The sequence below is a fragment of the Methyloceanibacter sp. genome (genome assembly GCF_050726195.1).
GTDB lineage: Bacteria > Pseudomonadota > Alphaproteobacteria > Rhizobiales > Methyloligellaceae > Methyloceanibacter.
In genome coordinates this window covers 56,505-107,290 of the sequence record NZ_JBOHJC010000012.1, presented here as the reverse complement: position 1 = coordinate 107,290, position 50,786 = coordinate 56,505, and the positions used below count along the sequence as shown (strand labels likewise).

Below are 50,786 nucleotides of genomic sequence, written 5' to 3'. Positions count from 1 at the left end.
TGAGGGCCACATCCGGATCAGAAAAATATCTGATCGCTTCAATGAGGGTCTTGGGTTCGTGTGCCATACCCCCAATCTAGGGGTTGGGGCTTACTGTGTCAAGTATATTAGTGCCCTCGCGAGCCCCGGCCCGCGCGCCGGCATCCTGCCTCCCACCGATGCCGAGAAGCAGCTCGGCCAAGACCTGATGTCGACCGGTCCGTTCTGGACCAAGGTCCTCGATCCTGTCTTCGATCTCGCCAAGATCTACACCTTGAACCGCTTGCCTCCTGACGAGCAACGCCGCGTGTTCGACCGGTTCGGCCCTGAGTCGGGCAAGGCCCTGTTCGAGCTGTTCATCTGGATGTTCGATCAGACCGGCGCCACGGTGGTCGACACCGCCTCCGTCCGCTGCCCGGTGCTGTGCCTCTCTGGCGTGGACGACCGCATAGTTTCAATTGAGAGCGCGCGCGAGACGGCGGCGGCTTATCCGCAAGCCGCGTTCTGGGAGCTCGAGGACCACGCCCACATGCTTCTGCTGGAGCCCGGCGCGGACGCCATCGCCCGCCGCATCGCCGATTGGCTTGGGTAGGCGACGTGCTCCCAAATAAACAACCTGGTCATGGCCGGGCTTGGCAGCGTGTAGCGTGTAGCCCGGATGGAGCGAAGCGAAATCCGGGGGAGCGATTGATAGACTGCCCCGGGTTCCGCTGCGCTTCACCCGGGCTACGCTCAGTCCTCTTCCATCGGCACGGCGATGCCGCGGTTCTCGAGGAGCCTGAGCGCCCGCTCGACTGGAGCGAACGACCGGCGATGGTGTGTGCACACGCCGTGCTGTTTTACGGCGCGCGCATGCTCCGGCGTGCCGTATCCCTTGTTGCTTTCCCAGCCATAGCGCCGGTAGCGCCTCGCGAGCCTCACCATGATGCGGTCGCGCGTGACCTTGGCGATGATGGATGCGGCCGCCACCGACAGCGACAGCCCATCGCCGCCGACAATGGCGCGGGCCTTGCCTGGGAAACGTTTCGGCAGGATGTTGCCGTCGATCAGCGCGCACGCCTTCGGCACCTGAAGCCCGCGGAACGCCGCGCGCATGCCCCATAGGCTCGCTTGCAGGATGTTGTCGCGGTCGATGCGCCCTACATGGCCGATGGCGATGGCGACGCAAGCCGTCGCCATGATCTCGACATAGCGATCCTCGCGCGCCTCGGGAGTGAGCAGCTTTGAATCGTTGAGCCCCTCGGGGATGCGGTTCGGGTTGAGGATCACCGCGGCCACCACGACCGGCCCGGCCCACGGCCCGCGCCCCGCCTCGTCGATGCCGGCGACCGGCAGGCCGAAGCGGTCCATCATCTCCGCCTCGAAGTCGAAGCTGGGCAGGATTGGGAGTGGAATCGATTCCGCGGGCAATCCCATGGACAGGACTTTCGCGCAAAGGACGCGCCCTTGGCAACGATCCTGGCTAGACCTTGTGGAAAAGCGTGTAGCCCGGATGGAGCCAAGCGAAATCCGGGGAAGGATTGATGGGCTGCCCCCGGGTTCCGCTGCGCTTCACCCGGGCTACTTGCTCTACAGCAGCCGGAGCTGCTGGCCGGGGCGGGCAGAGGGGACGAACAGATCGGTGCGAAGCTCGGTTGAGCGCTTGTTGAGCCCGAGCCGCTCTGCAGCCATCTCGAACCGGCGCCCGATCATCCAGGCGTAGGGCCCATTGCCCTCCATGCGCTCGCCCCATTTGGCGTCGTAGAGCTTGCCGCCGCGGGTCTGCCGCATAAGCGACAGAACGCGGTTCGCGCGGTCGGGGCAATTGGCGCGCAGCCACTCGGTGAACAGGTCGCCGATTTCGAGCGGCAGTCTGAGCAGCACATAGCCGGCCTCCTTCACCCCGGCGGCGGCGGCGCGCTCCAGGATGCGCTCCATCTCCGCGTCGGTAAGCGCAGGAATCACCGGCGCCACCATGACGGAGGTCGGTACCCCGGCCGCGCTAAGCCTCTCCAGCGTCTCGAGCCGCTTGTCGGGCGTGCTCGCCCGCGGCTCCATGGCGCGAGCCAACCTGCGGTCCAAGGTCGTCACCGACAGCGCCACCTTGACCAGGCCGCGCTTCGCCATCGATTGCAGGATATCGAGGTCGCGCAGCACAAGAGCGGACTTGGTGACGATGCCGACCGGGTGGTTCGTGGCGCTCAACACTTCGAGAATGCGCCGCATGATGCGGTAGCGCCGCTCGATCGGCTGATAGGGATCGGTGTTGGTGCCGATGGCGATCATGCGCACGCGATAATTCGGCTCGGCAAGCTCGCGCTCCAGCGCTTGGGCGGCGTTGGTCTTGGCGAATAGCTTGGTCTCGAAGTCGAGCCCTGGCGACAGCCCGAGGAAGGCGTGGGTCGGCCGTGCGAAGCAGTAGACGCAGCCATGCTCACAGCCGCGATAGGGATTGATCGAGCGGTCGAAGCCGATATCGGGAGATTCATTCCGGGTGATGATGCGCCGCGCCGGCACCTCCTGGACTTCGGTGGCGAGCGCATCGAGCTCCGCGAGCGTGTCCCAGCCGTCATCCACCAGCTCGTAGCTGAGAGGCTCGAAGCGTCCGGAGCGGTTGGTCTGGGCCGCCCGCCCGTGCCGGCGGTCGGCGGCAACGCCGCCCGCTTCGAGCGGGAAGCTCTCCGAATCGGGCGCTTTTCTGAGGGCCACGGACATGGCCTCTATATAGTTAGCAGAATAGAACAAAGCAAGAACATAGTTGGCCTTAGCGCCATCTGACGATTGCCGCACAAATGGCAAACGCTATAGTCCGCCCATGATTTCCGTGGTGATCCCCACCTTCAACGCCGCGCCGACCTTGGTGCATACCTTGGCCTCGCTCGTCCCGGCTGTGGTCGAAGGGGTCGTCCAGGAGGCCATCGTCGCCGACGGCGGCTCAACCGACGAGACCTGCGCCATCGCCGACGCCGCGGGCACCCATCTGGTGGTCGCCCCGCGCGGGCGCGGCACGCAGCTCAATGCCGGTGCCGCCATCGCGCGCGGCGACTGGCTGCTCTTCCTCCATGCCGATACAGTGCTCGAGCCCGGCTGGATCGCGGAGGCGCAAAGCTTCATGGAGCGGGTGCAGAGCGGGCGCCGCCTAGGGGCCGCGGCCTATTTTCGCTTTGCCCTCGACGATGACGGATTCATGCCGCGTCTGATGGAGAGGCTCGTCGCCTTGCGCTGCCTCCTGTTCGCGCTGCCCTACGGCGACCAAGGGCTTCTCATCTCGCGCGTGCTCTACGACCGGCTCGGCGGCTTCTGCAAGCTGCCGCTCATGGAGGATGTCGACCTCGTCCGCCGGCTCAAGCGGCGCGAGCTTGTGCGCCTCAATTCGCGCGCCGTGACGAGCGCCCAACGCTATCAGCGCGAAGGCTATCTCGCGCGCGGCTTCCGCAATCTCGGGCTCATTCTGCTCTATTACCTTCGCGTGCCGTCCCGGGTGCTTACGCGCCTCTATGGCTAGGCCGCGGCGGCCGCGCCGCGCAGCCTTTGCTCCGCGTCTAATCATCATGGCCAAGCTTCCGGCCATGGGCCGCGTCAAGCGGCGGCTGGCCCGCGAGATCGGCGACGGCGCGGCCATTCGCTTCTATCGCGCCTGCCTCAATCACACGGTATTGCGCCTCGCCTCCGACCCGCGCTGGCGCACCCTGCTGGCGGTCGCGCCGGACACGGCCGTCGCAGCGCGGTGCTGGCCTTCGCCAAAAAGACTTGTGCGCATCCCACAAGGCGCGGGCGATCTCGGGGTCAGCATGCAGCGCCTGTTCGATACCTTGCCCCCAGGGCCCGTCGTCATCGTCGGCAGCGACATCCCCGGTATTCGTCCGGCACACATCGCCAGCGCCTTCGCGCTGCTCGGCCGCGCCGACGCCGTGTTCGGGCCCGCTCCCGATGGTGGCTACTGGCTCGTCGGGCAAAGAAGATCGCCGCGACGGCTTGTCCCGTTCGCCCGCGTGCCATGGTCGACGGCAGAAGCGCTCGCCGCCACGCTTGACAATCTTTCCGGGAAAATTGTCGCGTTCGCTCCGAGACTTAGCGATGTCGATACGATTGAAGACTATCGCCGCGAAGGAGACCTCGCCGAGCGGCTCGTGCCAAGTTTTGCGCCTTAAAGAATGCAGTTTTTATGGCGCGTTTATGCAACTTTAAGGGGATTTTACTAGGCGTTGCGCGGGAAACCTCAAGGGGCACACCGATGCGCATCGCGCTCGTCGATCCGAGCAGCACCACCCGTTTGATCGTCACCCGCATGCTGACGGCGCGCGGCCACGAGGTCGTGGCTCATGCCGACGAGCGCGAGGCGCTACGACAGATCAAGCATGATCTCCGCATCGATGCGCTGATCACCAGCGCCGAGCTGACGCACATGTCCGGCATCGAGCTTTGCTGGGAGGCGCGCCTGCTCGCCACCTGCAAGCGCCCGATCTATGTGCTGATGATGTCGTCGCAGTACGATCAGCGGAGCCTGGTCGAGGCGCTCGACTCCGGCGCCGACGATTTCATCGGCAAGCCGCCTCTCGCCGAGGAGCTCTACGCGCGGCTGCGCGCCGCCGAACGCATGGCCTCCATGCAGCGCGAGCTGATCCGCATGGCCACCACCGATCCCTTGACCGGGCTGAGCAATCGGCGCGGCTTCTTCGAGCAGGCCGTGGAGGCGCGGGCGCGCACCATCCCCGACGGCAACCTGTCGGCCATTCTCCTCGACATCGACAACTTCAAGTACATCAACGATTCCTACGGCCATGAGGCCGGTGACGAGGCCATCCGCGCCTGCGCGCATGCCGCGCGTCTTGACGAGGCCATCACCGGCCGTCTCGGCGGCGACGAGTTCGCGCTGCTGCTCGAGCGGCGCTCCTTGCCGGAGGCGATTAAGATCGGCGAGGACTTGCGGCGCCGGCTCGCCTCGCGCCCGTTCGACACCGGCAGGGGCCGCATCACGCTCACTTGGAGCGTCGGCGTCGGCGCGGCCGAGCCGGGCGACAGCCTCGACCAGCTCCTTGCCCGCGCCGATGCGGCGCTCTACAGCGCCAAGGCCGGCGGCCGCAATCGCGTCTCCGGCGCTCCCCCTGCGCTCGCGACCATGACGACCATCGCCCAGCACGGCGTCGCCCGCGCCTCGGTCTGCTGATCAGAAGCCGGAAATCAGAAACCAGAAATCAGAAATAGCAGTCAGAAACGGCCGGAAGACGGGTGTTTCACTGCTGACTTCTGACCTCTGACTTCCGACTTCTGACACGCTAAAGTGCCTCCGCAATCGAACGGGGGAACGTATGGTCCAGCCTACAGAAGAACCTGCATCCGCCTTGAGCGAGGAAACGCCGGACACCTCCGCCGCTCCGGAGAGCGAAGCGTCTCTCGCCGAGATGGCTGGCGCGCCGGCGCCGGAGAAGGTCACCTATTCGATGTCGCCGGGGCTTCCCGGCTTCCTCGGCGCCAATCGCATCGGCCTCGCCATCTCCTCCTATCAGTCGGGCAAGTTCTATTTGCTTGGCCAGAATGTCGAGGGCGGGCTCCTGGTGGACGAACGCTTCTTCCGCAAGGCCATGGGAATTTGCGTGCCAGAGCCGGGTACCGTCCTGCTCGCCACTCTGTTTCAGATCATCAAGTTCAGGAACGTGCTGGAACCGGACCAGCAGATCAACGGCGTGTTCGGCGCCTGCTACGTGCCGCGCGAGCTCTACGTCACCGGCGAGCTCGACGCCCACGACATCGGCCAGCTCGCCGACGGCCGCATCGTCTTCGTCAACACGCTCTACAACTGCCTCGCCACGCCGTCCGCGCGCCACAGCTTCACGCCAATCTGGAAGCCGCCCTTCATCTCCAAGATCATCAAGGAGGACCGCTGCCACCTTAACGGCCTCGCCATGGAGAACGGCGTCCCGCGCTACGTCACCGCGGTGAGCAAGTCCGACACCATCGACGGCTGGCGCGACCGCAGATTCGACGGCGGCATCGTCATCGACGTCGAGACCGGCGAGATCGTCATCGGCGGGCTGTCGATGCCGCATTCGCCTCGCGTCCATGCCGGCAAGCTCTTTGTGCTCAACTCCGGCACCGGCGAGCTCGGCTTCATCGAGCGCGCCAAGAAGGCGGCCGACGCCAAGTTCCATGTGACGGCCTTCTGCCCCGGTTTCGTGCGCGGGCTATCGTTTCACGGGAAGTTCGCGCTGGTCGGCCTGTCCAAGCCGCGCTACCAGCGCTTCGAGGGGCTCGCCCTCGACAAGAAGCTGGCCGACGCGGACTCGGAGCCATGGTGCGGCGTGCAGGTGATCGACCTCGAGTCCGGCGCCTGCGTGCACTGGTTCCGCATCGATGGCCCGGTCGGCGAGCTCTACGACGTCGCCGTGGTGCCTGACGTGGTGCGGCCGATGTCCTTGAGCTTCGCCTCCAACGAGGTGCTCGGCCTCATCACCCACGATGCGCTGCAGGAATAGGAATTCGGCAAGTAGCCTGGGTGAAGCGAAGCGGAACCCGGGCATCCCGAAATCGCTCCCGGATTTCGCTTCGCTCCATCCGGGCTACGTCAGAACAGCCAGGTGAAGCGGCCCTTGACGGCGTTGTCGGTGACGCCGTCGCCGAATTGGCCCGAGTAGGACAGGCCGGCTGTGGTGCGCTCGCCGAGCGCGAAATCGAGGCCGGCGTCGATCAGCGCGGAGTCTTCGGCGAGCGGTACGCCCTCGATGGCGAAGCCGATGCCGGTCGAGGCGAAGGCGAGCGCCGCCCCCGGCGTGACGTCGTCGAAGGCATGCTGCCAGGCCACCGAGACATGCGGCACGACGAGCGTCGATCCCCAGTTCATGGTCGTGGCGGCGCGGAGGCCCAAGGTGGAATAGCCGACGTCTTGGTCGGCGCTGCCGCGCAACGACGCCAGCGCCCCGCCATGCTCGCGGAAGTTCTCGCCGTCGATAGAGACATAAGCGAGTCCGGCGAAGGGCTCGAGCGCCACGCCACCTGCGGATACGGGATACGCCACCTCGCCGAAAATCTGGCCGGTGTCGGCGTCGTACGAGGCGTTCTGCCGCTCGAAAAAGCCGGGGAAGATCACCGCGCGCGACGTGTCGATGTCGTTCCACGCAAAGGCCCCGCCGCCTCTGAGCGCAACTGGCCCGGCCATGCCGCCGAGATAGCCCGCCAGCAGGAAGCTCTCCACGTCAGCCGAGCTGGTGCGGTCGCTCACGTCGATATTCGAGAACGAGGCACCGGTGGCGAGGCCCGCGCGCCAGCTTCCGCTCAACTGCGCATCCATGCCCGACACAAACCCGCCGAGGTCGCGGTCGGCGGTGGCCGCATTGCGGTTCCCGTCGAAATCTCCCCAGGCGCCATAGGCCCTGGTCCAAAACGCAAGCGGAGAGCCGTAAGGCGCAGGCGCCAAATCCTTGCCGCCATAGCCCAGCGTCATGGCGTTCGCATCGAGGCTCGCCACTTGCGGTCCTGCCGCCGCAAGCGACGCGACTTGCATATCGCCGCCGCTTGCGTTCGCCTGCATCAGCCGCCCAAGGATCGCCTCGCGCACATAGCGGCTGTCGTCGGCGAGCACGCCGGACAGGGTGGCATGGATCTCGCCCGACAACGCATCGAATGCCTGACGTGCGCCCTCCACTGTCTGGGTGACGACGGCGAGGAACAGCGCGTTGGTCGTGGGGAACTGATCGAACGCGAGGCCCACATTGCACTGGTTCTTGGTCACCGCCACGTCGCAGAAGCTCGGATTGCCGCCGGGTCCGGTGCGCTCCAAGGTCAGCACCACGTCGTTGCCGTCGCCGCCGGCGTAGAGCACGCTCGGCGTGAGGAAGGCGAGATTGTCCGTCACTTGCGCGAACTTGCCTTTGACCTTGTCGTTGCCGTCGTTGTCGATGATCGTATAGTCGGTGCTTGGCTTGTAATTGCCGTTCTCCGCCAGCACGCGCAGGACCGAGCCGGTGAGGTTCACCGTGCCGTTGACGATCACCTTGTCGCTCTTGCCGTTGGCGTTGACCTCGACCTCGTAGACCGCGCCGCCGCCCAAGGTGAAAGCACCGTTGACGGTGATGGTGCCGAAGGAGTTGCCGGGCGCGAGCGTGCCGCCGTTGAAGGTCAGCCCGCCGAACGTGCCGTTGCCCATCACCACCCCGCCATTGACGGTGAACGCCTGCGTAGTGGCGCCGCTGAAGGTCCAGTCGCCGCTCTTCACCTCGAAATTCTCGAAATTCTGGTACTGCTTGGTGCCCGCGCCGGTGTCGATCCTATTGAGGTTGAAGGCGCCGTTGCCCTTGCCGCCAAGCACCAGCGCGTCGTTCGGGCCGGGCCCGGCGAACACCTTGCCGTCGATCTCAAAGCCTGGGCGCAGCTCGAGCTGGTTGTCGAGGCAGTCGCACTGATCGAACAGGATGGCGCCGGCCGCGCCGCCGTCGACCTTGCCGGCGACGACGATGTCGCCTCTGCCGCCGACGGCGACGATGCCGAAATCGATCAAGGGATTATTACCGCCCGACCGCACGTGGCCATTTGGCCCGACGGTGATGTTGATGGTTCCGCCACTGGCAAGGTGCGCGGCAACGATCGCGCTGCCGTTGGGTGCCACCACGTCGCCGTTGACCTTGATGTTGATCGCCCCCGTGCCGGCGTGAAGCAGATTGATGCCGTAATAGCGGCCTCTGACCGTGCTGCCTTTGCCGGTGGTGATCTTCGCGGTCGTGCCGCCGCTCATCGCTTCGATGCCGGCGCAGGTCGTGCCGATCACGTCGCCGCCCGCCTTGATGTTCAGCGCTCCGGCGTTGTTGTTGGCGATGATGCCGCATTCGCCGCCCATTACCCGGCTGTTGGCGCCGGTGGTGATGCGCAGTCCGTTGCCGTTGACGTTTTCGGCAAAAATGCCGGCTGCATCGGTGCCCGTGACCTTGCCGTTGGCGATGACGTTCAGCTTTCCAGAGCCGTAATTCTGCGCGTAGATGCCGTAGTTGAGGCCGGTGACGTTGCTGCCCTTGCCGGTGGTCACGTTGAGGCCGGCCCCGGAATTGACGGTGTGGATGCCATCTTGGTCGGAGCTCATGACCGCGCCGTTGGCGGTGATGGAGAGCGCGCCCATGCCTTGGTTCTCGGCGACGATGCCGTGCAGGGCCGCCTCGATCTTGCTGCCGCCCGCGGTGGTGATCGTGAGGGCGCCTGCCCCCGCTTCGTTATCTGCGGAAACGCCATACCCGAGATCGGAGTCGACTTCGCCTTTGACGTCGATCTTGAGCAGCCCGGCTGCGTTGTTGGCGGTTATGGCATTGAAATAGCCGTGCACCGTGCTGCCTGCGCCGACGCTCAGGTCTAGCCCATTGCCATTGCTATCGGCGAGGATGCCGGTGCCCGCGTCACTTGTGACATCGCCATTGGCGACGATCGTCAGCGCGCCAGCGCCGTCGTTGCGGGCATCGATGCCGCGACTGACGCCGGTGACCATGCCATAGGTGGTGATGCTGAGCGGACCGGTGGCGGCGGCATTGTTCTGGTGCGCATAGATGCCAACGCTGTTGACGCCGGTCCCCGCCACATCGCCATTGGCGACGATCTCCAGCGCGCCCGTGCCAAAGTTATTGGCAAAAATACCGAAGGTGCCGCCGGTGACGCCTTGGCTGATAATGCTGAGATCGGTGCTATTGGCGTTGCTGTTCAGCGCAAAGATGCCGGTGTTGCTGGGTACAATTCCCATCGGGTCGCCGACATCGCCATTGACGATGATCTCCAGCGTGCCGGTGCCAAAGTTGCGGGCGTCGATGCCGCGATAGCCGCCGGTGACGCTTTGGGTCATGATGCTGAGATCGCCGATGGCGGCGGCGTTGTTCTGCCGCGCATAGGTGCCGGTGCCAATTGTGCCTTCGACATCGCCATTGGCGGTGACGATCAGCGCGCCGCTGCCGTAGTTGAAGGCACGGATGCCGCGGGTACCCCCGGCGATCGTGGTGCCGGCGCCGGTGGTAAGGGTGAGGTCGCCCATGCCGAAGTGGCGCGCGTAGATGCCGTCGTTCGTCGTACCGGTAACGTCGCCGTTGGCCGTAATCGTCGCCGCTCCGCTGCCGTAGCTCTGGGCCTCGATGCCGTGGGTGTAGCCATTGACGGTGGTGCCGACGGCCGTGATCACGGTGAGGTCGTCGCCATAGTTCTTGGCATAGATGCCCTGCTGGTTGGTGCCAACAACGTAGCCGTTGGCGGTGACGGCAAGCGTCCCGCTGCCCACGTTGATGAGAGCAATGCCACGCCTCATACCGGCGACGCTGCCGGTGGTGATGGTGATGTCGGTGCCGGCAATGGAGTTGTACGCATAGATCCCGTCGAGGCCGTTGCCCTGGACGAGGCCGTTGGTGGTGGTGATGGTAATGGCCCCGGTCCCGCTGTTGCCGGCCAAGATTCCGTATGTGCCGCCGATCAGGGTGCCGTTGGTGTCAATCAAGACGCTGCCCGGCGTGCCGCCGTCGTCGCCGCCGGAATTGATTAAAAGCGAGATGTCGTAGCCACGGAGGGACGAACCGTTAGGGTCGGTGTAGGACAGGGCACCATCGCCGGTGATGGAGATGGCGTTTCCACTGGTCCCCTGGGTGTTCACGCTGAACCCGGCGACTGTGTTGACCGTGGCGTTGTTCTGGTTGGTCAGGTCCTGGGTCTCGACGCTGACTCCGTCGCACAGGAACACCTGGCCGCCTTGGGGATCGCAGACCTGCTGACCATAAGCGCTGCGGCCGTAGCCTGTCAGCGCGGCCGCGAGCATCGTGCTCGACAGCAGCAACCGCCGGCGCCGCGCGCAGCCGCCCATCACGCCCCCCTGGCGCCTGCCGGCGAGTTCGCCGCCGCGCCGACTCCCTGTTTGGCGCCAAGTTTCGTGCATGCGGGAGGGCCGAGCAACCGTCAGGGCACGGCCGCCCGGGGGGAAGCCGGGCTTTTGACTCGCGCCTGTGGCCTATGCGCCACAGCAGTAGCCCGGGTGAAGCGCAGCAGGCAGCTCGTAGGATGGGTTAACCCCCGGCCTTGGGCCGGGGGAAACCCATCATTTGAAATGCCTGCGGTGGGTTTCGCTGCGCTCAACCCACCCTACGGTTTCTTCCCCTCCATGAGCCGGGGCATGATCTCGACGAACGAGCAGGGGCGGTGGCGGTTGTCGAGCTGGGCCTTGAGGATGCCGTTCCACGCGTCCTCGCAGGCGCCGGTGAACCATCACTGTTTTCTTGCCACCAGGAACGGCCGCGCATCCTTGCCGCGCGAGGCATGGCGGGCGCGCTCGACGATCTCGAACCCCGCCGCCGCGATCTCGCGCTCCAAGTCGTCGCCGGAAAAGAACGCCACATAGGGCGCCTTGCCGAACATTTGCATCACGGGCACGGCCACGCGCAGGAACGGGTTCATCTCCTTGATGCACGGCGTCTTGGTTACGAACAACCCGCCAGGCTTCAACACCCGGTGGATGCGCCTCAACGACTCTTCGCGCGCGGCCACGAGATGCAGAACGTTGAAGCTCAAAGCGACATCGAACGTGCCGTCCGGCCACGGCGCCGCGTCGAGCGCTGCGACCTCGAAGGTGACATTGGTCCGGCCTTCGGCTTCGGCCTTTTCGCGTGCGATCGCGATCATTTCGCTGGATATGTCGGTGGCCACGATACGCCCGACGGAGGGCGCGAGCTTGAGCGCCGTCGTCCCCGTGCCGCATCCGAACTCGACCACCGTGTCGCCGCTCTTGAGATAATCGCGCGTGCGCTCCAGCGAGCGCTCGTAGCCCGCCAGGTCGGCGATCGGGCTCGCTTCATATTTACGCGCGGCGCGGTCCCAGAAACGGGCATCGTTGGCAATTCGGAACATGACAATCTCCTCCGCGCGCAAATTCTCCGTTTGACGATTCGGCGGTCTGGTTGAGGTCCGGACGAGATCCATCGAGGACGGTCCACGCGTACGTGACGCTTATATCGTCGTCGTCCGCTGACGTCTGTTTAGTGCCATGACCGGACATTTGTCGGACACAAATTCCGTACACCCTCTTGGCTGACCGACAACAAACAAGCGGGATTATGCCTAGATGACGGAACGTTGGCCTGGCATTCCCTACGAATCCTGGAAAGACTCGTGCGCAACGCTCCACCTTTGGCTGCAAATCGTGGGCAAATATCGGCTCGCCCGGACCCCATGGGTCAACCATTCGTGGCATGCGACGTTCTACGCAACTCCACGGGGACTAACCACATCACCGATTCCCGTGGACGATCGAAGCGCTCAGTTTGATTTCGATTTCGTAGACCATCAGTTGATCGGCACGCTCGACAACGGCGCCATTGAAGTATTGCCATTGCTGCCGATGACGGTGGCCGACTTCTACGCGCGCTTCCTCACGCTGACGGACAAGCTTGGAGTACGAACAAAAATCCACAATTCTCCAAACGAAGTTGCCGACCCCGTCCCCTTCGAACAGGACACGATTCATGGCTCGTATGACGCCGAGGCTGTGAATCGATTTTCGCGCGCGCTCGTGCAAATCGATCGCGTCTTGAAGGACTTTCGCACCAGCTTCCTGGGCAAGGTCAGCCCAGTCCATTTGTTTTGGGGCAGCTTCGATCTCGCCGTGACCCGATTCTCCGGCCGCCCCGCGCCGCTGCACCCCGGAGGCATTCCAGCTTTACCCGACGCTGTAACCCGAGAGGCTTATTCGCATGAGGTCAGCTCGGCTGGTTTTTGGCCGGGCGGTGGTCCGGTCGACTACCCTGCGTTCTATTCTTACGCCTACCCCGCGCCGGATGGCTTCTCGACGGAGAGAGTCTCACCTAGCGAAGCGTTCTTCGATGAAAAGGCGGGGGAATTCATTCTGCCTTATGACGCAATAAGAAATGCTTCCGACCCCGAAGCCGTGCTTCTGGGGTTCCTTGAATCGACCTACGACGCCGAAGCCAGACTCGCCAATTGGGATCGAGAGTCGTTGGACTGTCCACGTGGCCGAATTGCTGTGCCGCGACCAATCTAGTAAGTAGCTACGCCTTCTTCTTGCCCTCCATGAGCCGCGGCATGATCTCGACGAACGAGCAGGGGCGGTGGCGGTTGTCGAGCTGGGCTTTCAGAATGCCTTCCCACGCGTCCTTGCATGCCCCTGGCGAGCCCGGCAGGCAGAAGATGTAGGTGCCGTGTGCGAGCCCGCCGCAGGCGCGGGATTGCACCGTCGAGGTGCCGACGGTCTGATAGCTCAGCATGTGGAACAGCGCGGAGAAGCCCTCGATCTCCTTCTCGAACAAGGGGCGCAGCGCCTCTGGCGTCACGTCGCGGCCGGTGAAGCCGGTACCGCCAGTGGTGATCACGACGTCGATTTGAGGATCCTTGATCCACTTCTTCACTTGCTTGCGGATCGCCTTCTCGTCGTCCGTGGCGACGGCATGCTCGGCGACCTCGTGCCCCGCCGCTTGGATCATGCCGGCGAGGAGCGGGCCCGACTTGTCGGTCTTCTTGGTGCGCGTGTCCGACACCGTGAGCACGGCGATGCGCAACGGGATGAACGGACGGCTCTCGTCGATGCGGGCGGTCATTTCGTCAGATCCTCAAGCCGTTCCTTCAGCATGAGCAGGTCGCGCCAGGCGAGACGCTTGTGCTCCGGGTTGCGCAGGAGATAGGCCGGATGCAGCGTCGCGAGCGCGGGGATGTCGCGGCCGCCGCCCTGGTAGATCTTCCACTTGCCGCGCAAGCGCATGATGCCCTCGCTCGTGCCGAGAATCGATTTCGCCGCCGCGCCGCCGAGCAGCACCATGACCTCCGGCGCCAGCAATTCGATCTGCCGCGCGAGGAACGGCGCGCACGCCTCGATCTCTTGTGCCGTCGGCGTGCGGTTGCCGGGCGGGCGCCAATAGATCGTATTGGTGATGTAGACGTGCTCCTCATTGAGGCCGATCGCTGCGAGCATGCGGTCGAGCAATTGTCCGGCGCGGCCGACGAACGGCTTGCCTTGCAAATCCTCGTCGCGGCCAGGGGCTTCCCCGATCAGCATGATGCGCGCGCTCTCGCTGCCGCGCGCGAAGCACAGGCTCTTCGCCGTGCGTTTGAGAGCGCAGCCCTCGAACTGCGCGAGCAGCGCCTCGAGCTCGGCCAGGCTCGCGGCCGCCTCGATGGACGCAGGGACGGCGGTAGAGTCCGCGCGCGTTGCCGGAGATTTCGCGGGATTGGCGCGGGTTATGGCGGGAGTTGCCGGGGATTGCACGCGCATCTTCGACGGGGCGAAGCGGTCGACCGGCTCATCCCCGATCGCCTCGTCCGCGCCCATGGCCTCGTACCAGGCGATGAGACTCAACGCCGCTTCTCGTTGGCTTCCAGTCATTTGCGATGCCCGTGTTGATCCTCTATTTGTCATCGGCCGGCCCCGTTGGGCAAATGATCGTGCGCCGGCGCGAAAAAAAGGAATGAGATGAGTGACTTAGCCGAACGCGAGACCATGGAGTTCGACGTCGTGATCGTCGGCGCCGGGCCTGCCGGGCTCGCCGCCGCCATCCGGCTGAAGCAGCTCGCCTCCGCGAAGGACAAGGAAGTCTCCGTCGTCGTCCTGGAGAAGGGCTCCGAGGTCGGCGCCCATATTCTGTCGGGCGCGGTGATCGACCCTGTCGCCCTCGACCAGCTCATCCCCGATTGGCGCGACCAGGACGCCCCGCTGAACACAGAAGTCACCGAGGACCGCTTCTACTACGTCACCGAGACGGGCGGCGTCCGCCTCCCCAACATCTTCATGCCGCCGCTCATGAGCAATCACGGCTGCTACACCGGCAGCCTCGGCAGCCTGTGCAAATGGCTCGCCGAGCAGGCCGAGGCTCTCGGCGTCGAGGTCTATCCCGGCATCTCCGTCACCGAGGCCATCGTCGGCGCGAACGGCGCAATCGAAGGCGTCATCACCGGCGACCTCGGCGTCGCCCGTGACGGCAGCCACAAAGACAACTACACGCCCGGCATGGCGCTGCTCGGCAAGTACACCTTCCTTGCTGAAGGCGCGCGCGGCTCGCTCTCCAAGCAGCTCATCGCGAAGTTCGCCCTCGACAAGGACAGCGGGCCGCAGAAATTCGGCATCGGCCTGAAAGAACTGTGGGAGATCCCCGCGGAGAAGCACAAGCCTGGCCTGGTTCAGCACACCATGGGCTGGCCGCTCGACGACAAGACCGGCGGCGGCTCGTTTCTCTATCATTTCGGCGACAATCTGGTCTCGGTCGGCTTTGTCGTCCACCTCGACTACGCCAACCCCTATCTCGACCCCTTCAAGGAGTTTCAGCGCTCCAAGCTGCACCCGCGCATCCGCGAGCATCTTGAGGGCGGCAAGCGCATCGCCTATGGCGCTCGCGCCCTGACCGAAGGCGGCTGGCAGGCGATCCCCGAGCTCGCCTTTCCCGGCGGCGCGCTGATCGGCTGCGCCGCCGGGTTCATGAACGTGCCGCGCATCAAGGGCTCGCACAACGCCATGCTGTCCGGAATGATGGCGGCGGAGGCGGCCTTCGCGGCGATCGAAGCGGGGCGTGCCCACGACACCTTGGAGGCCTACCCGCAAGCCGTCGCGGCGAGCTCCATGGCCAAGGAGCTGAAGAAGGTCCGCAACGTGAAGCCGCTATGGTCGCGCTTCGGCACGCGGCTCGGGGTCATGCTCGGCGGCATCGACATGTGGCTCAACACCGTCTTCCCCTTTCTCGGCCACACCTTGAAGCATCGCAAGCCCGACTATGCGACTTTGGAGAAGGCGAGCGCGGTAAAGCCCATCGACTATCCGAAGCCCGACAACGCGCTCACCTTCGACATCCTCTCCTCGGTGTTCCTCTCCAACACCAACCACGACGAGGACGAGCCGGTGCATCTCAAGCTCGCCGACCCCTCGATCCCCATCGCCGAGAACCTCCCCGAATATGCCGAGCCCGCCCAGCGCTACTGCCCGGCGGCGGTCTATGAGGTGGTGGAGGAGGCGGGCGGTCCGCGCTTCCAAATCAACGCCCAGAACTGCGTCCACTGCAAAACCTGCGATGTGAAGGACCCGGCCCAGAACATCAATTGGGTCCCGCCCGAGGGGGGCGACGGCCCAAACTATGCTAATATGTGAGGTAAAGGGCCGAACCGGCGGAATCGGGCCATAAACGCGCCGCGATTAGCCGTCAAAAAACCTTTGCTGTTTGCACGGTGGTGAAAACCACTTAACCTTGAACGGGGATAATACCAACCAGAACCCTTGGGGCGGCGGATAGCCGAGCCGATGACATGATGAACCGTGATAGCGGGGCTCTGCGCAAATGGGCGCGGAGGTCACTTCTCCTTGTTGCGATCCTTGCGGCACCTGCGGCCTATTCGGAGGTGTTACCGGCGGACACTACCGAGACCGACTCCGGCACGCTGGGCAGCTACCTTTCGGGCCGCGTGGCACGGGGCAGCCACGATACGCTCGCGGCGGCCGATTTCTACTCCAAGGCGCTCGCCGGCGACCCCAAGAACGAGATCATCCTCGAGCAGGCCTTTCTCCTGGAAACGGCCTCGGCCCGATGGGATCGCGCCATCGAACTGGCCGAGGACCTGGTCAAGGTCGAGCCCGCCCATCGCATCGCCCAGTTCCTGCTCGGCCTCGAAGCCTTCAAGCGGGGCAACTATGAGCAGGCCGACGAGCATTTCTCCGCGGCGCGCCAGGGGCCCATCGCCGACCTGACCTCGACCCTCGCCCGCGCCTGGGTGCAGGAGGCCGACGGCAAGCACAATGAGGCGTTCGCCACGCTCGACAGCCTTAGCAACGCGGACTGGGCTCAGTACTATCAGCGCTATCACCGCGCTCTCATCGCCGATGTCGCCGGCCGCCACCAGCTGGCGCGCCAGGCCTACGCGCAGGCCTTCAAGCGAAATCCGACGACGCTCCGCGTGGTCGACGCCTATGCCCGGCATGCGGTCAACGCCAACGACCGCAAGCTCGCCACCGATACGATCGAGCAGCACATCGCCAAGGCGGCGCTTCATCCGCTGTCCGAAGCTCTGCTCGAGGAGATCAGGAGCGGCAAGACCCCCTCACTGATCGTCGCCGACCCCACCGACGGCCTCGCCGAAGTGTTCTACGGCATCGGCGACGCGCTCGCCGGCGAGGGCGGCCTCGACATGGGCATCATCTTTCTTCAGTTCGCCATCTACCTGAAGCCGGACTTTCCGCTCGCCTACGTCGCGCTTGCCGAGGCCTATGAGGGCGCCAAGAAATACGAAGCCGAGATGGAGGCCTTCGACCGGATCCCAACGGATTCGCCGCTGTGGATCAACGTCCAGATTCAAAAGGCGTTCGCGCTAAATGCCTTGGAGCGGATCGACGACGCCAAGGGGGCGCTCGAGAAGCTCATCGCGCAAGACCCCAAGGACAAGCGTCCCCTCGATGCGCTCGGCAACATCCTGCGCTCGCACGAACGCTATGAAGAGGCGCGCGTATACTATTCCCAGGCCATCGACCTCGTAGAGAAGCCAGCCAAGGACGATTGGGCGCTCTATTACTCGCGCGGCGTCTGCAACGAGCGCTTGAAGGATTGGGCGGCGGCCGAGGCGGATTTCAAGCAGGCGCTCGAGCTTCAGCCGGACGAGTCGCTGATCCTCAACTATCTCGGCTATTCGTGGGTCGACCAGGGCACCAACCTGAAGCAGGCCATGGAATACATCCGCAAGGCGGTGAAGCTGAAGCCCGATGACGGCTACTATGTCGACAGCCTGGGTTGGGCGTACTACCGGCTCGGCAATATGCCGGCCGCGGTCGAGCACCTGGAGCGCGCCGTCGAACTTAGGCCCGACGACCCGATCATCAACGACCATCTCGGCGACGCCTATTGGCGCGTCGGGCGGAAGCTCGAAGCGAAATATCAATGGGAACAGGCCCTGTCGCTGAAGCCGGAGAACGAGCAGATCGTGACGCTGCAGAAGAAGATCGCGTCAGGTCTGACCGGTACGGCCGAGACCAAGGCGGCGGAGGACCGCACCACCCACGCGGACCAGAAAACGTCGCGATAGGCGAACCCGGCTCACGTCATAGTCGCGGCGTGAACGGCGCGAGCCGCGCATGACCGCGTTCCGCGACATCGCCTGGGCCAAGGTCAACCTCACACTCGAAGTGTTGGGACGCCGCGCCGACGGCTACCACGAGCTCTTGAGCCTCGTCGCCTTCGCCGGCGTCGGCGACACTGTCGAACTCGAGCCGCAAGACGCTCTCGATCTTCGCGTCGAAGGGCCGTTCGCCGCTTCGCTCGCGGGGCCCAACCTCATCCTGACTTGTGCGGAAGCCGCCAAGTTTGCGATCCCCGGCCTCAAGCTCGGGCGCTTCCGCCTGGTCAAGACGCTGCCGGTCGCTGCCGGGCTCGGCGGCGGTTCCGCGGATGCCGCCGCAGTCTTACGCCTCATTGCCAAGGCCAATCCCGGCAAGGTCACCGAAGCGGATTTGGCCGCGCTGGCGCCACGCCTCGGCTCCGACGTCGCCGTCTGTCTCAGAAGCGCGCCGGCGCTCATCACCGGGCGCGGCGAGGCGGTGAGTCTCGTGCGGGGCTTCCCGTCTTGCGGCGTTCTGCTCGCAAATCCCGGCGTGCCGCTCGCCACCGCGAACGTTTACGCCGCGCTCGGCGCACCGCCGCTCGCGGCTCCGCCACGTGCCCCCGCTCCGCCCGACTTCGCCGGCGACTTCGCCAAGCTCATCGACTATGTGCGTTCGCGCGGCAACGATCTGGAGCCCGCCGCAACGCGGCTCGTCCCGCAAATTGCTGAGGTGCTTGCCGCGCTCGGCGCGCTGGACGGCGCTGAGGTGGCGCGGCTCTCAGGCAGCGGCCCGACTTGTTTTGCTTTGTTCAGCACGCCTCTAGAGGCGCATCGCGCGGCCGGCGCGCTTGCGCAGGCCGAGCCTGACTGGTGGATCGCCGCGAGCAGTCTCGGCAGTCCGAACAAGTAGCCCGGATGGACCAAGTAGCCCGGGTGAAGCGAAGCGTAACCCGGGAGCGATTGATAGGCTGCCCTGGATTTCGCTTCGCTCCATCCAGGCTACTGATTAGGCGCCCAGGTCCTTGGCCGTGATGGCGAAGATTTCGTCCGCCGCGCCGACCGCGATGAAATGACCGCCTCCGGTGATAGAACGCTACGAGCTAGAACGGGCGCTCGATCGAGAACTCGATGGCCTCGAGCAGCGCCGCCTTGACGTCGCTCTCGGGGAAGATGGCGAGCGCGTCGCGGGCGATGGCGCCATAGTGGCGCGCCCGCTCCATGGTATCGATCAGCGCGTTGTGCCGCGCGATCAAGTCCACGGCCTTGGCGAGATCGTCCTCGCCCACATCGCCCTCTTTCAAGGTCCGCTCCCAAAACGCGCGCTCCGACGCGTTGCCGCGCCGGTAGCACAGCACCACTGGAAGCGTGATCTTGCCCTCGCGGAAGTCGTCACCGACGCTCTTGCCGAGCTTGGACGGCTCGCCGGAATAGTCGAGCGCATCGTCGACGAGTTGGAAGGCAAGGCCGAGATTGCGTCCATAGGAGCGCAAGGCCGCGGCCTCCGACTTCGGCCGCTCGGCGATCACCGCGCCGACTTCCGCCGCAGCCGCGAACAACGCCGCCGTCTTGGCGTCGATCACCGCGAGATAGTCGTCCTCGGTGGTCTCGGTGTTCTTGGCGGTGATGAGTTGCATCACCTCGCCCTCGGCGATGACCGCCGCCGCGTCCGACAGGATGCGCAGCGCGCCGAGCGAGCCCACGTCGACCATCATCTTGAAGGCCTGCCCGAGCAAAAAGTCGCCGACCAGCACGCTCGCCTCGTTGCCCCACAGCAGCCGCGCCGCGGTCTTGCCCCGCCGCAGGCTGCTTTCGTCCACCACGTCGTCGTGGAGGAGCGTCGCCGTATGCATGAACTCTACGCTTGCCGCGAGCCGCACATGGGCATCGCCGTGATAGCCGCACAGTTTCGCCGCGGCGATGGTCAGCATCGGGCGCAAGCGTTTGCCGCCGGAATCGATCAGGTGCCGGGCAAGCTCGGGAATGAGATCGACATTGGACCTCGCCCGGTCGAGGATGATGCGGTTGACATGGGCCATATCCTCCTCGACAAGCGCCACCAGCGGCGCGAGGCTCGCTTGTGGATCCCGCGGACCAGGCAGTTTGACGACAACTCCCAAGGATCGGCCTCCTTCAATGCCGGAAGGGCTTCTCGCCGCGCTATTGTCGGCCCTCTGCCGCGAAGGTCAAGGCGGGACGGGCGGGCAGGCCATTGGGCAAAGGCATGGCGAGGCATGAAGGAACTGTTGCGCTCAAACGACCCGGTGCTGCTGTCCTATGTCGGCGCGCTATTGGACGAGGCCGGAATCGCCTTCACGGTGCTCGATACGAATATGAGCGTGATGGAAGGTTCCATCGGCATTCTGCCGCGGCGCGTGCTCGTCCCGGACGACCGCATCGACCAGGCGCGAAAGCTGCTCACCGAGGCCGGCGTTGGCCATGATATCACCCGCGACGAGCAAGCCTGACCGGCCGAAAGGCGGCACCACCACCGACGACTTCCTCGGCGGCCGCATCGCCATTGAGCAGCCCAAAGCGGGCCACCGCGCCGGCAGCGACGCGGTGTTTCTTGCCGCCGCCGTGGAGGCTCGGGTGGGGGAGTCGGTGCTTGATGCCGGCGCCGGCGTTGGCGTCGCCGGGCTTTGCCTTTTGGCGCGGCTGCCGCGCCTTGCGGTAACCGCGGTCGAGATCGACCCGCGCTTGTGCGCGCTTGCCGCGAGCAACGCTGCGCGGAACGGCCTAGCCGATCGGTTCACGGTCATCGTGGCTGACGTCGCCGCCAGGGCTGCGGTGTTGCGGGCCGCGGGCCTCGTCCCCGCAGCCTATGACCACGTCATCGCCAATCCGCCGTTTCATACCGAGGGCGAGGTCCGGGCAGCACCCGAGCCGTCGCGGGCCATGGCGCATGTCATGGGGCAGGGCGGGCTCGCCGCTTGGGTACGGTTCCTCGCCGCCATGGCCGCGCCAAAGGGCACCATGACCATGATCCACCGCCCCGAATGTCTCGGCGCGCTGCTCGGCCTGCTCGAGGGCCGGTTCGGCGACGTCGCTGTGTTCCCGCTGTTCCCCAAGGCGGACGCGTCGGCCACGCGCATCATCGTCCGGGGGCGCAAGGGCAGCCGCGCCGCCCCGCGCCTCCTGCCGGGGCTCGTGCTGCATGGCCCCGGCGGTGACTATACGGCTGAGGCAGAGGCGGTGCTGCGTGGCGGCGAAGCGCTCTGGCTCGCAAGCGACAAAAGGAAGGGCCGCCGCCTCGGGGGGTAAGGCGGCAGCCCTCTGTCAGCCCGAGCGTGAGGAGAGCTCTCGGGCTAGCAAGGCCCGCTAGGTGCAGACCTTGACGTCACGCCACACCCACGCGTAGTAGGGTCGGCCCCAGCGGTCCCTCGCCAAGACGCGCACTTTGCGCGGCGCGTAGTAGCAATTGGCCGGGTAGTAGTTGAACCAGAACGGTGAGTAGAACCTGTGGAACTTGCCGTGATGGCCGTGGCCGCCGCCATGACCGCCGCCATGGCCGCCATGACCGCCGCCGTGACCGCCATGACCGCCGCCGTGACCGCCATGACCGCCGCCGTGACCGCCATGACCGCCGCCGTGTCCGCCGCCATGTCCACCACCGTGTCCGCCGCCATGACCGCCGCCATCGCCGTGGCCTTTGCCGGCTTCCGCGGTCATGGTGCCGAGCGCCAAGAAGGACGCGGCAGCAACGGCGAGAAGTGAAGCTTTGTGCATTTCGTTTCGCCTCCAAACGAGGGCGCATCAGGCGCCCGCTCCATGTCGCGAGGGCTTCCTCGGGTCTTGGGAGGAGGTTCTAGCGGGGGCGGGCTGAACCCAAGCTGAGGCGGCCGTTCATCCCCCGTTCACCAAGCTGATGGCCCGCATAAAGCGAAAGGGCCACTCCCGTCGCCGGGAATGGCCCTCTAAAATTCGCCTAGGTGGCGCGCGTGCCTAATACCAGCCGCGCCAGTAGCGTCCGCGCCAATAGGGATAATAGGCGTAAGGATAGGCGCCGCAGTCGTAGTAGCCGCACCCACCGTAGTAGGAACGCCGCGGTGCATAATAGCCCCAGCGCGGCCCGACATAGACTGACACGCCGGGTCCATATCCCCGCCATGCCTTGCGGCGCCAGCCGGCGTCGGCGGATTGCGGGGCGAGCGTCACGAGCGTGAACGCAAGCGCTCCCACCGCCGCCGCCATGATCGCAAACTTCTTCATGTCACTTCCTCCACAAGACGCGGCGCCGACCACAGGGCACGCCGCAAGAGGCGGGCTGCTCCCGCCTTCGGGCACGAACTATAGCAAGCAATTCCAACGCGCCGATGTCCCGCCGCGTGTCTGCGTTAAGCAAAGGCTTCGGCGCTGCCCAGGTCTGGCCTTTATTGGCACAGATGTATTTGCGCTGTTAATTCCGCACGCGCTACGGTGACAAGCATGAGCAGCACGACGGGCGAGGGTAGCCTCGTCGAAGTCATGAAATCCTATCTTCCGGCCTCGTGGACGGCGTCGGGGCCGATCGTCCCGGTGCTCCGGTTCACCGGCCCGATCGGCATGACCATGCCCCTCCGGCCGGGCCTCACCCTTGCCACCGTGGCCGGCGCCATCGAGAAAGCCTTCGCCATGCGCGGCGCCAAGGCCGTCGCCATACAGATCAATTCGCCGGGCGGCTCGGCCGTGCAGTCGACCTTGATCTATAAGCGCATCAGGGCGCTCGCCGATGAAAAGGGCCTCAAGGTCTATGTGTTTGCCGAGGACGTCGCCGCATCGGGCGGCTACATGCTCGCGCTGGCCGGCGACGAGATCTACGCCGACGAAAGCTCGATCGTCGGCTCCATCGGCGTCATCACCGCCACGTTCGGCTTCACCGGGCTGATCGAGAAGATCGGCGTCCAGCGCCGCGTCTACACCGCCGGCCACAACAAGGATACGCTCGACCCGTTCCTTCCGGAGAAGCCGTCCGACGTGGAACGCATCAAGGCGATCCAGCAGGACGTGCATCACGCCTTTATCGGCCTCGTCAAGGCGCGGCGCGGCGCCAAGCTCAAGAAGCCGGACAAGGAGATCTTCACCGGCGAGTTCTGGTCGGGCAAGGCCGCGCTCGAGCTTGGCCTTGTCGACGGCCTCTCCGACCTCAGGTCCAAGATGCGCGAGGTCTACGGCGACGACGTGCGCTTCAAGCTCGTGCAGCCGTCCACGTCTTGGTTTCGCCGCAAGCGGAGCGTGTTCTCGGAAGGTGGGCTCGACTTCGGCTTCGCGCCGGGCGGGCTTACGGCCGACGTCATTTCCGCGATCGAGGCGCGGGCGCTCTGGTCGCGCTTCGGGTTCTAGCCATGCCGCAGCTTCTTCTCATCATTGCCGCAGGGGCCGGCCTTATCCTGGCCGGGCGTTGGCTTCGCCAAGAGCAGCGCCGCATCGCCGCGGAGCTTCGCGCCGCCAAGGAGGCCATGGAGCGTCAGGAGTTGGATCAGGCCGTGCCGCTCGAGCAGGACCCGGCCACCGGCGTCTACCGCCCGAAGCGGGTGCGCTGAGTCGCGCCAAATCGGAATCACAGATCGGCAAACTCCATCTCTCCCCGTGGGGGAGAGGTCGCAGCGAGGCCGCTTCTTGCGGCGTCGCTGCGGGTGAGGGGGGACCGAACATACAAAATCTCAATGACTTGCGCCCCCTCACCCTTCCCGCCATGCGACTTGCAGGCGCTGCGCGCGCAAGGTCGCGGCGGGAAGCCCTCTCCCCAATGGGGAGAGGGAGTTGCGGGCGCGGCGGGAAACTGCTTTAGCGTCCGCTGCCGAGGCCATTCATGAATCACCCGCAAAGCCGCTCAGCAAAGCAGCCTAAATTGAAGGGGGCTCAGGCGCCCTCTTTCCAGGACCTGATCCTCAATCTCGAGCGCTTCTGGGCCGATCAGGGCTGCGTCATCCTCCAGCCCTACGACATGGAGATGGGGGCGGGGACGTTTCATCCCGCCACCACCTTGCGGTCGCTGGGGCCAAAGCCCTGGCGTGCGGCCTATGTCCAGCCCTCGCGCCGGCCCAAGGACGGCCGCTACGGCGAGAACCCCAACCGCCTCCAGCACTATTACCAGTTCCAGGTGATCCTGAAGCCGTCGCCGCCCGACATCCAGGAGCTTTACCTGGAGAGCCTCTACGCCATCGGCATCGACCCCAGGAACCACGACATCCGCTTCGTCGAGGACGACTGGGAGAGCCCGACCTTGGGCGCCTGGGGACTCGGTTGGGAGGTGTGGTGCGACGGCATGGAGGTGTCGCAGTTCACCTACTTCCAGCAGGTCGGCGGCTTCGACTGCGATCCAGTGTCCGGCGAGCTGACTTATGGGCTGGAGCGCCTCGCTATGTATGTGCAGGGCGTCGACAACGTTTTCGATCTCAATTTCAACGGCGGCACTGGGAAGGACAAGGTCACGTATGGCGATGTGTTCCTGCAAAGCGAGCAGGAATACTCCCGCTACAATTTCGAGGCGGCCGACACGGCGAAGCTGCTGGAGCATTTCCGCGACGCCGAGGCCGAGTGCAAGGCGCTCCTCGCCAAGGGCGCGAACGGCGAACGCCGTATGCTGGTGCTGCCTGCCTACGACCAGGCCATCAAGGCCTCGCACATCTTCAATCTGCTCGATGCGCGCGGCGTGATCTCGGTGACCGAGCGCCAGGCCTATATCCTGCGCGTGCGCGATCTCGCCAAGGCGTGCTGCGCCGCATGGCTCAAGACCGAAGCGGGCGGCGCCACCAATGGCTGAACTCCTGCTCGAACTGTTCTCCGAGGAGATCCCCGCGCGCATGCAAGGCCGCGCGCGCGCCGACCTCGCGCGCCTTCTCGGCGACAGGCTGAAAGTCGCGGGCCTCGAGTTCAGCGAGATCAGGACCTTCGCCACGCCGCGGCGGCTCGTGGGCGTGGTCGACGGCCTGCCCAAGCGCTCGCCCGACGTGAACGAGGAACGCAAGGGCCCACGGGTTGACGCAGGGGAGGGCGCCATCACTGGCTTCCTCAGATCGGCTGGCTTGAGGTCGATCGATCAGGCGGAACTGCGCGAGGACAAGAAGGGCAGCTTTTACGTCGCCATGCTGGAGAAGCCAGGCCGCGCCACCTCTGACGTCGTGGCCGAGATCGTGCCGGAGATCGTGCGCAATTTTCCCTGGCCAAAGTCGATGCGCTGGGGAAGCGGCAAGCTCCGCTGGGTGCGGCCGCTCCATTCGATCCTCTGCCTGTTCGACGGCAAGGTGTTGGACTTCGAGATCGACGGCATCAGAAGCGGCAAGGACACCTACGGCCACCGCTTCATGGCGCCGAAACCCTTCGCCGTGAAGAGCTTTGCCGACTACGTGGCGAAGCTGAAGGACGCCTTCGTCATCCTCGACGGCGACGAGCGGGCGGCGCTGATCCTGAAGGGTGCGCGCAAGCTCGCCGAGAAAGAAGGCCTCACCCTGGTTGAGGACGAGGCGCTGCTTGCCGAGAACGCGGGGCTGACCGAATGGCCCGTGGTGCTCATGGGCTCGTTCGACGAAGATTTCCTGAGCGTGCCGCCCGAGGTGCTCGCCACCGCCATGAAGGCGCACCAGAAATGCTTCTCGCTTCGTAAGGGCGACGCGCTGGCCAACCGCTTCGTCGTCGTCGCCAACCTGAAGGCTGAGGACGGCGGCAAGAAGATCACCGCCGGCAACGAGCGGGTGATCCGCGCGCGACTCGCCGACGCCAAGTTCTTCTTCGACCAGGACCGTAAGGTGAAGTTCGACGAAGGCTTCGTGCCGAAGCTGAAGGAGATCACTTTCCACGAGAAGCTTGGCAAGCAATATGACCGAGTGCAGCGCCTCTGGCATCTGGCGCGGGAGCTTGCGCCGCTGGTCGGCGCCGATCCGGATCTCGCCGAGCGCGCCGCCATCCTCGCCAAGGCCGATCTCGTGAGCGAGATGGTCGGCGAGTTCCCCGAGCTGCAAGGCGTCATGGGCCGTTACTACGCGCTCGATGAGGAGGAGAACCCGTCGGTGGCCAACGCCATTGCCGCCCACTACAAGCCGCTCGGCCCCACCGACGCGGTGCCGCGGGAGCCTGTCGCCATGGCCGTGGCGCTTGCCGACAAGCTCGACACCTTGGTCGGCTTCTGGGCCATCGACGAGAAGCCGACCGGCTCCAAGGACCCTTACGCTTTGCGCCGCGCCGCGCTCGGCGTCATCCGCATTGTGCTGGAGAACGGGGTGCGGCTGAGTTTGCTACACCGCGTGCTCGCACATCTCAGATCCAATTGGCCAAAATCCGATGCTCAGGTCGTGGCCACGAGCCTCCTGGTTTTCTTCGGCGACCGGTTGAAAGTCTATCTCCGCGAACAGGGCGCACGGCATGATCTGGTCGATGCTGTATTCACCCTCGGCGGTGACGATCTTTTGATGATCGTGCGCCGTGTCGAGGCGTTAGGACGCTTCCTCGACACGGAGGACGGCGAGCATCTGCTCACCGGTATCAAGCGCGCTATCAACATCCTCCGCATTGAAGAAAAGAACGACAGCAGCAAATACGATCGGGCACCTGACCCCGCGCTTCTCCAGCAGCCTGAAGAGAAGGCGCTCGCAAGAGCGGTGGACGAGATGGAAAAGGCGGCCGCCAAGGCGATCGCCAACGAGGATTTCGAGAAGGCGATGACCGCCATGGCGAGGCTCCGCACCCCCGTCGATGCCTTCTTCGACCACGTTACTGTCAACACCGACGATCCGAAGTTCCGCGAGAACCGCTTGCGCCTCCTGAACCGTATCCGCGCCACCACCATGACCGTCGCCGACTTCTCCAAGATCGCGGGGTAATTGTCATTCCCGCAAAAGCGGGAATCCAGTAACGACTGGCATCGCGATCTAACCCGGACGGTGGTTACTGGATTGCCCGGCCCTACGCCCGCCGAAGGCTTGTCGCAGAGTCATTCAAACGGCAGGCTTCGGGCCGCAGGCGGGTCAAGCCGGGCAATGACAAAGGGAAGAAATAGCCATGTCACCGCATATCAGCCTCATCACCCTTGGCGTCGCCGACATTGCCAATTCGACCGCCTTCTATGAGCGGCTCGGCTTCGTCAAGTCGAGCGCGAGCCAGGAGAGCGTGACGTTCTTCAAGGCGGGCGCCGTCGTGCTCGCGCTGTGGAGCCGTGAGGCGCAAATCGAAGATGCGCAAGCCGGCGCGTTGTGGACCGGCAGCGGCGGGATGTGTGTGGCGCAGAATGTTGCGGGTGAAGCCGAAGTGGATGCGATGATGGCGCGCGCGGAAGCCGCCGGCGCGAGCATCCTGAAACCTGCCACCAAGACCTTCTGGGGCGGCTATAACGGCTACTTCGCCGATCCCGACGGCCATCTTTGGGAGATTGCGTTCAATCCCTTCTGGCCGCTCGACAAGGATGGCCGCGTCGAGTTGCCGGCATGAGAGAGCATGCCGCCAATCAGGAGGGTTCAGTGGTGCGATCCGCTAGATTGGAGCGTAAAAGCTTCATGCGATTTCTCGCCGGCGCTGTCGGGCTCGTTCTTCTGGCCTGCGGCCTTGCGGTATGGCCTCGGCCGGCCGTTGCCGAAGCCGAGCTGCCGGCCGCGCTCTATCCCGTGGGCATGACGCAAGTGGAATATGTCGACCCGGCAGACGGCAGGCGTCTGGACTACATGCTGATCTACCCGGCCGCTCCGGAGCCCGGTGCCACGCCCGTCAAACTCTTCATGGCCACCGATCTGCACCTCTATCCGGACGCGCCCTTCGCGGCCGACGGGCTGAAGCACCCACTTGTCATTTTTTCGCACGGGGCCGGCGGCAACGGCGCCGGCTACGCCTGGTTCGGCGAGTACCTGGCGGCGCGCGGCTATGTCGTCGCCATGGTGTATCACTACCGAGCCAATACCTATGATTCGAGCGCGCTCTATGTGCGCAATCGGCTGTGGCAGCGGCCGCGCGACATCAGCTTGGACATCACCCACCTGCTCGAGGACAAGGTCTGGGGGCCGCGCATCGATCCCAACCAGATCGGCGTCGCTGGTCATTCGCAAGGCGGCTTCACCTCGCTGTGGATCGGCGGCGCCGAGGTCAATCCTGACATCTATGAGGCGTTTCAGCGCAAGTGGAAGGAGAACATTGTTCTGCCGGAATATCTGCGCGAGGAGATGCGCATCGACGCAGGCCCCACGCGCGGCCTGCGCGACGATCGGATCAAGGCGGCTTTTGCCATGGCGCCCGGCGACATTCAGGGCTTTGGCATGGACGAGGAGGGGCTTCGGAAGATGGCGATCCCGGCCTATCTCATTGTCGGCGCGGCCGACACCGCAACGCCGCCCGAGGAGAACGCCGCCTTCGCCGCGAAATATATCCCGCATGCCAAGCTGGACATCCTGCCGGGCGACGTCGGACACGAGATCTTCGGCAATGAGTGCGACGAGCTAGGCAGGGACAACTATCCGGACGCCTGCGTCGATCCTCCTGGCGTCGATCGGGCCAAGCTGCACGAGCACATCGGCAATGCCGCATTGAGGTTCTTCGATGCGAACCTGAACGTGCAGCGGCAAAAATCAGACTGAGGCTCGATTCGCCGGCATGAAGGAACCCAATCATCTCTTCGTCTACGGCACTTTGCGTCACGAGAGCCCGCACCCGATGGCGCGGCGCCTGCGCACGCAAGCGCGCCTTGTCGGCAAAGGCAGCGTCCCAGGGCGCCTCTACGACATGGGCTGGTATCCGGCCGGGGTCCACGATGCCGGCGAGAAGCGCCGCCGCATCATCGGCGATGTCTACGCGCTGAAGCCGGACTCCAAGCTCCTGGCCGAGCTCGACGCCTACGAGGCGATCGGCGTCCATTACCGGCGCGTGCCGGTCGAGGTGAAGCTTGCCACCGGCGGCACGATCCACGCCTGGGCCTATCTGTTCGTCGCCGAATCGCCGCGGCTCGGGCTGATCGAAAGCGGCGATTTCATCGCGCATAGGAACGCAAAGACGCCCCGTCCCGTTCGTCCTTAAGCGTTTTCCCCAAGGCCCGTTTGTGTGCGGCCCGGCGTGCGGCTAAAAGGGCACGAAGAGGCGTGGAGCAGCAATGGACCGAACCAAGAGCAAAGCCGGCAAAGCAACGACCGCATCGCCGAAATGGGTGTTCACCTTCGGCGACGGGCGCGCCGACGGCTCGGCCGAGGACCGGGACATCCTCGGCGGCAAGGGCGCCTATCTTGCCGAGATGTCGCGGATCGGCCTGCCCGTGCCGCCTGGCTTCACCATCTCCGCCGAGGTCTGCACCGTCTACTACGAGCTTGGCCGCAAGCTCCCCGACGAACTCAAGCCGGAGGTCGACAAGGCGCTCGACGCAGTGGGCAGAATCGCCGCGGCGCGCTTCGGCGATGTCGACAATCCGCTGCTCGTGTCGGTGCGCTCCGGCTCCCGCGCCTCGATGCCCGGCATGATGGACACGGTGCTCAATCTCGGCCTCAACGACAAAACCGTTGAGGGCTTGGCGCGCCGCACCGACGACCGGCGTTTCGCCTACGACACCTATCGCCGCTTCATCCAGATGTATGGCGACGTCGTGCTCGGCATTGACCACGGCCTGTTCGAGGAGATTCTCGAGAACTACAAGAACCTCAAAGGCTTCGAGCTCGACCCCGAGCTTGCCGCCGGCGACTGGGCGGAGATCGTCACCCGCTACAAGGCGCTGGTCGAGACCGAGCTTGGCAATCCGTTTCCGCAGGATCTGCACGAGCAGCTGTGGGGCGCGATCGCCGCCGTGTTCGGCTCCTGGCAGAACGCCCGCGCCATCGCCTATCGGCGGCTCCACGATATTCCCGACGACTGGGGCACCGCCGTCACCATCCAGGCCATGGTGTTCGGCAATCGCGGCGACAATAGCGCGACCGGCGTCGTCTTCACGCGCAACCCGTCGACCGGTGCCAACGAGCTTTACGGCGAGTTCCTGCTCAACGCGCAAGGCGAGGACGTGGTCGCGGGCTTGCGCACGCCGCAGCCGCTAACCGAGGCGGAGCGCGGCACGTCGGGCAACGGCAAAGCTTCCCTCGAGGCGCTTCTGCCCGACGCGTTTGCCGAGCTGAAGAAATCCTGCGCGATTCTGGAGAAGCGTTTCCGCGACATCCAGGACATCGAGTTCACCGTGCAGGAAGGCAAGCTCTTCATGCTGCAGACTCGCGCCGGCAAGCGCTCGACCCAGTCGGCGCTGAAGATTGCCGTCGACATGGCGGGGGAGGGGCTCATCACTCGCGAGGAGGCGGTGTCGAGCCTCAACGCAGCCCAGCTCGATCAGCTGCTCCACCCGACCCTCGATCCCGACGCGGAGATGACGGTGCTGGCCAAGGGTCTGCCCGCCTCGCCTGGCGCCGCCTCAGGCGAGTTGGTGTTCGACGCGGACGAGGCGGTGCATCTCAAGGCGCAGGGCCACACCGTGATCCTTGCGCGGATCGAGACCTCGCCGGAGGACGTGCAGGGCATGCATGCCGCGGCTGGCATCTTCACCACGCGGGGGGGCATGACCAGTCACGCCGCCGTGGTGGCGCGGGGCATGGGCCGGCCGTGCGTGGCCGGCGCCGCCGCCGTGCATATCGATCTGGAACGGGAAACGCTGGAGGCCGCCGGCGTCACGCTCAACAAGGGCGACGTCGTCACCATCGACGGCTCGTCCGGCAAGATCATCAAGGGACGCGTGACCATGCGCGAGCCGGAGCTGTCGGCGGACTTCGCCACCTTGATGCAGTGGGCCGACGGCTTCCGCCGCATGAAGGTTCGCGCCAACGCCGATACGCCGGACGATGCACGCCAGGCGCGCGCCTTCGGCGCCGAAGGCATCGGCCTATGCCGCACCGAGCACATGTTCTTTGAGGAGAACCGCATCCTCGCCATGCGCGAGATGATCCTCGCCGACAATCAGGAAGGCCGCCGCAAGGCGCTGGCGAAACTGCTGCCGGTGCAGCGCGAGGATTTCATCGAGCTGTTCGAGATCATGGCGGGGCTGCCGGTGACCATCCGCCTCCTCGATCCGCCGCTGCATGAGTTCCTGCCGCATGCCGAGGAGACGATCGGCGTGGTCGCCGCCGACATGGGCGTCAGCGTCGAGCGCCTGAAGCGCCGCATCGCGATGCTCACCGAGTTCAACCCCATGCTCGGCCAGCGCGGCGCGCGGCTCCTCGTGAGCTATCCCGAGATTGTCGAGATGCAGGCCCGCGCCATCTTCGAGGCGGCCATCGAGGCGGGGAAGGCCCTGCATGACAGGGTCATCCCCGAGATCATGGTGCCGTTGGTTGCCGCCAAGGCCGAGCTCGACATCGTCAAGGAACGCATCACGGCGACCGCGCGGGCGGTGGAGAAAGAGCGCGGGACGAGCGTCGCCTTCTCGGTGGGGACCATGGTCGAGCTGCCGCGGGCCTGCCTCATGGCGGGTGAGATCGCCGAGAGCGCCGATTTCTTCTCGTTCGGCACCAACGACCTGACCCAGACGACGTTCGGCTTGAGCAGGGACGATGCGGGGCGGTTTCTGAGTGAATACGCCGAAAAGGGGATCGTTCACCACGACCCGTTCGTGACCCTCGACCAGGCCGTCGGCGAGCTCATGGAGATCGGCACGCAGCGGGGCCGTGCGGCTCACCCCGACCTCAAGATCGGCGTCTGCGGCGAGCACGGCGGCGATCCGGACACCATCAGATTCTGCGAGAAGATCGCCTTGAACTATGTGTCCTGCTCGCCCTACCGGGTGCCGGTGGCTAGGCTCGCGGCCGCCCAGGCGGCGCTCAAGGGCGTTGCCGCTAACGGATAATTAGGCCTTGGCGGCGGAAATTGGCGCCCGTTGCCGTTCAACACAATTTGCCCTAAATTGTCGGGCAGCGTTAACGACAATAGACGGGAATCCGGGCTGGATTCGGTGGGGGACTTCCAAGTTAATCCTTTGATTTTCCCACCATTTTGCCTGGTTACGATGGGGACTGCCCTGGCCTTTGCGCGGGCCTGACGGACGCGCGGTTAGGGTAAATGTGGGAACCTTCGGGCGCGACCGGGGTTATCCACGGGTTTGGGGACCTGGAGGGAAAATGCGCCGACGCTCGTCTCGTCGGATGTGGCACACCGTAGCTGCGCTCGTGCCGCTTCCCCTCATTGGCTTGGGATGTCTCGCTTTCGTGCCGGGCAATCCGCTCGCCGTCGAGGTCGAGCTTTATCTCTCTGACCCTGGCTCGGTATACACGGCGACCCGCACCGCCGACGCGACCGCCGCCCCAAGGCCCATCCCCCGTGAGGCTGAGAAGCTTTTCACCAGTGGACGCAAAGGACCGCGCGCCGATCACTACGCCGCCGCTCAGGCCGTGACCGACGCCGGCAAGCAGATCATCACCGCCAGTCTCACCGGCTCCGCCGGGCTCGCCCGCCCCGTCGCCGCCGTGAGCCGCGCCGCCAAGGCCGACCGCCTCAACCCCACCACCACCGATGTGGCGCTCAAGGGCCCCGTCGGCGGCAATTCACTCTTCATGAACGCGAGCCACACCTCGCCCTTCAGTGCCGACTTCCAGGTCGATGCCTTCCGGCCATCAACCGACGAGATCGCCTACAGCCCATCGTCCGAAGCCCTCGGTTTCCGTTACCAGGGCGAGACCCAAGCCGAGTTCGAAGAGCGCGAGCGGCGCTGTCTTGCCACCGCCATCTATTTCGAGGCGCGCGGCGAGCCGGTGCGCGGCCAGATCGCCGTGGGTCAGGTAATCCTCAATCGCGTAAGAAGCCCGCTTTTCCCGGAGACCATTTGTGGCGTCGTCTACCAGGGTCAGATGCACCCGGGTTGCCAGTTCTCCTTCACGTGTGACGGCAAGACCGATAACCCCTCCAACAAGGTCCAATGGGCGCTCGCCCAAGACCTCGCCAAACAGATCATGTCGGGCGAGCAATGGCTTCCCGAGGTCGGCTATTCCACCTTCTATCACGCGAACTATGTGAGCCCATACTGGGTCCGCGGCATGAACAAGATCGACAAGATCGGCCGCCATATCTTCTACAAAAAGCGCAACGAGCAGCCCTACCTCGTCGAAGCCTCTGTCGAGGCCGAGGACGCTTCCGACACGGATGACGACTCTGGCTACCTCCTGCCGACCCTGTCTCTCGCCTCGGCGGTCGGTGCCGTCACCGGCTCGGTGAGCGCCGTTGCCGGGTCTAGCGCGCCGCAGCCCACTCCAGCGATGAGTCTAGGTTTCGCGGGGAGTGAGTAAGCGCTCCGACCGAGATCAGGTCGACCCCCGTCGCCGCGATTTCCGCCACGTTCTCTAAGCTGACGCCGCCCGAGGCCTCGAGCAGGACGCGCCCCTTTGCCAGCGCCACGGCTTTCTGCAATGTCGCGATATCCATGTTGTCGAGTAGCACGGCGTCGATCGGGAAGCGCAACGCGTCGGCGAGTTGATCGAGTGTGTCGACCTCGACCTCGATCTTGACCATGTGGCCGCCTCGCGCGCTCAACATCGCGAGCGCCGCCTTAAGGCCGCCCGCCGCGGCGATGTGGTTGTCCTTCACCAGCACTGCGTCATAGAGGCCGAAGCGGTGATTGATCCCGCCGCCGCACCTGACGGCGTATTTCTCGAAAGCGCGCAGGCCCGGCGTCGTCTTGCGCGTGCAGGCGATGCGCGCTCCCGTTCCATCGACCTGAGCCACATAGGCGGCCGTCAGGGTGGCGATGCCGCTCAAACGGCCGAGAAAATTGAGCGCGGTGCGCTCGGCCGTGAGCAGCGCCCGCGTGCGCCCCTTGATCTTGGCGATGGCCCCGCCAGCCTCGATCCGGCCGCCATCGTCCACCATCCGCGTGAACACGGCCTCGGCGTCGAGCGCTTTGAACGCCGCCTCGGCAAGATCGAGCCCGGCCACGACACCGGCCTTGCGCACGACGATTGCCGCTTCGCCCATAGCCTCGGGCGGGATGATGGAATCGGTGGTGATGTCGCCGGCCAGGCCGAGATCCTCGGCGAGCGCGGCCTGCACGGCCTGCTCCACGAGGAGTTGGGGTAGCTCGAGCCGGGGGTGCGCTCGCTCCGTCATGCGTGGGAGACGAAGCGAGGCCGTGGGGCCCTCGATGCCTCGGCTGCCTCGGCGGCAATCGCGTCGGCCTTCGCTAAGGTGAAAAAGCTGCGCTTCGCTTGCGCTTCGTCTGCCGCCGGGTAGTCGCTGCGGAAATGCGCGCCGCGGCTCTCTTTTCGTGCGAGCGCCGCAGCCGCGATCAGCTTGGCGGTGGTCAGCATGTTGGCCAGCCGCCGGTCGCCATGGTTCTTTCTTTCGAGAGAGACGATGGCAGTGAGCGCACGGGTCAAAGACGAAGCGTCGCGAATGACCCCGGCGTCTGCGGTCATGGTACAGCGGAGGAGCCGCTCGGCCTCGCTATCGTGCTGGTCCGCTCCTTCTTGCACCGCCTCGGTTGCGCTCAGCTTCGACGGCGGCGGGGGCACGGCTGCGATATCGCGAGCGACGCGAGCGGCGAACACCACCGCCTCCAGCAGCGAGTTGGAAGCGAGCCGATTGGCGCCATGCGCGCCGGTGGCGGCCACCTCGCCGCAAGCCCACAGCCCGTCTACCGTACTACGGCCCTGCGCGTCGGTCAGGATGCCGCCCATGTGATAGTGGGCCGCCGGCGCCATCGGAATCGGCTCGCGCGTGGGATCGATGCCGGCGCCGCGACAAGACTCGAACACCGTGGGGAAGCGCGCGGCAAAGCCAGGTCCGAGCGGGCGGCAATCGAGGAACGCGCCGCGTCCGCTCATCACTTCACGGTACACGGCGCGGGCGACCACGTCGCGCGGTGCGAGCTCGGCATCGTCATGCACCGCGCGCATGAAGCGCTCGCCCCGTCCGTTAATCAGCAGCGCGCCCTCGCCGCGCAGCGCTTCGGTGGCGAGCGGGGCGGGATCGCGGCCGATGTCGATGGCGGTGGGGTGGAACTGCACAAACTCGGCGTCGGCAATTACCGCGCCGGCGCGTGCCGCGATGGCCACGCCCTCGCCGCGCGCTTCCTTGGGGTTGGTGGTGATGGCGTAGACTTGGCCGGCGCCGCCCGTTGCCAGCACCACGGCACGAGCCGGGAGAACCAGTCCTCGCGCCGCGCCATTGACCGGTGCGAGCGCGATGCCCTGAACCCAGCCATCGTCTACGACAAGGTCGCGGGCGGTGAATCCCTCCAGCACGGTGATCGATGGCGTCGCCCGTGCGGCCGCCGTTAGCGCCGCCATGATGGCGCGGCCCGCCGTGTCACCCTTGACGTGGAGAATGCGGCGGCTGCGATGCGCCGCCTCGCGCCCCAAGTCCAGATGACCCTCAAGGTCCTTGTCGAAGGGCACGCCATAACGCAACAGATCCTCGATGCGCTCGCGCGCCTCCTGGGCCATGAACAGGGCGACCGTTTCATCGACGATGCCGGCGCCGGCGCGGATCGTATCGGCGGCGTGATCCTCGGGACTGTCGCCCTCGGCAAGGGCCGCGGCGATGCCGGCTTGCGCCCACAGGCTGGATGCGCCTTCGCCGAACCGCGCCGGCGAAATCACGGTGACGGGAAGAGGCGCGAGCTTAAGCGCGGTAAACAGGCCGGCGAGGCCGGCGCCAACCACGACGACCCCATCTGCCGCACTATGCGCGGGCATTGGCGATTTGCCGGAACTCATCACGTGGGCCTCGCAAATGCGCGTTCTCGTCAGTGGTTGAGGTTGATCATGCGCTCGACCGCGGCGCGGGCCCGGTCGGCGACCAGGGGATCGATGGTCACCTCTTCCTTCATGAAGACGAGGCTATCCAGGATCTTCGGCAGGGTGATGCGCTTCATGTGCGGGCAAAGATTGCAGGGCCGCACGAACTCGACGTTCGGCGCCTCGACCGCCACGTTGTCGCTCATGGAGCACTCGGTCACGAGCAGCACCTTGGACGGACGGTTGTCCATGACCCACTTGATCATGCCGCTGGTCGAGCCGGTGAAGTCGGACTCCTCGATCACGTCGGGCGGGCACTCTGGATGAGCGATGATCTTCACACCGGGATCGGCCTCGCGATAGGCGCGCAGCTCCTCCGCCGTGAAGCGCTCATGCACCTCGCAATGCCCCTTCCAGGTGATGATCTCGACATCCGTCTGGGTCTGCACCCACTTGGCCAGGAACTCGTCGGGGATCATGATTACGCGCTTGGCGCCGAGCGACTCCACGACGCGCACTGCGTTGGACGATGTGCAGCAGATGTCGGACTCGGCCTTCACGTCGGCCGAGGTATTGACGTAGGTCACCACCGGCACGCCGGGATAGGCCTCGCGCAGCGCCCGCACGTCGGCGCCGGTGATCGACGCCGCAAGCGAGCAGCCCGCGCGCAGATCGGGGATCAGCACCTTCTTGTCGGGGTTGAGCAGCTTCGAAGTCTCGGCCATGAAGTGCACGCCGCACTGCACGATCACCTCGGCGTCGGCCTTGGCCGCCTCGCGCGCAAGCTGGAGTGAGTCGCCGATGACGTCGGCGACGCAGTTGTAAATTTCAGGCGTCATGTAGTTGTGCGCCAGCACGACCGCGTTCCGTGCCTTCTTCAGATCGTTGATGGCCTTGATGTACGGCGCGAAGCCCGGCCACTCGATCGGCGGAATCACGCGCGCCACGCGCTCATACAGATGTGCGGTCTCCCGCGCCACCTCGGGCGTGTAGGCAAGATCTGGCAGTAGCGTCGGCGGGAGGACGGCTTGCGCCTTCGCTTCCCACTCCCTTGTGCCGGTCTGAAGTGCCGCCATCGGCTCAAGGCCTCCTGTGTCCGTTATAATACTCATAATGAGTATATCTAGGGAGTAAAAAGGTCCGGCACAAGGCCGGCCCACTCCCTATCCTCAAATGGAGTATAGGCGATCGAGGGTCGGCTTCAAGGGCCGGGCGGGCGCTTTTTGTGAGAGCCAAAGTGGGCGAAAATCTGCGAAATTGGCGTCTCTGCCTAAGCGGCGGCCAATTCTCGGTGGCCGTAAGCGCCGTCTGCGACTAACCTGGACGGTACGAGCGGGGTCTATGGGATGCGTGGACGGTCTTTAGTCGCGATCCTCGGGGTGGCGGGAGCAGGTGCGCTCGCCGTAGCGGTCGCGGTGTGGTTCGTGGGTAGGCTGCCTGAGACGGCCACAGTCGTCGTCAATATCCCTGACAATCCGGCTGCTCTCGCCGCGACCGAAGCGCAGGAAGCGGAGGTCGTCGCCGCCTTGCCGAACGCCGCGGACGAAATGCCGGCCGAAGACGCTGCGCCGCCCGAACCGTCGGGGCCGCAGCCGGTCTTTATCGCCGACGCTGTTCGCGCACAGATGAGCAATCCTGCGCTACGCGCCGGCGCCCACCCCGACGACATTGCGGCAGTCGAGACGTTCTATACGGGACACACCGGACCCGCGCTCTGGGTGACGGATGCCGGCTTCACGCCGCAGGCGCAAGCCATCATCGCCGAGATCGCCAAAGCCGATGATTGGGGATTGGAAAGCAGCGCCTTCGCGCCTCCGCCCGCCGATTTTCAGCCGGCTGACGCCGGTCAGCAGGCCGCGGCCGAGCTCGCCCTCGACCTCGCCATTCTGAAATATGCGCGTTACGCGCGCGGCGGACGCGCAAACCCGTCGGCGCTGAGCAAGATCGTCGATCAGACGCCACCTTTGCGCAACCCCGCGACCGTGCTCACCGAGATCGCCGCGGCGCCTGAGCCTGATGCGTATCTCAGAGACTTGCATCCCAAGCATGAGCATTTCGAGCGCTTGCGCCAAGCGTTGGTCAAGGCGCGTGCCAATTCTGCCAAACAGGAAGACGTCACGCGCATCCTCATCAACATGGAACGCTGGCGTTGGATGCCGGAAAATCTCGGCTCCCTTTACGTCTGGCTCAACACGCCTGAGTTCATGATGTACGTGGTCAAGGACGGCAAGCCCATCCATTCGGCCAAGATCGTCGTGGGCAAGGTGCGTTATGCGACGCCGGTGTTCACCGCCAACATGACGACCATCGTATTCAATCCGGAATGGACGGTGCCCCCGACCATCGTTCGAGAAGATCTTCTACCGAAACTGCGCGGCGGTGGCGGCTTGTTCAGCAGCAACACCGCGATCCTGAAGCAGCATGGGCTAAGGGTGAAGTATAACGGCAGGCCGGTCGACCCGGGCGGCATCGACTGGAAGAGCGTCAACATGGCAGCCATCAGCTTCCACCAGGCGCCGGGCCCGACGAACGTGCTGGGTAAAGTAAAATTTGTCTATCCCAACAAGCATATTGTCTACATGCATGACACCATAAAGCGCGACCTGTTGAATAAGACAGTACGCGCCGAAGGTCACAATTGCCCGCGTGTGGATAACCCCGGCAAGGTGGCCGCGGTCCTGCTCGCCGAGGACAAGGGCTGGCCGACGAGCAAGGTGGAAGAGCTGTTGGCCAAGGGCCACGACGCCTCGGTCAGTCTTGATCGGCAGATTCCTGTGCACACGACCTATTTCACCGCCGTCGCCGACGCAGACGGCAAGGTCAGGACCTTCGCCGACCTATATGGCCTCGACCGGGCCGTCGGCAACGCCATCATTGGCAAGGGCGCCGCGGTCAATGCGGTGGCCGGAGCGCCGCCGTCTCCGCTGCCGAAACCGAACGCCGGAAGCGTCGCCACTACCGTGCCCTAGTCCGCCAGGGCCTGCGCGCTCAGCGCGGAACTCAAAGATATTCCTGCATCAGGCTCATGAATCTTTGATGCTATCGCGCGCCGTTTTGGCTAGGCTGACCCCAGCCGAGCAGGAAGGACGGTCAATGCAGTCGCAATTCACCGTCGGCATCTCTGTCGAGGGCAGGGGTGACCGGATCGTGGTCAGGGCGGAGGACGCGCTGATCGCGGCGCTCAAGGTCAAGGCCGAGCGGCCCGCCGCGACCATCACCTATGTGCGCCGGCTCAATCGCCGAGGCGATCAACGCCATCCTCCCCACCGTCTAGCCGACAACCGCTAGCGCGCCCCCGATCATTCCTCGGCGGCGAGGCTTCCGGCCGCACTCACCCGCGCGCGCATTCCCACATAGATCGCCAAGCATCCGAGCAAAAGCCCCCCGGCGATGGCCGGCGCGCGCCAATCGCCGGTCGAGACGCGCACGACGATCAGGGCAAGGCACACGGCCATGCCGAGGGCCGGCACGAAGCGGGGAATCTCGAACCTGCCCGGCTTTTCGCCCTTGCGCCGCTGTAAGACGAACAAGGCCCCGTTGACCACCGCGAACACCGCGAGCAAGAGCAGCACCGTCGCCGACGCGAGTTCCGAGATGGTCCCGGTCAGCGCCAGCGGAGCAAGGACGAGGAATAGTGCGGCGATGGCGATATGCGGCGTACGCCGGCCCGCATGCACGTTGCCGAATACGGCCGGCAGCAGGCCCTGACGCCCCATGCCGTAGATGAGGCGCGAGGCCGTGACGAAATTGACAAGGCCGGTATTGGCGACGGCGAACAAGGTGATGCCGGTGAACACCACCGGCGGAATGAGTGGCGCGGCCCGCGATACCACCTCCGTGATGGGGCCGGGCGCCTCTGCCAACTCCTGCCACGGCACCACCGAGACCGCAGTGATCGCCACGGCGATATAGAGCACCGCGGCAAGGGCCATGGCGGTGATCAGGCCGAGCGGAATCGTGCGCTCCGGTTCGCGCACCTCCTCGGCCACGTTGTACATGTCCTCGAAGCCGATAAACGCGAAGAACGCGAGTACGGCGCCCTGGATGACGAGAAGCATGGCGTGGTCCTCGCCGGTCGCCGGCGTCTCGAAATAGTCGACCGAGCCCCAATAGGAGATGCCGACCGCCACGACGAGGATTAGTCCAGCAGCCTCGACTAGCGTGCACACCACGTTGACCCACATCGATTCGCGGATGCCGCGGAACACGATGCCGGTCATAACGAGGAGAAAACCGAGAGCCAGCCAGGCGACGGAGAGACCTTCGAGTCCGAAGAGCACAATGAGGTTCTCTGCGAACACGCGGCTTTGCGTGGCGATCGAGGTCAGGCCCGAGCACACGAGTGCCAAACCGACCATGAAGCTCAGCAAGGGAAATCCGTAGGCGCGCTGCGTGACATAGGCCGCGCCGGCGGCGCGTGGATACCGCGACCCGAGCGAGGCGTATGAGAGCGCGGTGAGGAGGGCGGCGATGAGCGCCACCATAAAGGCGAGCCACACGGCGTTGCCGACCTGCCCCGCTGCCTTGCCGATGAGCCCGTAGATGCCGGCGCCGAGCATGCTGCCGAGCCCATAGAGCGCCATCTGCACAGGCCCGATCGAGCGATGAAGGGTGGGCTCCTCCGCTTGCGGCGTTGCTTTCGCCTTCCTTTTCTGCGCCATGTCACCCCCTTTTCCGCGATTCTATCTCGATCTTAAGCCGACAAGCGCGTTGCGCCTTGTAAATGCCTCGGTTTGCGACTATGTGATTGCATCGACATTTGGCCGGACAATGTGGCCGTGGCGTTCCTAACGCACGTTCAGACCTCCCAAACATCGACATCAACGCTCCTGGCTGCGCAGTCGTGCAGTCCTGAGCACCACTATACCGACTTAGACGAAAGGACGACCCGATGACTACGGGCACTGTGAAATTCTACAACACGCAAAAGGGCTTCGGCTTTATCGAGCCCGATGATGGGGGCAAGGACGTGTTTGTCCACGCCACTGCGCTTGAGCGCGCCGGCATGTCGAGCCTGGCCGAGGGCCAGAAGGTGTCGTTTGACACTGAAGTCGACAGCCGCAGCGGCAAGACCGCTGTTGCCAATATCAAGGCCGCGTAGTTCCTACGCAGTTCTGATGAAATGAGAGCCGCCCCTTCGGGGGCGGCTTGTTAGTTCTGGGATACCCTGACGGGGACTAGGCGCGCTGGGCGCGCTTCTTGACCTTCGGCTTCGCGCCGCCACGATCGAGCGGGTAGTCGTCGCTTTCATACAAGCGCCTGATCCCCCTGCTGTCGAACCGCTTCTCGTCGACTTCAAGATAGGTGCCGAGCAAGCACTCGGGCGGAAGCTCCTCGATGGCGAAGCGGATGGCCTCCGCCGCGTCGTCGAACCGCTTATAGCTGATGCCGCGCGACCTAGCCTTCCAACTCCTGGCTGGAAACAGCTCGGCCGATGAACCGAAATCGATTGCCGTCATGGAACGTTACCTTCACTGCTAGTAAGAGTATCGCACAATAAATCGTGGGCGGCATTCCTACACCGCACTACATATATAGGCATATAGGACGCGAAAAACTAGGCGTGCCTTGGTATTAGGCTGCGGCATTCCGCCATGACAAAAGCGATGGTCGTCTCATAAACCTGAGTTAACCCCGTTACTTAGCCGTAAGTTTAATGGCGGGGGCAGCTCCCTAGCTCTTCAGCCGGTAGCCGGTCCTGAAAATCCACCACACGGCCGCAAGGCAGATGGCGAGAAACAGCGTGGTCATGGCGAGGCTTAGCTCCACGCTCACGTCGCCGCTGCCGAAGAAGCTCCAGCGGAAACCGCTGACCAGATAGACCACGGGGTTGAACAGCGACACGGTCTGCCACACCGGCGGCAGCACGTTCAGCGAGTAGAACGTGCCGCCGAGAAACGTGAGCGGCGTGATGATGAGAAGTGGCACAAGCTGCAGCTGCTCGAAGCCGTCGGCCCAAATGCCAATGACGAAGCCGAGCAGGCTGAAGGTCACCGCCGTCAGCACGAGAAAGCCCACCATCCACAAGGGATGGTCAATCTGGAGTGGCACGAACAAAGCGGCCGTGGCGAGGATGATAAGCCCTAGGATGATCGATTTTGTCGCCGCCGCGCCGACATAGCCGACCACGATCTCAAACGGCGAGACCGGCGCCGACAGCTGCTCGTAGATGGTACCCGTGAAGCGCGGAAAATAGATGCCGAACGAGGCGTTGGCAACGCTCTGGGTAAGCAGGGTCAGCATGATGAGCCCCGGCACGATGAAGGCGCCATAGGACACGCCGTCGATCTCGGTGATGCGCGAGCCGATCGCGGCCCCGAACACCACGAAATAGAGCGAGGTGGCGATTACCGGGGAGACCAGGCTCTGGAGGAACGTCCGTCCCCACCGCGCCATCTCGAATTTGTAGATTGCCATGATCGCCGGCAGGTTCATCGGTCGCGCCTCACGAGGTCGACGAAGATGTCCTCGAGCGAGCTCTGCGTCGTATCGAGGTCCTTGAAGCGGATACCGGCCTGGGCGAGGTCCGTCAGAAGATGCGTGATGCCGGTACGCGGTCCCTGGCTGTCGTAGGTGTAGACGAGCTCGCTGCCGCCATTGGCCAAGGTCAGGTGATGCCCGTTGAGCTCGGGCGGAACGGCCTCGATCGCTTCATGCAGCTGAAGCGTCAATTGCTTCTTGCCGAGCTTGTTCATCAATTCGTGCTTGTTCTCGACCAGGATCAGCTCGCCCTTGTTGATTACACCGATCCGATCGGCCATGTCCTCGGCCTCGTGGATATAGTGGGTCGTGAGGATGATGGTCACGCCGGAAGCGCGCAGATCCCGCACCACCTGCCACATGTCCTTGCGCAGCTCCACGTCTACGCCCGCCGTCGGCTCGTCGAGGAACAGGATGGTCGGCTCGTGCGCCAAGGCCTTGGCGATCAGCACGCGCCGCTTCATGCCGCCCGACAAGGTCATGAGCTTGTCGTCCTTCTTCTCCCACAGGAACAGCTTCTTGAGCACCGACTCGATATAGGCCGGATTTGGCCACAGGCCGAACAGGCCGCGGCTGAACGAAACCGTCGCCCATACCGTCTCGAACATGTCGGCGGTCAGCTCCTGCGGCACCAGCCCGATCATGGATCGGGCGGCGCGGTAATCCCTGATGATGTCGTGGCCGTCGACCGTCACCGAGCCCGAAGTCGCAGTCACGATCCCGCAAATGATGCTGATCAGAGTGGTCTTGCCGGCGCCGTTGGGGCCCAGCAGGGCGAAGATTTCGCCCTTGTCGATGTCGAGATCGATGCCCTTAAGCGCCAGAAAACCCGTGGCATAGGTCTTCGACAGATCGTTGACGGAAATGATCGGCGGCATGGAGTGCATTTGCTAGAACCGTTCAGGCGCCTTAAATCGACGGCCAGTGCGGCAACAATAGGGTGTCTTGGTCGATTTCAGTCGGCGGCGCTTTCTAGCCCAAAATGCTCGACGACGCTCGGTTGAACCACTTTGGCGTGAAGGGTGAGAAGCACAAGCTTGGCATCGAAATTGGTCCCGATGTCGGGCGCGGTCTCGATGCGCCGTTCCACCTCTTCGGCGAGAGGAACGCCATTGGCGCCGGCGAACGCCTCGGCACCGATCATGCAATAGGCGATGATCTCGGCCGCCGCGCGCATGGACTCCGCCGTTGGGTCGTCCTGTCCCGTCTTCTCCATGAGCAGGCTCACGGCGGTCAGCTTGACGGCCTCCGGCACCAGACTGGGGTGGAGGTCCACCGACCGCAGCGCCGCGTCGAATGCGCGCAGCGCCGGCGAACGGCCGAATCGTCCGAAGAACCCAAGGGATAGCCCCGGCTTCACGGGCTTGCCGCCGTCAGCCGCAGGACCTTGCCGTTCGCCTCGTCGGTCAGGGCGTAGACCGCGCCGTCGGGGCCTTCCGCCACATCGCGGATCCGCACGCCCATCGCAATGCGCTCTTCGCCGGCGACTTTCTCGCCGTCGAGCGTGAGGCGAACGATGGCCGCCGACGACAGGGCGCCGATCAGGAGATTCCCCTTCCACGAAGGAATCGCGTCGGCCGTATAGAACGCGATGCCCGAAGGCGAGATCACTGGCGTCCAGTGGTAGATCGCGTCGGCGAATTCGGGGTGGGTCGGCGGGTCGGGGATTTCGGTGCCATCATAGTGCTCGCCCCAGCTCACCACCGGCCAGCCATGATTGCTGCCGGGGGCAGGGATGTTGAGCTCGTCCCCGCCTTTCGGGCCGAATTCGGTCAGCCACAGCTTTCCCGATTCCGGGTGGATGGCCGCACCTTGCGGATTGCGATGGCCGTACGACCAAATCTCCGGCTGCGCGTCTTTCTGTCCGATGAATGGATTGTCGGCCGGTACCGAGCCGTCCGGATTTATGCGCACGACTTTGCCGAGATGCCCGTCAAGGTCCTGCGCCGGATCGAACTTGAAGCGCTCGCCGAGCGTGACGAACAGCTTGCCGTCCGGCGTGAAGGCGAGCCTCGACCCGAAGTGAAGACCCCCGTCGACTTTCGGTTGCTGGCTGAAGATGACCTTCACGTCATCGAGCCCGCCATCCCCAAGCTTGCCGCGCGCCACCGCCGTGCCGGCCCCGCCGTCTCCGGGCTCCGAGTAGGAAATGTAAACGAGCTTGTTCTCGTCGAAATTCGGATCGAGCGCCACGTCGAGCAATCCGCCCTGACCCTTGGCGACGACTTTGGGGACGCCGGTCAGCGGATCGGAGATCGTGCCGTCCTTGGCCACAACGCGTAAGCGCCCCTCCTTTTCCGTCACCAGCATGCGACCGTCGGGAAGGAAGGCAAGGCCCCAAGGCTGTTCTAGCCCGGAAGCGAGCGTCTCAACCTTGATCTGGCCGGTCTCGGTGTCGATGATCCGGTCCTCCGCCGAGCTGCACGCGGGCAGGAACGAGAGCATTGCTGCGGCAAGCACACAAACAGTGCGTCCTCTGCAAAAGGCGGCGGTACGCAGTTGATTCGCCATTACTGTCTCCTCTGACATTTCCGTCCGCCTCTCCTTGCGAACAACGCGATCCGCCGTCGGAAGTTCAAGCGGCCGTCAACCCCGTCCGGCCTTGACGCGGAGCCCAGGCGCCGGGCGCTCCAGCACGACTTCGCGGCGGAAGCGGTAGAGCCGGGCAGGGCGCCCCCCGGTCTCCGCCGAGACATTGCCCGTGGTCTCGACGAGGCCGCCCTTCTCCACGAGCCGGCGGAAATTCTGCTTGTGCAATAAAGTGCCCGTGATGGCTTCCACGGTTTTCTGCAACTCGTAGAGGGTGAATTCCGGCGGCAGAAGCTCGAACACCACGGGGCGATATTTCAACTTGCCGCGCAAGCGGCCCATGGCGGTCGCGAGGATGCGGCGATGATCGAGCGCCATGGGGCGGCCGAGTTCCGGGAGCTCCCCCCACTGGTTCGCGGCGGACCGACCGTCGCGCTTCGCCTCCTCGACAAGGCCCGCCTCGTACAGTAGCTCGTAGCGCTCGAGCACCTTCTCCTCGTCCCATCCACCGCCGATGCCGAAGCCGATCTTGAGCCGCTCGGGACGCCGTAGAGGTCGCGCCGGCTCATTGGGCGAGGGCGGCCTCTCAGCCCACTCCTTCAGCCGCGGTTCGATCTCCTCGGTCAGGATCTCCGGCTTGCCGTGCCGCCAGTCCTCCCAGGGGAAATAGGCGTACCAGGGCGACCAATGCGAACCCATCGCTTCTTCGCCGGCTCCCCGCGTGAGCGCGAGGTAGCCGACCGAGAGCGTGTGCGCGCCGCCTGGCTCGGCGTGCCGTCCCCGGTCGCCGAAGGTATAGAGCTGCTCCACATAGCCGAGCTCGATGCCGGTCTGCCGCTTCACCCATTCACGCAGGCCAATCTCGAGGGTCCGGTGGGCGCGGGGGGCGAACGTGCCGAAGGGCAAGGCGTCCCAGGTTCCCGGTCCCGCCGTGCCAGGCCGGGCCACGAGAATGTAGGGTTGCTGGTCGCGCACCATGACGATGGCGGCGTTCAGGCCAAGCTCGATTTGCGGATCGCTGTTCGATGGTTCCGCCGCGGCCGCGGCTTTTCGTCCAGCGCCGGCCATGGCCTAAGCGGCGTGCCGGGCCGGCAGTGAGAAGACCTCTGCCTCTTCGGCGAGCTGGCCGCGACCGATATGCTCGACGGCGGCCGTCATGCGCCCTTGGCGCGACAGCACTTGGTCGGCCAGCGCCACGAGGAGGCGGTTGGGATAAGCGGTGGGCGAGGCGCGGCGGAGCGCCCTCGCGAGCGCATGCTCGTCCGTTTGCGGATTCAGCGCGCAAAGCGTGATGAAGGCTGCCGCGGTGGAGCGGCTGATGCCCGCCCAGCAATGGATCAGAAGCGGCGCCTGACGATCCCAGTCGCGCGCGAACTGGATCAGTTCGGCCACATGCGTCTCGCACGGTACGACGAGGCCGGGCTGCGGCTCGCAAATGTCGTTCATGGATAGCCTGAGGTGCCGGTCCTGGACGATGCCGGGCGGCGTGTCGATCAGGGTCTCGCCGTTGATGAGGGTCACGAGGTGGCTGACGCGGACGTCGGCCACCGTGGTGTGAACCAGGCTCAGGGGCGCGACATAGATGGTTTCGGTAGACATGGCGGCCGGCACTCTAGTCCGATCTCTCGGAGAAATCAGCGTGTCCATGGGGCCCCGGCCTTCCGAATCAGTGTCACTGCTTACGCTCTTCATCTGGCAAGCGCATGAAACCGTTTCAAGAACCTCGCCTCTCCCTCTGACGCAGGAAGGGGGCTTAAGTGCGACAGCCTGTGGACCAGGGCAGGGCTCAAGCCCCGCGGCTGGCCAAAAAACCGCCGTGCCTCGGCCCTGGAAAATCCGGCAAGTCCGGTCGCCTCGTAGTAGGCGGCGGTCTTGTCGGCGCGCTTGATGAGCTTGGTGACGTGCTCGGGCAGGTCCGGCGGCAGCCCGAAGCGAAGATAGATGGCGGCGAGCAGCTTCGCCTCGAAGGCACGATAGTCCAGCGAGAGTGCTGCTTTGAACGGGCTGATCAGGTCGCCGATGACATATTCGGGCGAGTCGTGCAGCAGCGCGGCGAGCCGGAACTGCCGGGGTAGTTTGGCGTCGAGGTCGGCCGCGATCTCTTCGACAAGCAGGCTGTGATCCGCCACAGAGAATGTGTGATCGCCACTTGTCTGGCCGTTCCAGCGGGCGACGCGCGCAAGTCCATGCGCGATGTCCTCGATCTCGATGTCGAGCGGCGAGGGATCGAGCAGATCGAGCCGCCGCCCGCTTAGCATGCGTTGCCAGGCACGAAGGGCTGTATTGGCGGAAGCGCCAGTCATGATCACTCAGTCCTCGTCGAGCGCCGGCACGACACTGATCGACTAACCGCGAAGAAGTCAAACCATGTGCGGGAGAAAAAACATGGACGAAGCGCGCCGTGAATGTCATTCATAGCCGGTCTCTTTTGAGAGAGAGGCATCCTCAATCAGAGAGTCGGGAGACGCACAATGGCGAAGCTGCCAAGATATACCCTCAGCCACAACGACAAGACCAAGAAATGGGAATTGAAGCGCGAGGGATCGGGAGAGGTCATCAAGCGGTTCGCCACCAAGGCGGCTGCCACCAAGGGCGGTGTCCTTGAGAGAGCCGTGGGCAAGATGGGCTCCGTCCGCATCAGGAAGCGCAACGGCAAGATCCAGGAAGAGCGCACCTATCCGCGCAGCATGGATCCGCGCGGCCGGGGCTGACTTCAAATTCGTGCGAGCGCGACGCATGCCGCGTGACGGGGACAGTTCGTCAGGTGGTCGTTGACCATGCCGGTCGCCTGCATGAAGGCGTAGACGATGGTGGGTCCGCAGAATTTGAAACCGCGTGATTTGAGCTCCTTGGAGATGGCGCGCGACAGCGCCGTTTCCGCCGGGATCTCCTTGATCGTCTTGTAGCGGTTGACGATCGGCTTGCCGTCGACGAAATCCCATAGGAACGCCGAGAAGCCGGGGCCTGTCTCCATCATGTCGAGCCAGACCCGCGCCGACAGAATCGCGCCTTCGATCTTCGCGCGATTGCGCACGATGCCCTCGTCCTGCATCAGGGCGGCGACCTTCTTGGGTTTGTAGCGGGCGATTTTCTCCGGCGTGAAATCATCGAAGGCGCGGCGGAAGGCGTCCCGCTTGCGCAAGATCGTGATCCACGACAGGCCGGCCTGGAAGCCGTCCAGCATGAGCTTCTCGTAGAGGGCCCGGTCGTCCCGCTCAGGCACACCCCATTCCTCGTCGTGATAGGCGACGTAGAGCGGGTCTGTGCCAGGCCAAGGGCAGCGCGTGAGGCCGGCCTTGCTCATGCTGAGATTGCCACGGGCACGTCGAACCCCGCGAACGCAGGGCGGCGAAGCGTGATCTTGACGGCGCCCGCCGTCAGCGGCGTACCACGGGCGAGCGCCTCCTCGGCGCGGTCGAGCCTCAGCAGCGCGAGCCCCGAGGCGCCGCTTACCGAACCGAGAGGGCCAAGTGGCAAGTCGCCGGCCACGACTTCCGTGCCGGAAGGAGGCAGCGGCGCGTCGCCCTCCACCGGCACGATGCGCTTCCGCGTCGTGCTCTTGTGCTGCATTCGCGACACCACTTCCTGGCCGACGAAGCAGCCCTTGTGGAAGTCGACTCCATTCAGCTGGTCGAACAAGGCATCGTGCGGGTAGGCGTCGCCGAACGCATAGTCGCGCCCGCCTTCGGGGACCCCCAGCTTGATGCGCTTGACGTGATAATCCGCCCCTTCGGCCTCCATGCAGCCGAGCTGCGCCACACCGGCGCCTTCGGGAAGCAGGATGCGGAGGCCAAGTTCGGGAAGCCTTGGATCGGCGAAGGAGATTGCGCCCGCGGGGAGGTTAGGTTCGCCGCCCCAGGCCGCGGCCACCTTGAAGGCAGGCTCCTCGGCGATCTCCACCTCGGCCCTCAGGCGGTAGAAGCCGAGCCGCTTCACGAGCTCGGCCGCCTTGTCGCGCGCGACCTCGAGCAGAAATCCGCCATCGGCCGCGACAACGAAGAAGTCGAACAGGATCTTGCCTTGCGGGGTCAATAGCCCCGCATGGATCGCCGCGCGGCCGTGCGCCTTGTCGATGTCGGTGGTGATGACGCCTTGGAGGAGCTTGGCCGCGTCCGCGCCCGCGACGCGAACGACGCCGCGGTCCGACAAGAGTGTTGCGTGGCAATGGCTCATGGGACGCCCTTCTGCTACCAAGGCGAGCGAATCTATGGGCGAGGGCGGACGCCCGCAAGGAGACTAAAAAGCCGCGATCATGGCCGAGACCTTCGACCTCGTCTTCAAGGGCGGGACCATCGTCAATCACGCCGGCGAGGGGATCGCCGATATTGGCATCAACGACGGCCGCATCACCGCGGTTGGCGATATCGGCGAGGGACTGGCGGGCGAGACCGTCGACGCGACGGGCCTCCACATCCTGCCCGGGGTCATCGATACCCAGGTTCATTTCCGCGAGCCGGGAATGGAACACAAAGAGGACCTCGAGTCGGGGAGCCGGTCCGCGGTCCTCGGCGGCGTCACCGCCGTGTTCGAGATGCCGAACACCAAGCCGCCCACCACGAGCGGCGAGGCGCTGGTGAAAAAAGTCGCCGCCGCCACCGGCCGCATGTATTGCGATTTCGCCTTCTTCGTTGGCGCCACGCGCGACAACGTCGATGAACTCGCCGATCTCGAGCAACTGCCCGGCGCTGCCGGCATCAAGGTCTTTGCCGGCTCCTCGACCGGCGATCTGCTGGTCGATGACGAGGAGACCTTGGCCCGCATCCTCGCCACGATCAGGCGCCGTGCCGCCTTCCACTCGGAGGACGAGGCGCGGCTGAGAGAGCGGGTCTCCGTGCAGCGTCAAGGCGATCCGTCGAGCCATTCCGAATGGCGCGATCCTGTGGCCGCGCTCGCTTCGACCGAGCGGTTGTTGCGGCTCGCCAGACAAGCAGGCAAGCGCATCCACATTCTCCACGTCTCGACCGCCGCCGAAATGGACCTGCTGGCACTACACAAGGATATTGCCAGCGTCGAGGTGACGCCGCAGCACCTGACCCTCGCCACGCCCGAGGCCTACGCGGCGCTGGGCACGCGCGCCCAGATGAACCCGCCGCTCAGGGACCGCAGCCACCAGCAGCGGCTGTGGTGGGGGCTGGCGCAAGGCGTGGTCGACGTACTCGGCTCGGACCACGCGCCGCACACTTTGGAAGAGAAGAGCGGCGCCTATCCCGCCACGCCGTCCGGCATGCCGGGCGTCCAGACTTTGGTGCCGGTCATGCTCGACCACGTCAATGCCGGCCGCTTGACCCTGGCCCGGTTCGTGGACCTGACGAGCGCGGGGGCGCAGCGCCTGTTCGGCATCGCCGGCAAGGGCCGCGTTGCCGTCGGCTACGACGCCGATCTCACCGTCGTCGATCTCAAGGCCGAGCGGGTCATCGACAACGCCTGGATCGCCAGCAAATGCGGCTGGACGCCGTTCGCCGGGCGGAAGGTCAGGGGCTGGCCGGTTGGCACCGTGGTGCGCGGACGGCTCGCCATGTGGGACGGCGAGCTTGGGTCACCTGACGGCGCGCCCGTTCGCTTCGGCGAAGCGCTGCCCCAAACTTACTGAAGGAAGTAATGCCAGACGCCGGTCGGCGAGACGCCGAGCCGGTAGTAGGTGTACTTGCCGCTCTTCTTCATGGGGACGGCGAGCTGCGGCGGCACCGTGCGGTAAAGCTCGACCTCCTGCTCCGGGGTGAGCTTGGTGATGTCGACCTCGGCGAAGTAGGGCCAGACATACATCTCGTCGTGGCCTGTGCCCGTCAGCACGAAGCCCGAGGCGAGCACGTTCAGCATGGCGGCCAGCACGTCGCGACCCGTCCCGTCGACCGACTGTTCTTTCCAGTAGGCGATCGGATCGTCCACATGGGCGGCCGCCACCATCGGCTTCAGCTCGTTCGATTCGAGCACCGGCCGCATGGCCTCGATATCGCCGCTCTGCGCCGTGAGGATGATCTCGGTCAGCATGCGCTGCACCGGGTCCGGCAGGGTGGCGAGATCGTACAGCACCTTGGGTGCGTCCGCCGCCGGCTCTTGGGACTTGGCGGGCGGCTCGTCGAGAGTGTTGCTGCCGGCTGGCGCCCCAGCTTCATTCGGCGCCGGGTCCGCCTTCTTGCCGTCCTGAGCGTAGACAAGGACGGCAGCGCC

At 65.0% G+C, this 50,786-nt stretch carries 49 protein-coding genes and 1 pseudogene (1 of these 50 only partly in view); 25 read left to right on the top strand and 25 right to left on the bottom strand.

The window, feature by feature from the left end; translation table 11 throughout:
- The coding region (locus tag ACRECX_RS10220; RefSeq protein ID WP_431558731.1) for an alpha/beta hydrolase at positions 1 to 571 on the top strand (571 nt) is incomplete at its 5' end.
- Positions 572 to 711: 140 nt separating this feature from the next.
- Here the strand turns inward: ACRECX_RS10220 and ACRECX_RS10215 are convergent.
- On the bottom strand, positions 712 to 1,395 hold the full coding sequence (locus ACRECX_RS10215; protein ID WP_431558730.1) for a ribonuclease HII: 684 nt from the start codon (positions 1,393 to 1,395) through the stop codon (positions 712 to 714).
- A gap of 153 nt (positions 1,396 to 1,548) precedes the next feature.
- Complete coding sequence (locus ACRECX_RS10210; protein WP_431558729.1) at positions 1,549 to 2,673, bottom strand: PA0069 family radical SAM protein; 1,125 nt, start codon at positions 2,671 to 2,673, stop codon at positions 1,549 to 1,551.
- Between the two features lie 100 nt (positions 2,674 to 2,773).
- Here ACRECX_RS10210 and ACRECX_RS10205 point away from each other — a divergent pair, with 100 nt between their 5' ends.
- The 4 genes from ACRECX_RS10205 (at position 2,774) to ACRECX_RS10190 (ending at position 6,431) form a co-directional block, all read left to right on the top strand.
- Positions 2,774 to 3,463 (top strand): TIGR04283 family arsenosugar biosynthesis glycosyltransferase, encoded by a 690-nt coding sequence (locus ACRECX_RS10205; RefSeq protein WP_431558728.1) that lies wholly within the window; start codon positions 2,774 to 2,776, stop codon positions 3,461 to 3,463.
- A gap of 46 nt (positions 3,464 to 3,509) precedes the next feature.
- On the top strand, positions 3,510 to 4,109 hold the full coding sequence (locus ACRECX_RS10200) for a TIGR04282 family arsenosugar biosynthesis glycosyltransferase (RefSeq protein ID WP_431558727.1): 600 nt from the start codon (positions 3,510 to 3,512) through the stop codon (positions 4,107 to 4,109).
- Between the two features lie 83 nt (positions 4,110 to 4,192).
- Entirely contained in the window at positions 4,193 to 5,125 is a 933-nt protein-coding gene (locus ACRECX_RS10195) for a diguanylate cyclase (RefSeq protein WP_431558726.1), read from the top strand.
- Between the two features lie 142 nt (positions 5,126 to 5,267).
- On the top strand, positions 5,268 to 6,431 hold the full coding sequence (locus ACRECX_RS10190) for a TIGR03032 family protein (RefSeq protein WP_431558725.1): 1,164 nt from the start codon (positions 5,268 to 5,270) through the stop codon (positions 6,429 to 6,431).
- Between the two features lie 89 nt (positions 6,432 to 6,520).
- Here ACRECX_RS10190 and ACRECX_RS10185 read toward each other — a convergent pair whose 3' ends face one another.
- The 3 genes and pseudogenes from ACRECX_RS10185 to ACRECX_RS10175 all read right to left on the bottom strand — a co-directional run bounded on the left by ACRECX_RS10185 (position 6,521) and on the right by ACRECX_RS10175 (position 11,805).
- On the bottom strand, positions 6,521 to 10,768 hold the full coding sequence (locus ACRECX_RS10185; RefSeq protein WP_431558724.1) for an autotransporter domain-containing protein: 4,248 nt from the start codon (positions 10,766 to 10,768) through the stop codon (positions 6,521 to 6,523).
- Between the two features lie 275 nt (positions 10,769 to 11,043).
- Positions 11,044 to 11,157, bottom strand: a pseudogene (locus ACRECX_RS10180) (molybdenum cofactor biosynthesis protein B); the annotation flags it as partial.
- Between the two features lie 9 nt (positions 11,158 to 11,166).
- Complete coding sequence (locus tag ACRECX_RS10175) at positions 11,167 to 11,805, bottom strand: class I SAM-dependent methyltransferase (RefSeq protein ID WP_431558723.1); 639 nt, start codon at positions 11,803 to 11,805, stop codon at positions 11,167 to 11,169.
- 214 nt (positions 11,806 to 12,019) lie between these two features.
- Between ACRECX_RS10175 and ACRECX_RS10170 the strand changes: the two genes are divergently transcribed.
- On the top strand, positions 12,020 to 12,955 hold the full coding sequence (locus ACRECX_RS10170; RefSeq protein WP_431558722.1) for a DUF5996 family protein: 936 nt from the start codon (positions 12,020 to 12,022) through the stop codon (positions 12,953 to 12,955).
- Positions 12,956 to 12,962: 7 nt separating this feature from the next.
- Here the strand turns inward: ACRECX_RS10170 and moaB are convergent, their stop codons facing one another.
- Both moaB and ACRECX_RS10160 read right to left on the bottom strand, forming a co-directional pair.
- On the bottom strand, positions 12,963 to 13,508 hold the full coding sequence (gene moaB / locus ACRECX_RS10165) for a molybdenum cofactor biosynthesis protein B (RefSeq protein WP_431558721.1): 546 nt from the start codon (positions 13,506 to 13,508) through the stop codon (positions 12,963 to 12,965).
- Positions 13,505 to 14,263 carry a uracil-DNA glycosylase gene (locus ACRECX_RS10160; protein ID WP_431558720.1) on the bottom strand — a complete coding sequence of 253 codons (759 nt, stop codon included), beginning with the start codon at positions 14,261 to 14,263 and terminating at the stop codon, positions 13,505 to 13,507. The genes moaB and ACRECX_RS10160 overlap by 4 nt, the downstream gene beginning before the upstream one ends.
- A gap of 114 nt (positions 14,264 to 14,377) precedes the next feature.
- On the opposite strand from ACRECX_RS10160, the gene ACRECX_RS10155 reads away from it, so the two are divergent.
- The 3 genes from ACRECX_RS10155 (at position 14,378) to ACRECX_RS10145 (ending at position 18,883) form a co-directional block, all read left to right on the top strand.
- Complete coding sequence (locus ACRECX_RS10155; protein WP_431558719.1) at positions 14,378 to 16,039, top strand: electron transfer flavoprotein-ubiquinone oxidoreductase; 1,662 nt, start codon at positions 14,378 to 14,380, stop codon at positions 16,037 to 16,039.
- Positions 16,040 to 16,194: 155 nt separating this feature from the next.
- Positions 16,195 to 17,958: a tetratricopeptide repeat protein gene (locus ACRECX_RS10150; protein ID WP_431558718.1), complete on the top strand. Its 1,764-nt coding sequence runs from the start codon at positions 16,195 to 16,197 to the stop codon at positions 17,956 to 17,958.
- A gap of 49 nt (positions 17,959 to 18,007) precedes the next feature.
- Positions 18,008 to 18,883 carry a 4-(cytidine 5'-diphospho)-2-C-methyl-D-erythritol kinase gene (locus tag ACRECX_RS10145; RefSeq protein ID WP_431558717.1) on the top strand — a complete coding sequence of 292 codons (876 nt, stop codon included), beginning with the start codon at positions 18,008 to 18,010 and terminating at the stop codon, positions 18,881 to 18,883.
- Between the two features lie 190 nt (positions 18,884 to 19,073).
- Here the strand turns inward: ACRECX_RS10145 and ACRECX_RS10140 are convergent, their stop codons facing one another.
- The gene (locus tag ACRECX_RS10140; protein ID WP_431558716.1) at positions 19,074 to 20,090 is read right to left on the bottom strand and encodes a polyprenyl synthetase family protein; all 1,017 of its coding nucleotides are present in this window, start codon (positions 20,088 to 20,090) and stop codon (positions 19,074 to 19,076) included.
- A 114-nt stretch (positions 20,091 to 20,204) separates the two neighbouring features.
- On the opposite strand from ACRECX_RS10140, the gene ACRECX_RS10135 reads away from it, so the two are divergent.
- Both ACRECX_RS10135 and ACRECX_RS10130 read left to right on the top strand, forming a co-directional pair.
- Positions 20,205 to 20,438 (top strand): DUF2007 domain-containing protein, encoded by a 234-nt coding sequence (locus tag ACRECX_RS10135; RefSeq protein ID WP_431558715.1) that lies wholly within the window; start codon positions 20,205 to 20,207, stop codon positions 20,436 to 20,438.
- Positions 20,410 to 21,234, top strand: coding sequence for a tRNA1(Val) (adenine(37)-N6)-methyltransferase (locus ACRECX_RS10130; RefSeq protein ID WP_431558714.1), 825 nt, complete (start codon positions 20,410 to 20,412; stop codon positions 21,232 to 21,234). The genes ACRECX_RS10135 and ACRECX_RS10130 overlap by 29 nt, the downstream gene beginning before the upstream one ends.
- A gap of 57 nt (positions 21,235 to 21,291) precedes the next feature.
- Here ACRECX_RS10130 and ACRECX_RS10125 read toward each other — a convergent pair whose 3' ends face one another.
- The gene (locus ACRECX_RS10125) at positions 21,292 to 21,699 is read right to left on the bottom strand and encodes a hypothetical protein (RefSeq protein WP_431558713.1); all 408 of its coding nucleotides are present in this window, start codon (positions 21,697 to 21,699) and stop codon (positions 21,292 to 21,294) included.
- A 216-nt stretch (positions 21,700 to 21,915) separates the two neighbouring features.
- Positions 21,916 to 22,182, bottom strand: a complete 267-nt coding sequence (locus ACRECX_RS10120) for a hypothetical protein (RefSeq protein ID WP_431558712.1) — start codon at positions 22,180 to 22,182, stop codon at positions 21,916 to 21,918.
- 216 nt (positions 22,183 to 22,398) lie between these two features.
- On the opposite strand from ACRECX_RS10120, the gene ACRECX_RS10115 reads away from it, so the two are divergent.
- The 9 genes from ACRECX_RS10115 to ACRECX_RS10075 all read left to right on the top strand — a co-directional run bounded on the left by ACRECX_RS10115 (position 22,399) and on the right by ACRECX_RS10075 (position 33,161).
- Positions 22,399 to 23,292, top strand: a complete 894-nt coding sequence (locus ACRECX_RS10115) for a S49 family peptidase (protein ID WP_431558711.1) — start codon at positions 22,399 to 22,401, stop codon at positions 23,290 to 23,292.
- 2 nt (positions 23,293 to 23,294) lie between these two features.
- Positions 23,295 to 23,492, top strand: coding sequence for a hypothetical protein (locus ACRECX_RS10110; protein WP_431558710.1), 198 nt, complete (start codon positions 23,295 to 23,297; stop codon positions 23,490 to 23,492).
- Between the two features lie 308 nt (positions 23,493 to 23,800).
- Positions 23,801 to 24,715, top strand: coding sequence for a glycine--tRNA ligase subunit alpha (locus ACRECX_RS10105; protein WP_431558709.1), 915 nt, complete (start codon positions 23,801 to 23,803; stop codon positions 24,713 to 24,715).
- Positions 24,708 to 26,768, top strand: coding sequence for a glycine--tRNA ligase subunit beta (gene glyS / locus ACRECX_RS10100; RefSeq protein WP_431558708.1), 2,061 nt, complete (start codon positions 24,708 to 24,710; stop codon positions 26,766 to 26,768). Before ACRECX_RS10105 ends, glyS begins: the two co-directional genes overlap by 8 nt.
- Before the next feature lie 178 nt (positions 26,769 to 26,946).
- On the top strand, positions 26,947 to 27,372 hold the full coding sequence (locus tag ACRECX_RS10095) for a VOC family protein (protein ID WP_431558707.1): 426 nt from the start codon (positions 26,947 to 26,949) through the stop codon (positions 27,370 to 27,372).
- 65 nt (positions 27,373 to 27,437) lie between these two features.
- Complete coding sequence (locus tag ACRECX_RS10090; RefSeq protein ID WP_431558706.1) at positions 27,438 to 28,505, top strand: alpha/beta hydrolase family protein; 1,068 nt, start codon at positions 27,438 to 27,440, stop codon at positions 28,503 to 28,505.
- Positions 28,506 to 28,521: 16 nt separating this feature from the next.
- Positions 28,522 to 28,941: a gamma-glutamylcyclotransferase family protein gene (locus ACRECX_RS10085; RefSeq protein WP_431558705.1), complete on the top strand. Its 420-nt coding sequence runs from the start codon at positions 28,522 to 28,524 to the stop codon at positions 28,939 to 28,941.
- A gap of 73 nt (positions 28,942 to 29,014) precedes the next feature.
- A complete protein-coding gene (gene ppdK / locus ACRECX_RS10080) occupies positions 29,015 to 31,729 on the top strand; it encodes a pyruvate, phosphate dikinase (protein ID WP_431558704.1) in 2,715 nt (904 codons plus the stop codon).
- A gap of 271 nt (positions 31,730 to 32,000) precedes the next feature.
- Positions 32,001 to 33,161, top strand: a complete 1,161-nt coding sequence (locus ACRECX_RS10075) for a cell wall hydrolase (protein ID WP_431558703.1) — start codon at positions 32,001 to 32,003, stop codon at positions 33,159 to 33,161.
- Here the strand turns inward: ACRECX_RS10075 and nadC are convergent.
- The 3 genes from nadC to nadA are packed head-to-tail and all read right to left on the bottom strand — an operon-like array spanning position 33,106 to position 36,685.
- Entirely contained in the window at positions 33,106 to 33,978 is an 873-nt protein-coding gene (gene nadC, locus ACRECX_RS10070; protein WP_431558702.1) for a carboxylating nicotinate-nucleotide diphosphorylase, read from the bottom strand. The two genes, ACRECX_RS10075 and nadC, sit on opposite strands and share 56 nt — an antisense overlap.
- Positions 33,975 to 35,567, bottom strand: a complete 1,593-nt coding sequence (locus ACRECX_RS10065; protein WP_431558701.1) for an L-aspartate oxidase — start codon at positions 35,565 to 35,567, stop codon at positions 33,975 to 33,977. Before ACRECX_RS10065 ends, nadC begins: the two co-directional genes overlap by 4 nt.
- A gap of 50 nt (positions 35,568 to 35,617) precedes the next feature.
- Entirely contained in the window at positions 35,618 to 36,685 is a 1,068-nt protein-coding gene (nadA, locus tag ACRECX_RS10060; protein WP_431558700.1) for a quinolinate synthase NadA, read from the bottom strand.
- Between the two features lie 270 nt (positions 36,686 to 36,955).
- Between nadA and ACRECX_RS10055 the strand changes: the two genes are divergently transcribed.
- Together ACRECX_RS10055 and ACRECX_RS10050 are read left to right on the top strand one after the other, a co-directional pair.
- Positions 36,956 to 38,578, top strand: coding sequence for a L,D-transpeptidase family protein (locus ACRECX_RS10055; RefSeq protein WP_431558699.1), 1,623 nt, complete (start codon positions 36,956 to 36,958; stop codon positions 38,576 to 38,578).
- Between the two features lie 124 nt (positions 38,579 to 38,702).
- On the top strand, positions 38,703 to 38,897 hold the full coding sequence (locus ACRECX_RS10050) for a hypothetical protein (RefSeq protein ID WP_431558698.1): 195 nt from the start codon (positions 38,703 to 38,705) through the stop codon (positions 38,895 to 38,897).
- A gap of 11 nt (positions 38,898 to 38,908) precedes the next feature.
- Here the strand turns inward: ACRECX_RS10050 and ACRECX_RS10045 are convergent, their stop codons facing one another.
- Complete coding sequence (locus ACRECX_RS10045) at positions 38,909 to 40,270, bottom strand: APC family permease (RefSeq protein WP_431558697.1); 1,362 nt, start codon at positions 40,268 to 40,270, stop codon at positions 38,909 to 38,911.
- 230 nt (positions 40,271 to 40,500) lie between these two features.
- On the opposite strand from ACRECX_RS10045, the gene ACRECX_RS10040 reads away from it, so the two are divergent.
- Positions 40,501 to 40,710, top strand: coding sequence for a cold-shock protein (locus ACRECX_RS10040; RefSeq protein WP_431558696.1), 210 nt, complete (start codon positions 40,501 to 40,503; stop codon positions 40,708 to 40,710).
- 76 nt (positions 40,711 to 40,786) lie between these two features.
- Here the strand turns inward: ACRECX_RS10040 and ACRECX_RS10035 are convergent, their stop codons facing one another.
- The 8 genes from ACRECX_RS10035 to ACRECX_RS10000 all read right to left on the bottom strand — a co-directional run bounded on the left by ACRECX_RS10035 (position 40,787) and on the right by ACRECX_RS10000 (position 46,921).
- On the bottom strand, positions 40,787 to 41,068 hold the full coding sequence (locus tag ACRECX_RS10035) for a hypothetical protein (RefSeq protein WP_431558695.1): 282 nt from the start codon (positions 41,066 to 41,068) through the stop codon (positions 40,787 to 40,789).
- 214 nt (positions 41,069 to 41,282) lie between these two features.
- Positions 41,283 to 42,044, bottom strand: coding sequence for an ABC transporter permease (locus tag ACRECX_RS10030; protein WP_431558694.1), 762 nt, complete (start codon positions 42,042 to 42,044; stop codon positions 41,283 to 41,285).
- Positions 42,041 to 42,967 (bottom strand): ABC transporter ATP-binding protein, encoded by a 927-nt coding sequence (locus ACRECX_RS10025; RefSeq protein ID WP_431558693.1) that lies wholly within the window; start codon positions 42,965 to 42,967, stop codon positions 42,041 to 42,043. Before ACRECX_RS10025 ends, ACRECX_RS10030 begins: the two co-directional genes overlap by 4 nt.
- Before the next feature lie 77 nt (positions 42,968 to 43,044).
- Positions 43,045 to 43,449 (bottom strand): hypothetical protein, encoded by a 405-nt coding sequence (locus ACRECX_RS10020; protein ID WP_431558692.1) that lies wholly within the window; start codon positions 43,447 to 43,449, stop codon positions 43,045 to 43,047.
- The gene (locus tag ACRECX_RS10015; RefSeq protein ID WP_431558691.1) at positions 43,446 to 44,600 is read right to left on the bottom strand and encodes a PQQ-dependent sugar dehydrogenase; all 1,155 of its coding nucleotides are present in this window, start codon (positions 44,598 to 44,600) and stop codon (positions 43,446 to 43,448) included. The genes ACRECX_RS10020 and ACRECX_RS10015 overlap by 4 nt, the downstream gene beginning before the upstream one ends.
- A gap of 75 nt (positions 44,601 to 44,675) precedes the next feature.
- Positions 44,676 to 45,686, bottom strand: coding sequence for an NUDIX hydrolase (locus tag ACRECX_RS10010; protein ID WP_431558690.1), 1,011 nt, complete (start codon positions 45,684 to 45,686; stop codon positions 44,676 to 44,678).
- Positions 45,687 to 45,689: 3 nt separating this feature from the next.
- Positions 45,690 to 46,217, bottom strand: coding sequence for a tyrosine phosphatase family protein (locus ACRECX_RS10005; protein WP_431558689.1), 528 nt, complete (start codon positions 46,215 to 46,217; stop codon positions 45,690 to 45,692).
- A gap of 89 nt (positions 46,218 to 46,306) precedes the next feature.
- A complete protein-coding gene (locus ACRECX_RS10000; protein ID WP_431558688.1) occupies positions 46,307 to 46,921 on the bottom strand; it encodes an HD domain-containing protein in 615 nt (204 codons plus the stop codon).
- Between the two features lie 168 nt (positions 46,922 to 47,089).
- Between ACRECX_RS10000 and ACRECX_RS09995 the strand changes: the two genes are divergently transcribed.
- The gene (locus tag ACRECX_RS09995; RefSeq protein ID WP_431558687.1) at positions 47,090 to 47,329 is read left to right on the top strand and encodes a DUF2188 domain-containing protein; all 240 of its coding nucleotides are present in this window, start codon (positions 47,090 to 47,092) and stop codon (positions 47,327 to 47,329) included.
- Positions 47,330 to 47,331: 2 nt separating this feature from the next.
- Here the strand turns inward: ACRECX_RS09995 and ACRECX_RS09990 are convergent, their stop codons facing one another.
- Entirely contained in the window at positions 47,332 to 47,922 is a 591-nt protein-coding gene (locus tag ACRECX_RS09990; protein WP_431558686.1) for a DNA-3-methyladenine glycosylase I, read from the bottom strand.
- On the bottom strand, positions 47,919 to 48,791 hold the full coding sequence (locus tag ACRECX_RS09985) for a YgfZ/GcvT domain-containing protein (protein WP_431558685.1): 873 nt from the start codon (positions 48,789 to 48,791) through the stop codon (positions 47,919 to 47,921). Before ACRECX_RS09985 ends, ACRECX_RS09990 begins: the two co-directional genes overlap by 4 nt.
- A gap of 79 nt (positions 48,792 to 48,870) precedes the next feature.
- On the opposite strand from ACRECX_RS09985, the gene ACRECX_RS09980 reads away from it, so the two are divergent.
- Positions 48,871 to 50,208: a dihydroorotase gene (locus ACRECX_RS09980; RefSeq protein ID WP_431558684.1), complete on the top strand. Its 1,338-nt coding sequence runs from the start codon at positions 48,871 to 48,873 to the stop codon at positions 50,206 to 50,208.
- Here the strand turns inward: ACRECX_RS09980 and ACRECX_RS09975 are convergent.
- Positions 50,202 to 50,786: the 3' portion of a hypothetical protein gene (locus ACRECX_RS09975; RefSeq protein ID WP_431558683.1), read on the bottom strand. The gene runs 51 nt beyond the window's last position; 585 of the gene's 636 nt are visible here — the last part of the coding sequence; the start codon falls outside the window, past its right edge — the gene reads right to left on this strand; its stop codon occupies positions 50,202 to 50,204. The genes ACRECX_RS09980 and ACRECX_RS09975 overlap by 7 nt on opposite strands.

Bases quoted from the DNA above. Each gene is read 5' to 3' on its own strand.
- ACRECX_RS10025 (WP_431558693.1), bottom strand. From the start codon at position 42,967: ATGCCGCCGATCATTTCCGTCAACGATCTGTCGAAGACCTATGCCACG.
- ACRECX_RS10185 (WP_431558724.1), bottom strand. From the start codon at position 10,768: ATGGGCGGCTGCGCGCGGCGCCGGCGGTTGCTGCTGTCGAGCACGATG.
- ACRECX_RS10090 (WP_431558706.1), top strand. From the start codon at position 27,438: ATGCGATTTCTCGCCGGCGCTGTCGGGCTCGTTCTTCTGGCCTGCGGC.
- ACRECX_RS10095 (WP_431558707.1), top strand. From the start codon at position 26,947: ATGTCACCGCATATCAGCCTCATCACCCTTGGCGTCGCCGACATTGCC.
- moaB (WP_431558721.1), bottom strand. From the start codon at position 13,508: ATGACCGCCCGCATCGACGAGAGCCGTCCGTTCATCCCGTTGCGCATC.
- ACRECX_RS10210 (WP_431558729.1), bottom strand. From the start codon at position 2,673: ATGTCCGTGGCCCTCAGAAAAGCGCCCGATTCGGAGAGCTTCCCGCTC.
- ACRECX_RS10145 (WP_431558717.1), top strand. From the start codon at position 18,008: ATGACCGCGTTCCGCGACATCGCCTGGGCCAAGGTCAACCTCACACTC.
- ACRECX_RS10110 (WP_431558710.1), top strand. From the start codon at position 23,295: ATGCCGCAGCTTCTTCTCATCATTGCCGCAGGGGCCGGCCTTATCCTG.
- ACRECX_RS10205 (WP_431558728.1), top strand. From the start codon at position 2,774: ATGATTTCCGTGGTGATCCCCACCTTCAACGCCGCGCCGACCTTGGTG.
- ACRECX_RS10075 (WP_431558703.1), top strand. From the start codon at position 32,001: ATGCGCCGACGCTCGTCTCGTCGGATGTGGCACACCGTAGCTGCGCTC.
- ACRECX_RS10030 (WP_431558694.1), bottom strand. From the start codon at position 42,044: ATGAACCTGCCGGCGATCATGGCAATCTACAAATTCGAGATGGCGCGG.
- ACRECX_RS10175 (WP_431558723.1), bottom strand. From the start codon at position 11,805: ATGTTCCGAATTGCCAACGATGCCCGTTTCTGGGACCGCGCCGCGCGT.
- ACRECX_RS09995 (WP_431558687.1), top strand. From the start codon at position 47,090: ATGGCGAAGCTGCCAAGATATACCCTCAGCCACAACGACAAGACCAAG.
- glyS (WP_431558708.1), top strand. From the start codon at position 24,708: ATGGCTGAACTCCTGCTCGAACTGTTCTCCGAGGAGATCCCCGCGCGC.
- ACRECX_RS09985 (WP_431558685.1), bottom strand. From the start codon at position 48,791: ATGAGCCATTGCCACGCAACACTCTTGTCGGACCGCGGCGTCGTTCGC.
- ACRECX_RS09990 (WP_431558686.1), bottom strand. From the start codon at position 47,922: ATGAGCAAGGCCGGCCTCACGCGCTGCCCTTGGCCTGGCACAGACCCG.
- ACRECX_RS10040 (WP_431558696.1), top strand. From the start codon at position 40,501: ATGACTACGGGCACTGTGAAATTCTACAACACGCAAAAGGGCTTCGGC.
- ACRECX_RS10050 (WP_431558698.1), top strand. From the start codon at position 38,703: ATGCAGTCGCAATTCACCGTCGGCATCTCTGTCGAGGGCAGGGGTGAC.
- ppdK (WP_431558704.1), top strand. From the start codon at position 29,015: ATGGACCGAACCAAGAGCAAAGCCGGCAAAGCAACGACCGCATCGCCG.
- nadA (WP_431558700.1), bottom strand. From the start codon at position 36,685: ATGGCGGCACTTCAGACCGGCACAAGGGAGTGGGAAGCGAAGGCGCAA.
- ACRECX_RS10120 (WP_431558712.1), bottom strand. From the start codon at position 22,182: ATGAAGAAGTTTGCGATCATGGCGGCGGCGGTGGGAGCGCTTGCGTTC.
- ACRECX_RS10155 (WP_431558719.1), top strand. From the start codon at position 14,378: ATGAGTGACTTAGCCGAACGCGAGACCATGGAGTTCGACGTCGTGATC.
- ACRECX_RS10000 (WP_431558688.1), bottom strand. From the start codon at position 46,921: ATGACTGGCGCTTCCGCCAATACAGCCCTTCGTGCCTGGCAACGCATG.
- ACRECX_RS10195 (WP_431558726.1), top strand. From the start codon at position 4,193: ATGCGCATCGCGCTCGTCGATCCGAGCAGCACCACCCGTTTGATCGTC.
- nadC (WP_431558702.1), bottom strand. From the start codon at position 33,978: ATGACGGAGCGAGCGCACCCCCGGCTCGAGCTACCCCAACTCCTCGTG.
- ACRECX_RS10150 (WP_431558718.1), top strand. From the start codon at position 16,195: ATGATGAACCGTGATAGCGGGGCTCTGCGCAAATGGGCGCGGAGGTCA.
- ACRECX_RS10065 (WP_431558701.1), bottom strand. From the start codon at position 35,567: ATGCCCGCGCATAGTGCGGCAGATGGGGTCGTCGTGGTTGGCGCCGGC.
- ACRECX_RS10055 (WP_431558699.1), top strand. From the start codon at position 36,956: ATGCGTGGACGGTCTTTAGTCGCGATCCTCGGGGTGGCGGGAGCAGGT.
- ACRECX_RS10200 (WP_431558727.1), top strand. From the start codon at position 3,510: ATGGCCAAGCTTCCGGCCATGGGCCGCGTCAAGCGGCGGCTGGCCCGC.
- ACRECX_RS10115 (WP_431558711.1), top strand. From the start codon at position 22,399: ATGAGCAGCACGACGGGCGAGGGTAGCCTCGTCGAAGTCATGAAATCC.
- ACRECX_RS10085 (WP_431558705.1), top strand. From the start codon at position 28,522: ATGAAGGAACCCAATCATCTCTTCGTCTACGGCACTTTGCGTCACGAG.
- ACRECX_RS10215 (WP_431558730.1), bottom strand. From the start codon at position 1,395: ATGGGATTGCCCGCGGAATCGATTCCACTCCCAATCCTGCCCAGCTTC.
- ACRECX_RS10190 (WP_431558725.1), top strand. From the start codon at position 5,268: ATGGTCCAGCCTACAGAAGAACCTGCATCCGCCTTGAGCGAGGAAACG.
- ACRECX_RS10130 (WP_431558714.1), top strand. From the start codon at position 20,410: ATGATATCACCCGCGACGAGCAAGCCTGACCGGCCGAAAGGCGGCACC.
- ACRECX_RS10010 (WP_431558690.1), bottom strand. From the start codon at position 45,686: ATGGCCGGCGCTGGACGAAAAGCCGCGGCCGCGGCGGAACCATCGAAC.
- ACRECX_RS10170 (WP_431558722.1), top strand. From the start codon at position 12,020: ATGACGGAACGTTGGCCTGGCATTCCCTACGAATCCTGGAAAGACTCG.
- ACRECX_RS10015 (WP_431558691.1), bottom strand. From the start codon at position 44,600: ATGGCGAATCAACTGCGTACCGCCGCCTTTTGCAGAGGACGCACTGTT.
- ACRECX_RS10035 (WP_431558695.1), bottom strand. From the start codon at position 41,068: ATGACGGCAATCGATTTCGGTTCATCGGCCGAGCTGTTTCCAGCCAGG.
- ACRECX_RS10005 (WP_431558689.1), bottom strand. From the start codon at position 46,217: ATGTCTACCGAAACCATCTATGTCGCGCCCCTGAGCCTGGTTCACACC.
- ACRECX_RS10135 (WP_431558715.1), top strand. From the start codon at position 20,205: ATGAAGGAACTGTTGCGCTCAAACGACCCGGTGCTGCTGTCCTATGTC.
- ACRECX_RS09980 (WP_431558684.1), top strand. From the start codon at position 48,871: ATGGCCGAGACCTTCGACCTCGTCTTCAAGGGCGGGACCATCGTCAAT.
- ACRECX_RS10125 (WP_431558713.1), bottom strand. From the start codon at position 21,699: ATGCACAAAGCTTCACTTCTCGCCGTTGCTGCCGCGTCCTTCTTGGCG.
- ACRECX_RS10045 (WP_431558697.1), bottom strand. From the start codon at position 40,270: ATGGCGCAGAAAAGGAAGGCGAAAGCAACGCCGCAAGCGGAGGAGCCC.